The organism is Streptomyces sp. NPDC047453 (assembly GCF_040643155.1).
Lineage (GTDB): Bacteria > Actinomycetota > Actinomycetes > Streptomycetales > Streptomycetaceae > Streptomyces.
Window position 1 is genome coordinate 29,848 of record NZ_JBEYTS010000032.1, and the last position, 57,671, is coordinate 87,518.

A 57,671-nucleotide genomic window follows, 5' to 3' on the forward strand; every position below is an offset into this window, starting at 1 on the left:
AGCGCCCGCCACCAGGCGGGCGCTTCTCCCTTTTCCCGGGGCTCGGATCAGTTCGCGGGGCGGCGGGCCAGGTTCAGCAGCACCAGCGCGCACAGGCTCGCCCCTGCGGCGACCGCCACGAGCACCGTGCTCACCGAGAGGTGCTCGAACAGCACGCCCGCCGTGGCGTAGGCGACCGGGCTCGCCACGAAAACAGCGGCGCCGAACACCGGGAACACATGCGGACGCAGGTGCTCCGGCGGCCGCAGCATCATCAGTGTGACGGCGGGCGCGGTCACCGCGGGCAGGAACATGCAACTGGCCCCCACCGTCAGCGCCGCCGTGGCGGCCGGCTGGTCCCATGGCAGCAGCCACAGGACGACCGCCGCGCCCACACCTCCGCACGCCGCGAAGCGGGTCGGTGAGATCCGGCGCGCGAGCCGGGCGACCACCACGGTGCCCAACGCGGTGCCACCGCCCCACGCGGCCAGCAGCCAGCCGGCTACATGGGGGTTGGCGTCGTACCGGCTCTTGGCCATGACCGGCAACGCGAGCAGCACGACGGGCATGAGCGTGCCGTACCCGAGCGCGGCGAGCGATATCGTCCGCAGCACCCGGTCCCGGAACAGGTAGCGCACGCCCTCCGCCATCTTGTTCGCCGACAGCGGCTCAGGCGCCGACTCGCGGCGCGGCAGCCCGGTCAGCAGCGCGGCCGACGCCGCGAACGAGACCGCGTCGACCCACAGCACGTTGAGCGCGCCGATCTGGACGATCAGGAAGCCGGCGGCCGCGGGGCCGACCAGCCGCGCCGTCGAGGTCGCCGTCTCGAACAGGGCGTTGCCCGCGGTGACGGCGCCTTCGTCCGGGCCTATGGCCTCGGTCAGCAGCATGCGTTGCGCGCCCAGGTACGCCGACGCGACGCAGCCGACGAGGGCCACGATCACCAGCAGCGCCCAGAACGGCAGCATGTCCGCGAGGTACAGCGTGGGCACGGCCGCTATGAGCACCGCGTAGGCGATGTCTCCGACGATCGTGACGCGGCGGGCACCCCACCGGGCCACGAGCAGCCCGGCAGGCATGCTCAGCAGCGGCACCGGCAGGATCTGGATGACGAACACCAGCCCCATCCGCGCGGGTGAGCCGGTGGTCATCAGGACGAACCACGGCAGCGCCAGCGTTGTCATCTGGGTGCCGACCGAGGAGATGAACTCCGCGGTGATGACCCTGCGGAACTGCCAGCTCCGCAGGGGCGAGCGTTGTGCCAGCTCGGTGGTCACCGGGCCGCCCGCACCGGTGCCGGGCGCATGTCCGTCCAGTGGGACTCGACGTAGCCGACGCACGCGTCCCGCGTGTCCGGACCGAACACCGGCGACCAGCCGGCAGGCACGCGGACGTCGCGTGGCCAGAGGCTGTGCTGCTGTTCCTCGTTGACCAGAACCTGGTAGGCACCGTCGGGGTCGTCGAACGGGTTCGCCATCGTCCTCTCCTTGTCGCAGCGGCTGGTCACCACGCCACCGGCGGGCGGTGTACGTCGTGGACGGTCATGTCGGAGCGCATCGGGATCTCGTCGGGGTTCCCGGCGAGGAGGCTCATCGGTCGTGCCCCTCGCCGGCTGCCTCTTCCTGTTCGGCCCGCACGAGGTCGCGCAACTGCGAGACCGTCAGCTCCGGGTGCCGCACGACGAGCTCCAGCACCCGCGGCCACTGGCGCACCAGGGCGCCCATGACCGGAGGTGCGATGCAGTCCGGCCGGTACACCCACAGGCCGCGCAGCTCGCCCTCGACCTCGCGGGCGACCAGGTAGAGGTCGACGTTGTGCGGCTCGATCGCGAGGATCAGCCCCGGGATCGGGCTCTCGTCGCCGAACTGCACGTCCAGCGGCGCCACTTCGAGCCCGTCCAGGGCCAGCTCGTCGCTCGGCACGCCGAGCAGGTTGAGCATCACGCGCAGGGGCAGCTGGTTGCCGTCCCCGATGACGCCGTCGTTCACCAGCGCGCGCAGCGGCACGTTCTGGTGCGAGTACGCGTCGAGCTCGTTCCGCAGGACCTGCTGGACCAGCTCGTGGACAGTCGGGTCGTCCGCCATCCGCGACCGGTTCAGGATGACGTTGATGAACGGGCCGACCATGCCCTTGGTCTCCGGCCGTTCGCGGCCGGCCAGCGGGTGGCTCACCGCGATGTCCGTCGCGCCCGAGTAGCTGTGCAGCAGCACGTGGAACGCCGACATCAGCATCATGTACAGGGTCACGCCCTCGCGGCGGGCGGCCTCCCTCACCGCCGTCATGACCTCCGCGCCGATCACGACGCCGTGGCTGTAGCCCTCGACGAAGTCGTCCAGCTGGTGCGCCGGCGCGTCGAAGTCGAGCGTGCGCGCGGCGCCGTCCAGCTCCCTGCGCCAGTGCTCGATGTTCTCGTCGAGCGCGCCGTCGGCCAGCAGCCCCTGCTCCCAGGCCGCGTAGTCCAGGTGCTGGACCAGCACGTCGGGCAGTTTCGGCTGCCGCGCCGCCTTGTGGGCCGCGTACAGCTCCGACAGCTCGTTGACGATCACGAGGAAGCCCCAGTGGTCCACCAGGATGTGGTGGGCCACGAGCACCAGCGCGTGCTCCTGGCCGGAGAGCTGCACGAGCAGGCCGCGGACCAGGTTCCCGTCCTCGATGCGGTACGGCCGCTGGGTCTCCCCGGTGAGCAGCTCGCGCAGCTCCTCGAGCTGGGCCTGCCCCTGATGCGCGCGCAGGTCGACGGTCTCGATCGGCCACGCGGGCCTGCCGTCGGCGAACTGCAGGGTCGCCGAGCCCCGCTGGACGTAGCGGGTGCGCAGGATGTCGTGCCGCAGCACCAGGTCGTCCAGGCTGCGGCGCAGCGCGGCGACGTCGAGCTCGCCGCGCAGGCGGAACGCGGTGATGACGCCGTGGTGCGCGTGGTCGGGGCCCACCGGCTGGAGCAGGAACTCCAGCTGCCCGAAGGACAGTCCGGCGCCGTCGCCGCGGTCGGCCTTGGGGATCGGCGCGTGCAGCAGCTCGGCCGCGCTGACGGCCGCGGCGCGATGGTCGTCGTCGTGGACCAGCTCGACCTCGCCGTCCTCGACCGCGCGGGCGCACCGGGCGAGGGCGCGCAGCGCGTCGAACCAGGCGTCCGCGAGTTCGCGGACCTCGTCCTCGGTGAGCAGCGAACCGGCCCAGCTCCAGTTGGCCACCAGCTGAGGGCCGTCCGGTCCGTCCTGGGTGACGGCGTTGACCTCGAGCGGGTAGGGCAGCGGCCGGGCACCGGCGGTGCCGGGCGCGGTGTCGTCCCGCAGCGGCAGCCACGGCGTCTCCTCGTCGGTGACGGGCACGCGGCCGAGGTAGTTGAACAGCACCTGCGGCGCGGGCAGCGTCGCGAGCTGCGGCGCGGTCTCCGGGTCGAGGTGGCGCAGCAGCCCGTAGCCGAGGCCGCGCTCCGGGATCGCCCGTAGCTGCCTGCCGGTGCGCGCGACCGCGGCCGCCAGCTCGCCGCCGGCCCCGGTCACCTCGTCCCAGGACAGCGCGCCGCAGTCGAGGCGGACCGGGTGGACGCTGGTGAACCAGCCCACGGTGCGGGACAGGTCGACGCCGTCGACCAGGTGCTCGTGCCTGCCGTGGCTCTCCACGTCCAGCACCACCGGGCCGCTGCCGTCACCGCCGCAGCGGCGGGCGCGCCACCGCCCGACGGCGAGTCCGAAGGCGGTCAGCAGTACGTCCTGGATGCCGCCGCGGAACACCGCGGGCACTTGCGCGACCAGCGGCGTGGTGTACTCGACCGGCAGGGTCACCGACAGGCGCCCCTCGGTGCCGGAGACGTCGCGGTCCTTGTCCAGCTCCCCGGCCACCAGCGGCGCGGCGTCCCGCAGGACGTCCTGCCAGACCGGCAGCTCGGCGCGGTGCCGTGCGATTTCGTCGCCGGAGGCCAGCCGGGCCGCCCAGCCGCGTAGTGACGTCGCCACCGGCGCGAGGACCGGCTCGCGGCCCGCGGCCAACGCGTCCCACGCGGCGGCGAGGTCGGCCAGCAGGATCCGCCACGACACGCCGTCGACGGCGAAGTGGTGCACGGCGAGCAGCAGCCTGCCCGCGTGCTCCGCCCCGGCGTCGAACCACACCGGCTGGAGCATCGCGCCCGCGGCCGGGTCGAGCCGCTGCTTGGCGGCGGCCGTCTCCTCGGCGATCAGCGCTCGCGCGTCCGCGTCGGCCAGCCCGCTCGTGTCCACGCGGCGCAGGACGTCCGCCACCCGCACGGTGCCGGGCTCGTCGGCGTGCAGCGACCACTGCCCGTCGGCCCCCGTCACGAGCCGGGTGCGCAGCGCGTCGTGCCGGTCGACCACCGCCTGCAGCGCCGCGGTCAGCCGGTCCGCGTCCACATCGGACGGCAGGCCGACGGTCGCGGACAGGTCGAAGCCGACCATCGAGCCGCCCAGCTGCCGCTGCCGTTCCATGACGGGCAGCAAGGGGATCTCGCCGGTGCCGACGTCCGCGACGCCCGCCCCGGTGTCCTCGTCGGCCGGCCTCGCCACCCGGGCGATGCCCGCCACCGTCTGGTGGGTGAACACGTCCCGGACGGTGAACACCAGCCCGGCCGTACGGGCCCGGGCGACCAGCTGGGTGGCCTGGATGCTGTCGCCGCCCAGGTCGAAGAAGCCGACCTCGGCGCCGGCCTCGGGCACCCCGAGCACCTCGGCGAACACGGTGCAGAGGATCTGCTCGACCGGCGTCCGAGCCGCCCGGGACTCGCTGCCCGCACCGAGGTCCGGCTCGGGCAGCGCGCGGCGGTCGACCTTGCCGTTGCTGGTCATCGGGAACGTGTCGAGCACCATCACCACGACCGGCACCATGTACTCGGGCAGCCGCTCGGCCAGGAACGACCGCAACTCGGCGGGCTCGGCGTGCGCGCCCTCGGTGAGCACGGCGTAGCCGACGAGGTCCTTGCCGCCGGAGGACTTCTCCCGCACCACCACGGCGGCGTCCGCCACGGCCGGGTGCGCGCCGAGCGCGCTCTCGATCTCGCCCGGTTCGATGCGGAAGCCGCGGATCTTGACCTGGGTGTCGATCCGGCCGATGTACTCGATCTGCCCGTCCGCGCGCCGGCGGACCAGGTCACCGGTCCGGTACATCCGCGTCCCCGGTGCGCCGTACGGGCAGGCGACGAACCGCTGCGCGGTCAGCCCGGGCTGCCCGAGGTAGCCGCGGGCCAGGCCCGACCCGGCGAGGTACAGCTCGCCGGCAACGCCGACCGGCACCAGCCGCAGCCGCTCGTCGAGCACGTACCCGTGGGTGTCGTCCATCGGCCCGCCGATCGGCACCGTGCCGTCCGAGAGCTGCCGGGTGGGGTGGACGGTGGCGAAGGTCGTGGTCTCGGTCGGACCGTACACATGGGCCAGCCTGGTGCCGGGGCAGGTGGCGAGCGCACGGGTGAAAGCGGCGGGGGAGACGGCCTCTCCGCCCGTCCACACGTCCCGCAGCGAGGCCAGGACGTCGGGACGCTGGTCGGCGAGCAGGTTGAACAGGGCGGTGGTGAAGAACGCCGCGGTGACGCCGTGTCCGGTGATCGTGTGTGCCAGGACCTCGGGATCCAGGTCGCCGGCGGGTGCCACGACCGCCTGGCCGCCGGAGAGCAGCGGTACCCACAGTTCGTAGGTGGAGGCGTCGAATGCGGTCGGAGAGTGCACCAGCACCCTGGTGTGGTCGCCCTCCCGCCAGCGGTGGTCGAAGGCCAGACCCGCCACATTGCGGTGGGTGACCGCGACACCCTTCGGCGTCCCGGTGGAGCCGGAGGTGTACATGATGTAGGCCAACCGGTCCGGCCCGCCCGCGGGGGCGAGGTCGACGGCGCCGTCCGCCGCACCGTCGGCAGCGGCCGGTTCGGCGGCCACATCGAGCACGCGCATCCCGTCGGGGGTGGGGTGCTCCAGCCCCTCCCCGTCCACGAGGAGCACGCTCGCCCCGGTGTCGGCCATGATCAGCCGCATGCGGGACTCGGGGTAGCGGCGGTCCAGCGGCACGTACACGCCGCCGGCCTTGATGACGGCCAGGATCGCCACGGCCAGCCGCACGGAGCGGTCCATCAGCAGGCACACCGCGTCCTCGGCGCCGTCGGCGCCGATCCCCAGTCCGCGCAGCCGGCCCGCGAGCCGGTCCGCGGCCGCGGCGAGCTCGCGGTAGGTCAGCCGCTCGTCGCCGCAGCTGACCGCGACGGCGTCCGGGGTGCGGGCCACCTGCGCCTCGAACAGCTCGGGCAGACCGGCCGCCGGCACCTCGCCGGCCGCGCCGTTCCACTCCTCGAGCACGCGGTGCCGCTCGGCCGGGGTGAGCAGGTCGACGTCGCCGACCGGCCGGTCCGGGTCGCTGATCATCGCCAGCAGCACCTGGCGCAGCCTGCCCACCATCGCGCGCACCGTGTCCGGGTCGAAGACGTCGGCGTTGTACTCGATGCCGCCCTCGATACCGCCCGGAGTGCCGTCACCCGCGAGGCGTTCGTGCAGCAGGAAGACCAGGTCCATCCTGGCGGTGCCGGTGCTCATCACCATCGGCGCCGTCTCGACCCCGGGCAGGTCCAGGGTCTCGTCGGTCGCGTTCTGCCAGGACAGCAGGATCTGGATGAGCGGGTGGTACGACATCGACCGGGTCGGCCGCAGGCTGTCGACGAGGGCCTCGAACGGGATGTCCTGGTGCGCTAGCGCGTCGAGGGTGCGTTCCCGCACCGCGCCGAGCAGTTCCCGGAACGTCTGGCCGTCCGAGATCCGCGTGCGCAGCACGAGGGTGTTGGTGAAGAAGCCGATCAGGTTCTCGGTGGCCTGGTCGTCGCGTCCCGCGGTCCCCACGCCGATGGGGACGTCCCCACCGGCGCCGAGGCGGCTGAGCAGCACCGCCAGCGCCGCGTCGAGCACCATGAACATGCTGACGTCGCAGCCGCGGGCCAGGCGGGCCAGCCCCTCGTGCAGGTCCGCGTCCCACCGGAAGGTGACCGTGTCCCCGTCGTGGGACGTCTCGGCCGGGTACGGGCGGTCGACCGGAAGGGCGATCCGCTCCGGCAGGCCGTCCAGCGCGCCGCGCCAGTAGTCCAGTTGGCGCGACCACGTGCTCTCGGGGTCGTCCTGCGCGCCGAGGTACTCGCGCTGCCACAGGGCGTAGTCGGCGTACTGCACGGGCAGCTCGGCCCACCCGGGCTCGTGGCCGGCCAGCCGCGCCCGGTAGGCGGCCGCCAGGTCGCGCCGCAGCGGCGCCAGCGACCAGCCGTCCGCCGCGATGTGGTGGACGACGACGGTCAGCACGTGTGTGTCCGCGCCGACCGCGAACAGCTCCGCGTGCAGCGGGATCTGTGTGGTCAGGTCGAACGAGTACCGGACCGCGGCGGCCACCGCGTCGTCCAGGCCGTCGGCGTCGACCTCGGTCACCGGCAGCTCGGGCCGCGCCTGCTCGGGGTCGAGGACGTGCTGGCACGCCACCGCGCCCGTGTCCGGGAAGACGGTCCGCAACGACTCGTGGCGGGCGACGACGTCGGCGAGGGCGGCCCGCAGGCAGTCCACGTCCAGCGCACCGGTGAGGCGCAGCACCACCGGGAGGTTGTAGGTGGGCGAAGGGCCCTCCATCTGGTGCAGGAACCACAGCCGCCGCTGGGCGAACGACAGCGGCAGCGGGTCGGGCCGGGTCATCCGGCTCAGCGCGGGCCGCGTGTCGCCGCCGCCCTGCCGCAGCAGCCCGGCCAGCTGGGCCACGGTCGGCTTCTCGAACAGACCCCGCACCGGCACCTCGACGCCGAGCGTGCCGCGGATCCTCGCCACCAGCCGGGTGGCCAGCAGTGAGTGCCCGCCAAGGGCGAAGAAGCTGTCGTCGACGCCCACTTGAGGCACGTTCAGCACCTGGGCGAACAGGTCGCACAGGGCCTTCTCCTCGGCGTCGCGGGGCGCGACGTACGCCGTCGCCGAACGGGTCTCCTGCGCCAGTTCGGGCGCGGGCAGCGCGCCGCGGTCGGTCTTGCCGCTCGGGGTCCGCGGCAGCGCGTCGAGGAACACGAACGCGGACGGGACCATGTAGGCGGGGAGCTTCTCGGTCAGCGCGGCCCGCAGCCGGCGGCGCAGCTCGTCGGTCGTACCGGCCGCCGGGTCCGGCACCAGGTAGGCGACCAGCCGCTGGTCGCCCGGCTGGTCCTCGCGGACCACGACGACCGAGTCCTTGACCTGCTCCTGCCACATCAGTACGGACTCGATCTCGCCGAGCTCGATCCGGTAGCCGCGCAGCTTGACCTGGTGGTCGAGCCTGCCGAGGTAGTCGACGTTGCCGTCCACCCGGCGCCGCACCAGGTCGCCGGTGCGGTACAGGCGGTCGGCGAGGCCGGACTCGAACGGGTTGGCGATGAACTGCCTCGCCGTCAGCTCCGGCCGGTCGATGTAGCCGCGCGCCAGCCCCTCGCCGCCGATGCACAGCTCACCGGGAACGCCCGGCGGCACCGGACGGCCCTCGGAGTCGAGGATGTGCACCTCGGTGTTGGCGATCGGTCTGCCGATGGTGATCGTGTCGTCCACGATCCGGGTGCCCAGCGAGTAGATCGTGGTCTCGCTCGGCCCGTACATGTTCCACAGGTCCACGCCCTTGGCCAGCAGGCGCCGCGCCAGGTCGGGGGGCAGCGCCTCGCCGCAGATCAGCCCGCGCAGCCCCGGCCGGCCCGGCCAGCCGGCGTCGAGCAGCATCCGCCACGTGGACGGGGTCGCCTGCATCATCGTCGCGCCGGTGGCGGCCATCTCCTCGGCCAGCAGCTTGCCGTCGGTGGCCACCTCGCGGGTGGCGAGCACCACGCGGGCTCCCTCGACCAGCGGCAGCAGCAGTTCCAGCGTCGCGATGTCGAACGACAGCGTGGTGACCGCGATCAGGCTGTCGCCGGCGTCGATGCCCGGCCACTGCTTCATGGCCCGGAAGAGGTTGCGCAGCGCGCGGTGCGGCAGCTGGACGCCCTTGGGGCGCCCGGTCGAGCCCGACGTGTAGATCACATAGGCGAGGTCCCCGCCCTCGACCGGCTCGCCGAGGACCTCGGCGGACTCGGCGGCGAGTTCCTCGCGCAACTCGTCCACGCACAGCGTCGTGGCCCCGGACTCCGGCAGGCCCGGCGCCACTGAGCTCTGGGTGACCAGGACGGGCAGCCCGGCGTCCTCGATCATGAACGCGATGCGGTCCCTGGGCAGCTCCGGGTCGATCGGCACATAGGCGCCGCCCGCCTTCAGCACGGCCAGCACCGCGACGACCATGTCGAGCGAGCGTTCGAGGCAGACCCCGACCCTCGCGTCGCGCCCGACGCCGAGGCTCCTCAGCCTGCGGGCCAGCTGGTTCGCGGACGCGTCGAGTTGGGCGTAGGTGAGCGTCCTCCCCTGGCAGTACACCGCCTCGGCGTCCGGCCGCAGCACCGCCTGCTGCTCGACGCGCTGGTGGGTGAGCAGTTGGTCGGGCCACTGGTTGCGGGTGTCCTCCCGCTCCTCGCGCTGCTCGCGCTCCTCGGCCTCGGTCAGCAGCGCGACGTCCAGGATCGGCTGCTCCGGGTCGGCCAGCAGGTTGTCCAGCAGCACCTTCAGATGGCCACCCATGCGGTCGATCGTGTCCGCGTCGAACAGTTCGGTGTTGTACTCGAACCAGCCGCTGAGCCCGTCGCCCTGCTCGAACACCTGCAGCTCGAGGTCGAACCGTGCGGTGGAGCTCTCCACCTCCATCAGCTCGAGGCGCAGCCCGCCGGCCTCGAACTCCGGCAGCGGGATGTTCTGGTACACGAACGACACCTGGAAGATCGGCGACCGCGACAGGTCCCGCTCCGGGCGCAGCTCCTCCACCAGCCGCTCGAACGGCACCTCCTGGTAGGCGAAGGCGTCGAAGGCCGCGCGGCGCACGCGGCCGAGCAGCTCGGTGAACGAGGGGTTGCCGGACACGTCGTTGCGGATCGCGAGCGTGTTGACGAAGTAGCCGATGAGCCGCTCGATCTGGGACTGCCCGCGGTTGGCCACCGGCACGCCGACGACGACATCCTCTTCCCTGCTGTACCGGTGCAGCAGCACGACATAGGCGGCGAGCAGGGTCATGAACGGGGTGACGCCGGTGCCCCGGCTCAGCTCGCGCACGCCGTTCATCACCGAGGCGGACAGGTGGAAGGGCCGCGAGCCGCCGGCCGTGCTCAGCACGGCGGGTCGCGGCCGGTCGGTGGGGAGCTCGAGAATCGGCGCGGCGCCCTCGAGCGCCTTCTTCCAGTGCTCCAGCTCGGCCGCGAAGTCCGGGCCCGCCAGTTTCTTGCGCTGCCAGGCCGCGTAGTCGGCGTACTGGACGGGCAGCTCCGGCAGTTCGGCCCTGGTGCCGGTGAGGTGGCCCTGGTACAGGGCGACCAGCTCGCCGAGCAGCACCGACGTCGACCACAGGTCGGCGACGATGTGGTGCATGGTGAGCAGCAGGACGTGCTCGTCGGCGGCCAGGCGCAGGAACTTCATCCGCATGAGCGGCCCGGTGCCCAGGTCGAACGGACGGGCGAACTCCTGGCGTGCCAGCTCCTTGATGTCCTCCTCGCCGTCGGGGCCGCGCAGGTGCCCGCACTCCTCGACGGTCAGCTCCAGTTCACCGGAGTCGTGTACGACCTGCACGGGCTCGCCGTCGGCCTCGTCGAACGTGGTGCGCAGCGACTCGTGCCTGCGGACGATCTCGGCGAGGCTCCGGCGCCAGAGCTCCACGTCGAGCGGACCGTGCACACGCACCGCCGCCGGGATGTTGTAGGCGGCGCTGCCCGGGTTGAGCTGGTCCAGGAACCACATGCGCTGCTGGGGGAACGACGCCACGAACCGCCGCTTGCGCGCCGGCGGCCGGTCGCCGCCCTTGCGCCGCAACCGCTCCGCCAACAGTGCGCGCTTCTGCTCCGGTGTGAGGCTGGTCAGGTCGATGTCGGTCATGCGCCAGTCTCCTGATCGTTGGTCTCGGCGGCGGACTCCGCGGCGAGAGCTCCCGCGGCTGTGCTTCCACCTGCGCGTCGGACGACCTCTCCGGTTCCGCCGGCTCGGTGGCCTCATCGCGACGCGGGGGCACCGCGTCGGTGGCCGCGCCGCCGTCGGCCACGTGGGGCGCGGTGCCGGTGACGGTGGGGCGTCCCACGCCTCGGCGATGACCTGCGCCTGGCCGTCCACGCTCGGCGCGTCTCCTGCCGCGGGCGGCGAATCCGCCCGCGCCGTGAGCTGTTTCCAACTTGGCTGGCGATCCGACCGGTTGGTGGGGGAGGGAGTGTCTAGGGGGAGGGAGTGCCTGAGAAGAGATGAAGTCCCTGGGGTGTATGGCCAAGATCAACCTGTCCGCCCGAGCTTCACGTGCTTGTTTACCCATCGGGGGATCGATCTGTCCAGCTTGACGCTGCGCCCCAACCCCACTGCGCTGACGAGGACTTGTTCTTGCGCAGCTTTGTGCCGAGCGGGCACAGAACAAGACGCAGGCACGGAACTCCGTGCCTGCGTCCAGTCGTCCTCGCGGGCTCGCCGCCCGGTCGGCAGGGGTCAGACGGTGCGCCGCCGCGCATGGCGGACCGGCCGCATGATCAGCAACACCACTGATCCGACCAGGAGGACCAGGCCGGCGACCAGGAACGCGACGCCGATCCAGGACAGATAGGCGAACTTCGCGGCCACGGTCACATGGCCGGCGAGCCCGCTCGACCCGTCGGCCTTCATGGCGACCGCCGCGACGTCGCCCGGTTGCACGGTCCACTTCAGCGTCTGCGCACCCTTTCCGCTGGCCTTGGCCAACCACATGTCGGCCTGATCCGGCAGCGTCTTGGGCGCGCCGCCCGGCTGCTCGGTCTGGGTGTCGCCCTTGGCCCCCGAGTCGTGGATCGTCGTGTGCTGGACGCCGTCCAGGTACTGGCGGAGCCCGGCCTCGTCGGCGAGGCCGATGAACACCGGGTCGGCGGCGTTGTCCGGCGTGTAGGTGATCCGGAGGGATTCCTGCAGGCCTCCCATCGCCTTGTCGGGATTCCAGCCGTCGGTGGCCATGGCGTAGGTGTCGGTGCGGTGCGCGTACCGGTCGGTGCCCAGGTCGATGTAACCGTCGTCTTGGAAGGCCATGGCCATGGCGGTGCCACCCACGCCGACGAGTGTCAGGGCCACAAGGGACAGGATTCCACCGACCACGACGGCAGCGATCCGCCCTGCCGTCCAGCCGGCGGACCTGCCGCGTGTGTTCGTCTCCTCTGCGGAAACGTCGGCACCCCTGTAGGTCACGGATTCCTCCTCGATCTGGTCACCCAGGTGTCGAACTCCGGGCGCACGGTGTGTTCTTGCGTAGCTGATCGGTTGCAGAGCGACGCGCGGATCCCCGTTCCGTCCACCTGGCTCACGGTAGTGGCGCGAAGACCCTTCGACATCAGGGGCAACCCTTACGTGAGCCCGTGGACGGTTGGCAATGAGATACGGGTCTGTCAACCCTGGGCCCGCCCGGTTCCCGCCGCTGTCCGCACCCCGGCGCCGGGGACCGTTCCCAGCCGTGCTTCCAGGACCTGCGCCGCTTCCATGGCCTTCACCCCGATTTCGAAGCACTCGGCACTTCCTCGTTCCACCCGGAAGAATGGCTGAGTTACGACCCCGCCGGTCGCCGGACGTCCTGGCAGCAGACCGGAGGCGCGGCCCGCGGACCGGGCCGGCTCTCACGGGGAGCCGTACCGCTCTGCCGGCGTCCGTGGAACGACCCGTCAAAATCATGGACTTCCATTGCCCGAGGTGTGCGTGTCCGTATCGGAACGGCTCGAACGGTGAACCCGAATTCCGCGTACGCCCCGGTGCGGCGGTGTGCGGCGGCACCGGTCGACGGGCGCCGGGCCGTCGACCGGTGATGTTCAACTGACCGGACAGGACAGTTGAACATCACCGGCCCGTGCTTGAACACCCTTTGACACCCCGGGCCGGACCGGTGGTGGCTGGACTCGGCTGTCGGCCGGGTGCCAGCATGACTCGCGCACTTGCCCCCACAATTCGGCAAGGCGATGGCGAAACGGGCATCCCGGGGCGACTCGATCGTATTTCTCCTATGGGAAACCCACATTATTCGTGTCCTGTTTTTTCGCGGACAGCCGGAAAGAGGGCCAAAGACACATGCAGAAGATCCTCGATGCGATCCTCGCGGGCGAACTCGGTGAGGTGGGCAACCTGCCGGTGCCCGAGTTCTACCGGGGGGTGACCCTGCACGCCGACGAGACGGAGATGTTCGAGGGACTGGCGGGCCGTGACAAGGACCCGCGCCGTTCACTGCACCTGGACGAGGTGGCCACCCCCGAGCCGGCCGCGGGCGAGGTGCTGGTGGCGGTGATGGCGAGCGGGATCAACCACAACACGGTGTGGTCGTCGATCTTCGAGCCGCTGCCGACGTTCGGCTTCCTGTCCCGTTACGGCCGGACCTCGCCGCAGGCCGCCCGGCACGACCTGCCGCACCACGTGCTGGGCTCGGACCTGGCCGGGGTGGTGCTGCGCTGCGGGGAGGGCGTGGTGGCCTGGCGCCCCGGGGACGAGGTGGTCGCGCACTGCCTGTCGGTGGAGCTGCACCACCCCGACGGGCATGCCGACACCATGCTCGACCCGGAGCAGCGGATCTGGGGCTTCGAGACGAACTTCGGCGGGCTGGCCGAGTTGGCGCTGGTGAAGGCCAACCAGCTGATGCCCAAGCCGCGTCACCTCACCTGGGAGGAGTCCGCCGCCTCGGGCCTGGTGAACTCCACCGCCTACCGGCAACTGGTCTCCGACAAGGGCGCCCGCCTCAAGCAGGGCGACACCGTGCTGATCTGGGGCGCCTCCGGCGGCCTCGGCTCGTACGCCACGCAGATGGTGCTCAACGGCGGGGCGACCCCGGTGTGCGTGGTGTCCAGTCCGCAGAAGGCGGAGGTGTGCCGGCGGATGGGCGCGGAACTGGTGATCGACCGGAGCGCGGAGGGCTACCGGTTCTGGAAGGACGAACAGACGCAGGACCCGCGCGAATGGCGGCGGTTCGGCGCCCGGATCAGGGAGCTGACCGGCGGCGACGACCCGGACATAGTCTTCGAGCACCCGGGCCGGGAGACGTTCGGCGCGAGCGTGTACGTGGCCCGTCGCGGCGGCACCATCGTGAGCTGCGCGTCCACCTCGGGGTTCCAGCACACCTACGACAACCGTTACCTGTGGATGCACCTCAAGCGGATCGTGGGAACGCACTTCGCGAACTACCGCGAGGCGTGGGAGGCCAACCGACTCATCGCCAAGGGCCACATCCATCCCACCTTGTCGCAGGTGGTGCCGCTGGAGAGTACCGCGCAGGCCGTTCACGACGTGCACCACAACCTCCACCAGGGCAAGGTCGGCGTGCTGTGCCTGGCGCCCGGCGAGGGGCTCGGGGTCGGCGACCCGGAGCTGCGGGCCCGGCACGAGACGGCGATCAACAGGTTTCGCGTCGGCCCGGCGAACGACTGATCGTGATGCCGTCCGGTCGCAGCGCCCCGATGGCCGGATCGCGCGGGCTCGCCATCGCGCGCGGCGCGGTGCCGGTGGGCCCTCGGCCGACGTCCTTCCCGGACGTCGTCGCCGGTTCCCGGCCCCGCATCGGCGGCTCGGACAACGGGCGCGAGTCGGGGCAGTCCGCTCCGGGCCGAAGCGAACCGGTCCGGTCGCGGGAATGGCGCGACCGGACCGGGGACCCTTTGAACGGCCCGTCCGTGGCTGTTTCTTGACGGGCCCGTGGGGCTTGTTGGATGCTGATCCGCGAATGGCGGGAATCCACGGGGAAATCCGGCCGGCCCACCGGCCGATATTCCCCGAGCGCCCTTCCGAATCTTTGTTTCGCGATTCTCCCGGCCGAATCCGGCCGATCCGCTGACTAATGCACGTAAGAAGTACGGGAAACGGCCGAGCGGTTGTCCGTGGAGTGCGACCAGGTGCCGTCACCGGAAATTCGGCGGGAATACGCGGAGCGATCTGCGAATTTCCGCGAACACTCGCTCAAGGTGTCGAGCACTGAGAGGACGGTCGGATGCCGGGCCGGGACGCACAATCGCTTGTCGACCATTTCCGCACGGTCTTCGGTGAACACTCGCAGGAGCAGGTCTTCCGGTACCTCGTGGACGGCGAGGGCGAGCCGCAGGCCATCGCCAACGCCGAGTTCGACCTGCGGGCCCGCACGATCGCCGCCGCGCTGCAGGAGCGCTTCCCCGCCGGGGAACGGGCCCTGATCATGTGTCCGGCCGGACTGGACTACGTCGCCTCCTTCTTCGCCTGCCTGTACGCCGGCATCACGGCCGTACCGGTCTACCCCCCCGACCCGGCGTTCCTGATGCGTACCCTGCCGCGGCTGACCGGCATCATCGAGGACGCCGAGCCCGCGGTGCTCCTCGCGCCCGCCTCGACGGTCGCCCTCGCCGACCGCTTCGCCGAACACGCCCCGGCGCTGCGGGACATCACCTGGCTGGCCGTCGACGACCTCGACACCGCGGCCGCCGGCGGCTGGCGCGACCCCGGCATGAGCCGCGACGACCTCGCCTTCCTGCAGTACACCTCCGGCTCCACCAGCCGGCCCAAGGGCGTGATGGTCAGTCACGGCAACCTGATACACAACATCGAGGCCATCTGCCGGCAGCTCTTCGTCGACGACGCCAGTGGGCAGCACATGGTGAGCTGGCTGCCGCCCTTCCATGACATGGGCCTGATCTACGGCCTGCTCACCCCCGCCTACGCCGGGTTCCCGGTCACCTTCATGTCGCCGTTCTCGTTCCTGAAGCGGCCGTTGCGCTGGCTGCGCGCGATCTCCGACGCCGGCGGCACCGCGAGCGCCGCCCCCAACTTCGCCTACGACCTCGCGGTGGCCAAGGTCACCGATAAGGACCGGCAGACCCTGGACCTGAGCTCCTGGCGGATCGCCGTCAACGGCGCGGAGCCGGTCCGGATGCAGACCCTGGAGCGCTTCTCCCGCACCTTCGCCGAGTGCGGCTTCCGGCCCAGCGCCCACGTCCCCTCCTACGGTCTGGCGGAGGGCACCCTGCTGGTCTCCACCGGCCACGCCTCCGGCCCCGTCCATCGTGACCTGCGGCCCGAAGGGCTCCTCGCGGGCGTCGCCGAGGACGCCGGCCCGGACGAGGCGGTGCGCACCCTGCTCAGCTGCGGCATGTCCCCGCACGACCAGCGGGTCGTGGCCGTGGACACGCAGACCCGCGCCGCCCTGCCCGACGGCCGGGTGGGCGAGCTGTGGGTCGCGGGACCGAGCATCGCGCACGGCTACTGGCGCCGCCCCGAGGCCAGCGAGGAGACCTTCCGGGCCCACCTCGACACCGGGGAGGGACCGTTCCTGCGCACAGGCGACCTCGGTTTCACCGACGGCGACCAGGTCTACGTCACCGGCCGCATCAAGGACGTCATCATCGTCGCGGGCCGCAACCACTATCCCCACGACATCGAACGCACCGTCGAGGGCGTCGACCCGGGCCTGCGGCAGGGCTGCGGGGTGGCCGGCGCCCGCGAGATCGACGGCGAGGAACGCCTCGTCGTCGTCCAGGAGTACCGCGGCAGCCGCTCAGCGGAGGACCGGGCCCGGGTCGTCGCGGCGATCCGCGCCGAGGTCGCCCGCGAGCACGGCCTGCAGGCGTACGTCGTGGCCCTTGCCCGCGCCGGGACGGTGCCGAAGACCTCCAGCGGCAAGCTGCAGCGCGCGGCCTGCCTCGACGCCCTCCTCGCGGGCACCCTGGAACCGCTGGTGCTGTGGCGGGCGGACGAGGCGGAGGCCGGCACCGGCCCGGCGCAGCAGGACACGTCCCCGGCGCCCGGCACGTCCGGATCCGCCACGGAGCCCGGCGCGCATGACGCCGCACCCCCGCGTCCCGCGCCGGGCGCCGCCGAGATCGAGCGGTGGCTGCGCGAGGCGCTGGCCACCGCGACCGGCAGGCGCGTCGACACCATCGACCCGGAGCTGCCGTTCGCCGGGTACGGGCTGCGGTCCGTGGAGATGGTCACGATGGTCGGCGACCTGGAACGCCACCTCGGCGTGCCGCTGGCACCCGGCGTCGTCTGGGAGCACCCCACCGCCGCCAAGCTCGCCCGCCACCTGGCGGGGGAGCCTGCCGAGCCCGCAGCGGGCACGGCCGCCGACGAGCCCACCACCTCCCTCGCGGCCCCCGTGCCCACCGCCTCGCCCGCGGCCACGGACGGACCCGCCGGGGACGGACCCGTCGCGGCCGAACCGATCGCCGTCATCGGCATCGGCTGCCGCTTCCCCGGCGGCGTCGACAGCCCCGACAGCTTCTGGCGACTGCTGAGCGAGGGACGCGACGCGATCACCGAGGTGCCCGCCGATCGCTGGAGCACCGAGGAGTTCTCCGACGACGACCCGGCGGCCCCCGGTCGCACCAACAGCCGCTGGGGCGGGTTCCTCGACGGCGTCGACCGCTTCGACGCGGGCTTCTTCTCCATCTCGCAGCAGGAAGCCGCCCGCATGGACCCGCAGCAGCGGCTGCTCGCCGAGGTCGCCTTCGAGGCCCTGGAGAACGCGGGCGTGCCCACCGGCGGGCTGTCCGGCTCGCCGACCGGCGTGTTCATCGGCATCTCCACCTTCGACTACGCCACCGGCCAACTGCGCGACCTCGACGCCATCGACGCCTACACCGGCACCGGCAGCGCGCTGAGCATCGCCGCCAACCGGCTGTCGTACCTGCTGGACCTGCGCGGCCCCAGCATGGCTGTCGACACCGCCTGCTCCTCCTCGCTGGTGGCGGTGCTCCAGGCGTGCGCGAGCCTGGCCCAGGGCGACTGCGACCTGGCCATCGCCGGCGGCGTCAACCTGGTGCTGTCCCCGGCGCTCGCCATCAACTTCAGCAAGGCCGGGGCGATGTCCGCCGACGGCCACTGCAAGCCGTTCGACGCGAGCGCCGACGGCTACGTACGCTCCGAGGGCGCCGGCATGGTGGTCCTCAAGCCGCTCAGCCGGGCCCTGGCCGACGGCGACCCCGTCCACGCCGTGATCCGGGGCGGCGCCGTCAACCAGGACGGCGCGAGCAACGGCCTGATGGCGCCCAACCCGAAGGCCCAGGAGGCGGTGCTGCGCGCCGCCCACGCCAAGGCCGGGGTGCGGGCCGCCGACATCGCCTACGTGGAGGCGCACGGCACCGGCACCATCCTCGGCGACCCCATCGAGGCCAAGGCCCTCGGCGAGGTCCTCGGCGACGACCGCGACCCGGACCGGCCCTGCCTGATCGGCTCGGTGAAGTCCAACCTCGGCCACATGGAGGCCGCCGCGGGCATCGGCGGCCTGATCAAGACCGTCCTGATGGTCCGCCACCGCATGGTGCCGCCGACCCTGCACTACCACGAGCCCAACCCGCACATCCCCTTCGACGACCTCCCCGTCCGGGTCGCCGACACCCTCCGGCCGTGGCCCGCGGCCGGCACCCCGGCCCTCGCGGGCGTCAGTTCCTTCGGCTTCGGCGGCACCAACGCCCACCTCGTGGTGGAGGAACCGCCGCCCGCCGCCCCCGCCCGCCCCGCGCCCGAAGGCGCCGTGCTGCTGACCGTCTCCGCCCGTGACGGGCAGGCCCTGCGCGACCTCGCCGCCCGCTACGAGGACAAACTCACCGACGGCACACCCGTGGGCACCCTCGCCACCGCTGCCGCCGTCCGCCGCACCCACCACGAGCACCGCCTGGCCTGCGTGGGCACCTCCGCGGCCGAACTGCGCGCCGCGCTCGCCGCGTTCGGCCGCGGCGAGGACGCCGCCGGCCTCAGCTCCGGCGTGCGCCGGGTCGGCCGGCAGTCCAAGCCGGTGTTCGTCTTCTCCGGGCAGGGGCCCCGCTGGTGGCCGCTCGCCGCCGACCTGTTCACGGGTGAACTCGGCGGGGAGAAGGCCTTCCGCGCCGTCCTCGAACGCGCCGACGCCCTGCTGCGCCGCCACACCGACTGGTCGCTGCTCGACCAGCTCGCCGCCGACCCCGCCCGCTCCCGGCTGCTGGACACCGCGGTCGGCCAGCCCGCCCTCGTCGCCGTCCAGGCCGCGCTGGCCGGCCTGTGGCGATCCTGGGGCGTCGAACCCGCCGCCGTCGTCGGGCACAGCGTCGGCGAGATCGCCGCCGCCCATGTCGCGGGCGCGATCTCCCTGGAGGACGCCCTCCTGATCGCCCTGCACCGCGGCAACGCCCTGCACGCCGCCGCCGGCAGGGGCCGGATGGCCGTCGCGGGCGTCTCCCTGGACCGGGCCCGCTCCCTCCTCGACGAACGCCGCCCCGGAGCGGTGTGGATCGCCGCCGGCAACAGCCCCGGCTCCACCGTCTTCTCCGGCGAGGGCAACGTGCTGGAGGAGTTCGCCAAGTCCCTGGAAGCCGAAGGCCTCTACTGCAAGGTCCTGGAATCCGTCGAGTTCGCCTCCCACTGCCCTCTGATGGAACCCGTCGCCGCCGAACTGTGGCGGCTGCTGGCCCCCTTGCGACCCCGCGCCACCGCCATCCCGATGATCTCCACCGTCACAGGCGAGACCGTCCCCGGCGACCGGCTCGACGCCGAGTACTGGGCGTCCAACCTCACCCGGCCGGTCCTGTTCGACACCGCCGTCACCGCGCTCGCCGACACGGGGCACGACGTGTTCGTCGAGATGTCGCCGCACCCGATGCTCACCGACGCCGTCACCGAGCGTCTGTCGTCGTACGAAGGCGGCGTCGCGGTGTCGTCGCTGCGCCGCGACCAGCCGGGCCGCGCCGCCGTACTCGCCGAACTCGGCCGCCTCTACACCGCCGGCCGGCAGGTCGACTTCACCCGCGTCCACGGCCCCGCCGGACCCATGGCCGACCTGCCCACCTACCCCTGGCAGCGCACCCGGAGCTGGTACGAGCAGCGCACCCGGAACCGGCCCGCGCACCGCGGTCACCCGGTGCTGCGGGACCGCACCGCCTCCGCGCTGCCGCCGCACGCCGTCCACTGGTCGGCCCCCGTCGACCTCGCCGGATTCCCGTACCTGACGGACCATCAGGTAGGCGGCAGTCCCGTCCTGCCGGCCGCGCTCGTGCTGGACGCCTCACTCGCCGCGGCCCGCGCGCACCTCGGCGGCGGCGCAGCCCTGGACGACGTCGCGTTCACCCGGCTCACCGTGGTGCCCGAGCAGGCCGACGACACCACGCTGCAGCTCGTCCTCGTCCCCGGCACCGCCGACACCGGCACGCTGCGGCTGTTCACCCGGGCCACCGCCGACGACGAGTGGACCGAGGCCGCCCGGGCAGCCTTCCGCCGCGCGGTCCCCGAAGCCGCCGCCGAACCGCTCGCCGCCGTACGGGCGCGCTGCGCCACCGCCGCCGCGGCCGGCGACCACTACGCCGCCCTGCGCCGCGCCGGGCTGGCGTACGGGCCCGCGTTCCAGGGCGTCGAGGAACTGTGGCGGGGCCGGGCCGAGGCCGTCGCCCGGCTGCGCGAGCGGAGCGCCCTGACCACCGACCGCGGCGAGCACCCGGTGCATCCGGCCGTGCTCGACAGCGCCCTGCAGGTCCTCAGTGCCGCCCTCGACGCGCGGGACCAGCCCCTCGAGGCCACGTACGTGCCGGTGGGCGTCGGCGGCTTCACCCTCTTCACCGACCGCGCCGAACCCCGCTGGGCCCACGCCGCCGTCGCCTCGCCGCGGACCGGCGCCGACGAGATCACCGGCGCCACCGTCGTCCTCTACGACGACGCGGGCACCCCCGTCGGCGAGGTCACCGGCATCACCCTGAAGCGCCTGGACCGCGCCGAGGCCGCCGACCCGCTCGGCGAGGCCCTGCTCGGCATCGCCTGGCGCCCCGCCCCCGCCGACGCCCCCGCCGCGCAGCAACCGCCGGGCACCTGGCTGCTGTTCACCGACAGCGGCGGCACCGCCGCCGCCCTCGGCACCGCACTGCGCTCCCACGGCGCCACCTGCCTGACCGTCACCGCCGGCCCCGCCTACCGCAAGGCCGACGCGGCACACTACGAACTCGACCCCGGCCGCCGCGAGGACGTCGCCGCGCTGCTGGCCGACCTGGCCGCCGCGGGCACCCGCCCGGACGGGATCGTCCACGCCTGGACCCTCGACGTCGACCTCACCGAGGACGGCGGCCCGGAGCAACTCCCGGCCGCCCAGGACGCCGCCTGCCTGCCCGTACTCCACCTCGTGCAGGAACTCGCCCGTGCCGGCCAGGACCCCGCACCCCGCCTGGTCCTGCTCACCCGCGGTGCCCAGCACGCCGCCGACGGCGACGAACCGGCCGCCGGACAGGCGCCGCTGTGGGGCCTGGCCCGGGTGATCGGCCAGGAACACACCGAGCTGCGGACCACCGTCGTCGACCTGGACCCGGCCCGTCCCCAGGACGAGACCGCCCAGCTGCTCGCCGAAGTGCAGCGCACCGGCGACGACGACCAGGTCGCCCTGCGCGCCGGCGCACGCCTCACTCCCGCGCTCCAGCCCTGGACGCCCGCCGCCCAGGTCCCGGAGGACCACCGACCCACCTGGGCCTTCGACGCCTCCCGCGACGGCAACCACCGTCTGCTGGCCACCCGCCCCGGCAGCCTCGCCGGCCTCCGCTCGACCTGGTGGCACCGCACCCCGCCGGGGCCCGGCCAGGTCGAGATCGAGGTCGCCGCCGCCGGCCTGAACTTCAGCGACGTCCTCAAGGCCCTCGACACCTACCCCGGCGCCGAAGGCGTCGTGCCGCTCGGCGCCGAGTGCGCCGGCCGGATCACCTCCGTGGGCGAGGGCGTCACCGGGCACCGGGCCGGCGACCGGGTCATCGCCGTCGGCGGCAGCAGCATGGCCGCCTTCACCACCGTCGACGAGCACCTGGTGGCGCCGGCCCCGGCATCCCTCGACGACGACGAGGCCGCCGCCGTGCCCATCGCGTTCCTCACCGCCGTCCACGCCCTCGAACGCCTCGCCCGCCTCCGCGAGGGCGAGAGCGTGCTCATCCACTCCGCGACCGGCGGCGTCGGCCTCGCCGCGCTCCAGGTCGCCCGCCGCCGCGGCGCCCGCGTCTACGCCACCGCCGGCACCCCCGGCAAACGCGACCTGCTGCGCGGTCTCGGCGTCGAGCACGTCATGGACTCCCGCACCCTCGCCTTCGCCGACGAGATCACGGAGCTCACCGGCGGCCGCGGTGTCGACGTCGTCCTGAACTCCACCTCCGGTGAGGCCCTCGTACGGTCCCTGGGGCTGCTCGCGCCCGGCGGGCGCTTCGTGGAGATCGGCAAGCGCGACATCTACGACAACAGCCACATCGGCCTGGAGTTCTTCAAGGACAACCGCGCCTTCCTCGCCGTCGACCTGGAGCGCACCATCCGCGAGGAACCCGAGGAGATCGCGGGACTGTTCGCCGACGTCGTCCAGGGCTTCGACCGCGGCGACTTCACCGCCCTGCCCGTCACGGTCCACTCCTTCGCCGACGCCCCCGCCGCGTTCACCGACATGGCCAAGGCCCGCCACACCGGCAAGCTCGTCCTGCGCCCGGCCGCCGGCGAAACCGTCACCACCGCCCCCGGCGCGGCGCCGGTACGGCCCTTTGGCACCTACCTCATCACCGGCGGCCTCGGCGCGCTCGGCCTGGAGACGGCCCGCTACCTCACGGGACACGGCGCCCGCCACCTTGTGCTGGTCGGCCGCAGCGCTCCCGGCGCCGAAGCCGAACGGGCCATCGCCGAGCTGCGGACCCGTGGTGCCGAGGTCACCGTCGTCAGCGCCGACGTGTCCGACCGCGGCGGCGTCGAGGAACTGCTGGCCCGCGTCGACGGCTCCATGCCGCCGCTGGCGGGGATCGTCCACGCCGCGGGCATCCTCGACGACGGCCTGCTCACCGGCCTGGACCGGGACCGGTTCCGGTCCGTCGCGGGCCCGAAGTCGAACGCGGCCTGGCACCTGCACCGGGCCACCCTCGACCGCGAGCTGGACTTCTTCGTCCTGTACTCCTCGGCCGCCGCCGTCCTCGGCTCGGCCAGCCAGGGCAACTACGCCGCCGCGAGTGCCTTCCTCGACACCCTCGCCCACCACCGACGCTCCCGCGGCCTGCCCGCGCTGAGCATCGACTGGGGCCCCTGGTCCGAGATCGGCCTCGCCGCCCGCCCCGACCGCGGCGGCGCCCTGGCCGCCCGCGGCATCGAGAGCATCAGCCCCGACCAGGGCATCGCCGCCCTCGACCGGCTGCTGCGCGGCTCCACCACCCAGGTCTGCGTCCTGCCCCTGGACCGCGACAAGCTCCGCGACCACCCCGGCGGCGGCCTGCTGCGCACCCTCACCGACCAGCCCGGCCAGGACGCCGACGGCACCGCGGGACCGCTGGACGAGGTACGCCGCCGGATGCTCGCGGTCGAACCCGGCCGCCGCCGCAGGGCCGTCCTGACCGAGCACTGCCGGGCCGTCGCCGCCCGCGTCGTCGGCACGGACCCCGCCAGGATCGACACCAGCGCCCCCATCACCAGCCTGGGCTTCGACTCGCTGCTCTCCCTGGAGCTGCGCAAGTCCCTGGAGTCCTCACTGCGGGTCAAGCTGTCCTCCACCGTCATGTGGCGGTTCCCGACCGTCGACGCCCTGGTGCCGTACCTGGCCGAACGCATGGAGATCGAGCTGGAGCCCGGCCGGGCCCCGGACACCGACGGGCCCGCCGTACCCGGCCCGCGGACCGCACCCGTGCCGCCGGCCGTGAAGGCGCCGCCGGCCACCCCGGACAGCGCGGGTCCGCCCGCCGCGGACGGCCCGCCGGACCTCGACGCGATGTCCGCCGCGGAACTCGAAGCACTCCTGCTGGCCAAGACGAACCAGATCGACGAAGGGGGTCGGCGATGACGCCACCGGGACAGGACCTGCTGCCGGCCGACACGCTCAAACGCGCCTACCTGACGATGGAACGCCTCCAGCGCCAGGTCGAGGAGTACGAGCGGGCCCGCACCGAGCCCATCGCCATCGTGGGCACCGGCTGCCGCTTCCCCGGCGGTGTCACCGACATCGCCGGCTACTGGCGGATGCTGGCCGACGGCACCGACGCCGTGGGCGACACCATCCCCGGCGACCGGTGGGACCACGAGGTGTTCTACGACGAGGAGGCCGGCAGGCCCGGGAAGACCTACACCCGCTCCGGCGCGTTCCTCGACGGCATCGACCGGTTCGACCACGACTTCTTCGGGATCTCCAGGCGCGAGGCCATGGCGATGGACCCGCACCAGCGCCTCAGCCTCCAGGTGTGCTGGGAGGCACTGGAGAACGCCGGGCAGGCCCCGGCGGGCCTGGCCGGCAGCAACACCGGCGTGTTCATGGGCGCCGCCTCCTCGGACTACGTCACCACGCAGATCCGCCACCCCGACGACGTCAGCGCCTACACCAGTTCCGGCGCCGCCTTCTCCTTCGTGCCGGCCCGCATCGCCTACCTCCTCGACCTGCGCGGCCCCAACATCACTGTCGACACCGCCTGTTCCTCCTCGCTGGTGGCCGTCCACCAGGCGTGCCAGAGCCTGCGCCTGGGAGAGTGCGACATGGCCCTGGCCGGCGGCGTCAACGTGGTGCTGTCGCCCATTCTGATGATCTCCCAGTCGCAGTTCGGCTCGGTCTCCCGGCAGGGCCGCGCCATGACGTTCTCCGACACCGCCGACGGCTACGTGCGCGGCGAGGGCTGCGGCGTCGTCGTCCTCAAGCGGCTCTCGGACGCCCAGCGCGACGGTGACCGCGTCCTCGCCGTCGTGCGCGGCGGCGCGGTCAACCAGGACGGCCGCAGCGCCGGCATCACCGCGCCCAACGGCGCCGCGCAGCGTGATGTGTTCCGCCAGGCCCTGGCCGCCGCCGGGGTGGCACCCGAGCAGGTCGGCTACGTCGAGACCCACGGCACCGGCACCCGCCTCGGCGACCCCATCGAAGCCGAGGCCCTCGCCGACGTGTACGGCCGCGACCACGGCTCGCCGGTCTACCTCGGCGCCGTCAAGACCAATATCGGCCACCTGGAGGCCGCGGCCGGAATCGCCGGACTCATCAAGGCCGCACTGTGCCTGGACCGCGCCGAAATCCCGCCGAACCTGCACTTCACCCGGCTGAACTCCAACATCTCCTTCGACGGCACCACCTTCCAGGTGCCCACCCGCCTCACCCCGTGGCCGCACACCGACGGCCGCCGGGCGGCCGCGGTGAGCAGCTTCGGCCTGAGCGGCACCAACGCCCACCTGATCCTGGAGCAGGCCCCGCCGCCCGCCCCGCCGGCCGCCGACGACCGCAGGCCGGCCTCGGTCCTGGCGCTGTCCGCCCGCAGCGAGACCGCGCTGACCGCCCTCGCCGGCCGCTACGCCGACCGGCTGGCCGACGGCGACGACACCTCACTGGCCGACCTGTGCCACTCGGCGGGCACCGGCCGCTCCCACTTCCGCCACCGCCTCGCCGCCGTCGGCACCACCCGCCAGGAGGTCGCCGGCCGGCTCGCCGCCTTCGCCCGCGGCGAGGACGGCCCCGGCCTGGTCCAGGGCGAGGCCGGCAGCCCCGAGGTCGTGTTCCTCTTCACCGGCCAGGGCGCCCAGCGCCCCGGCATGACCCGCGGCCTGTACGACACGCAGCCCACCTTCCGACGCGCCGTCGACGCATGCGCCGAGGTCCTCCGCCCGCTGCTGGAACGGCCACTGCTGTCGGTCCTTTTCCCCGACGACCCCGAAGACCCGCAGATCAACGACACCGCCTACGCCCAGCCCGCCACCTTCGCCGTCGAGTACGCCATGGCCCAGCTGTGGCGCTCCTGGGGCATCACCCCCGCGGCCGTCCTCGGCCACAGCTTCGGCGAGTGCGTCGCGGCCTGCGTCGCGGGCGCGATGTCCCTCGAGGACGGCCTGGCCTTCGCGGTGGAACGCGCCCGCGTCATCCAGGAGTTCTGCCTGCCCGGCACCATGGCCGCGGTGTTCGCCTCCGAGGAGGAGGTCGCCGCCGAGATCGCCGCGCACCCCGGCCGGATCGCCGTCGCCGCGGTCAACGGCCCCGCGAACACCACGATCTCCGGCGACCGGGACCTCGTCGAGGCCGCGTGCGCCGCCTTCGCCGCCCGAGGCGTCAAGGCCAAGCAGCTGCACATCGCCTCCGCCGGGCACTCCCCGCTGATGGACCCCGTCCTGGAGCCGTTGCGCCGAGTCGCCGAGAAGATCACCTTCTCCGCCCCGCGCATTCCCCTCGTCTCCAACGTCACCGGCGAACTGTGGCCGTGGGACCAGGCGCCGGGCCCCGACTACTGGTGCCGGCACGTCCGCGGCACCGTGCGGTTCGCCGACGGCGTGCGGACCCTGCGGGCCATGGGCTACCGCACCTTCGTCGAGGTCGGCCCCGCCCCCACCCTGCTGGGCGTCATCAGCGACGCCCTGCCGCCCGGCCACGACGACCTGCTGCTGCCCAGCCTGCGGCCCAAGCAGGACGACTGGGAGGTCCTGCTGCCCACCGTCGCCGAACTGTACGCGGCGGGCGCTCCCGTCGACTGGGCCGGCTTCGACTCCGACTACACCCGCGCCAAGGTGCCGCTGCCCACGTATCCCTTCGACCCGGTGCGCTGCTGGCAGCCCCCGCGCCCCTGGGACGGCACCGCGGCCGCCGCCGTCGCCGACGACGACGGCACCCCCGAGGCCGGGGAAGGCTCGCGCACCCGGGCCGCCCGCGGCGGCCGCCGCTCCTCCCGCACCCGGCGCCGCGCCAGCCGTATCCCCACCACCGCCGAGCTGCTGGAACTGGCCGAATCCGAGCGGCTGGAAACCCTGGCCGCCCAGTTCGCGCTCAGCGTCAAGGACGTCCTCGGCTCCACCTCCACCGACGTCGCCCTGGACGAGCCGCTGACCAGCTTCGGCCTGGACTCCCTCATGGCCGTCGAACTGCGAAACGACATCCAGAGCAGGCTCGGCATCACCCTGCAGATCACAGACTTCCTCGGCGGCGCGACCATCAGCAGCGTCGCCGGGGGCATCGTCAAGGAGCTGTCGGCGACCGGCGACACCTCCCTGACGGGCACCGTGCACGACAGCGCCGGGGCATCCACCGCGATCCGGCGGATGCCCCGCGCTGCGGACGGCGTTGCGGCACTCCTCGACGAACTCACCGGCACCGCCGCCCCGGAGCCCGGTACGGAGGCACGCCCGTGACCGACGACCTCGCCCGCCGACTGGCCGCCCTCACCCCCGAACAGCGCGCCCGGTTCGACGCCCTGCTCGCCGAGCGCTCGGCCGAGGACACCTTCCCGCTGGCGGTCCTGCAGCGCGGTACCTGGTTCCTGGAGCAGCTCCGGCCCCGCAACCCCGGCTACATCGTGCCCGGCGCGGTCCGTGTCGAAGGCCCCCTCGACACCGGCCTGCTGCGCGCCGCGGTCGCCGGGATCGTCCGCCGCCACGAGGCCCTGCGGACCACCTTCGAACTCCGCGACGGCGCCCCCGTCCAGGTCGTCCACCACCACCTGACCGTCGACGTCCCGGAAACCGATCTCAGCGACCCCGGGTACACCGACACCGACCGCCAGAAGTGGATCGACGACACTCTCGCCGAACCCTTCGACATCGACACCGGCCCCCTGGTGCGGGCCCGGCTGCTGCGCACCGGCCCCGAGCGGTCCGTGCTCGTCGTAGGGATGCACCACCTCATCTCCGACCGCTGGTCCACCGCGGTCTTCCTGAACGAACTGTCCGAGCTGTACGAGGCCTTCGCCGCCGGCCACCCCTCACCGCTGCCCGAACTTCCCATTCAGTACGGCGACTTCGCCTCGTGGCAGCACCAGCAGCTCGACAACGGCGGCTGGCAGCAGGACCTGGCCTACTGGCGCGACCACCTCGCCGGCGCGCCCTCCGTCCTCGACCTGCCCACAGACCGCCCCCGCCCCGCCGTCCAGGGCTTCAACGGCGGCTCCGTCCCCGTCGACCTGCCGCCCGCCCTGATCGGCGAACTGGCCGCGCTGGCCGGCCGGCACGGCGCCACCCCGTACATGGCGCTGCTCGCCGTCTTCCAGATCCTGCTGCACCGCTACACGGGCCAGGACGACGTCGTCGTCGGCGTGCCCACCGCCCTGCGGGGACGCGCCGAAGTCGAGCCGCTCATCGGCTACTTCGTCAACACCCTGCCTATCAGGGCCGACCTGTCCGGCAACCCCGGCTTCGAGTCGGCCCTCATCCGCGTCCGCGAAGCCTGCCTGGGCGCGTACGCCCACCAGGACGTCCCCTTCGAGCTGATCGTCGCCGACCTCAACACCCCCCGCGATCTCAGCCGTCCCCCGGTGTACCAGGTCAGCTTCAGCTACGGCCGGGAGCCGGTGCCCACCCTCGCCATGGCCGGCGCCCGCCTCACCCGGCTCCCGGTCAGGAGCGAAGGCGCCCGCTTCGACCTGGAACTCCAGGCGTTCGACACCGACGGCGGCTTCACCGGCTGGTTCGAGTACGACCGCGACCTGTTCGACGAGGCGACCATCGTCCGTCTCGCCGGCCACTTCCGCCGCCTCGTCGAACAGGTCATCGCCCGCCCCGGCACGCCCATCGGCGACCTGGACCTCCTCGACGACGCGGAACGCCACCGCGTCGTCGAGGAATGGAACGCCACCGGCAGGCAGTGGCCCGACGGCCTGGTGCACGAGCGCGTCGAGGAGCAGGTACGCCGCGCCCCCGGAGCCGAAGCCGTCCGGTACGACGGCACCTCCCTCACCTACGCCGAGTTGAACGAGCGTGCCAACCGCCTCGCCCACCTGCTGCGCCGCCACGGAGTGGGCCGGGACGTCCTCGTCGGCGTCGCCATGGAACGCTCCCTCGAACTCGTCGTCGCCCTCCTCGCCGTTCTCAAGGCGGGCGGGGCGTACGTCCCCCTCGACACCGACCTGCCGCCGGCCCGGCTCGCCGCCATCGCCGAGGACGCCCAGCCCCCCGTGGTGCTCACCCACGGCGCCCTGGCCGGCCGGCTGCCCGACCTCGGCTGCCCGGTGCTGCGGATGGAGGACCTCGCCGCGGAGCTGGCCGTACAGTCCCCGGACGACCCCGGCGTGAGCGTGGACGGCGAGGACCTGGCGTACGTCATCTTCACCTCCGGGTCGACCGGCCGCCCGAAGGGCGTGATGAACGTCCACGCCGCCCTGCGCAACCGGCTGCTGTGGATGCAGGACGCCTACGGCCTGGACGCCACCGACCGGGTGCTGCAGAAGACGCCGTTCTCCTTCGACGTGTCGGTGTGGGAGTTCTTCTGGCCGCTGATGACCGGTGCCACCCTCGTCGTGGCCCGGCCCGGCGGGCACCGCGACAGCGCCTACCTCGCCGACACCATCGCCGCCGAGCGGATCACCACCTGCCACTTCGTGCCGTCCATGCTCCAGCTCTTCCTCTCCGAACCCGCCGAGAAGTCCGCCGGCCTGCGCCGCGTCTTCTGCAGCGGCGAGGAGCTGTCCCGCGACCTGCAGGACCGCTTCCTGGACCTCCACCGGGCCGAGCTGCACAACCTGTACGGGCCCACCGAGGCCGCCATCGACGTCACCGCCTGGCACTGCCGCCCGGGGGACGACCCCCGCCCGGTGCCCATCGGCCACCCCATCGCCAACACCCGCATGTACGTCCTGGACCGCCACGGCCGCCCCGTCCCGGCCGGCGTCTCCGGCGAACTGTGCATCGGCGGCCGGGGCCTGGCCCGCGGCTACCTGAACCGCCCGGACCTGACCGCCGAGCGTTTCACGGACGACCCCTTCGTACCCGGGGCCCGCATCTACCGCACCGGTGACCTCGCCCGCCACCGCGCCGACGGCGCACTGGAGTTCCTCGGCCGCCTCGACCACCAGGTCAAGCTCCGCGGCCAGCGCCTCGAACTCGGCGAGATCGAGGCCGTCCTGACCCGGCACGACACCGTACGCGAAGCCGTCGTGGTCGCCCGCGAGCACGCCCCCGGTGACGTCCGCCTCGCCGCCTACGTCACCGCCGCGGGCGCCGCCGCACCCGCCGCCGGCGACCTCGCCGCCCACCTGCGCGAGTACCTGCCCGAGTACATGATCCCGGCGTCCTTCACCGTGCTGGACGCCCTGCCGCTGACCCCCAGCGGCAAGACCGACCGCAAGGCCCTGCCCGAGCCGCGCACCGACCGCCCCGACCTGGGGAGCCGGTTCGTCGCGCCCAAGGACGGCATGGAGCACACGCTCGCCGAGATGTGGCGCGGCCTGCTGGGCGCCGAGCGCGTCGGGATGCAGGACAACTTCTTCGACCTGGGCGGCCACTCCCTGCTCATGGCCGAGTTCCGGACCAGCCTGGCCGCCACCCTCGGCCACGAGCTGACCATGGTCGAACTGTTCCAGCACCCCACGATCGGGTCGCTGGCCGCTTACCTCGGCGGCTCCCGTACCGGGCCCGAGACAGCCACACAAGGCGCCAAGCAGCGCGCACAGAACCGTCGTCAGTCCCGTAACCGCCGGCAGCAGGCGGCCGAACGCCGGGCTTCCTCCCGCGGAGACAGGTGATCGAAGTGTCACAGCCACGACAGGACCAGGACCAGGCACCCGGCCAGGACCAGGGCCAGGACCTCGACCGCGTCGCCATCATCGGCATGGCCGGCCGCTTCCCCGGCGCCGGCGACGTGGAGGCCTTCTGGGCCAACCTCGAACAGGGCCGCGAAGGCATCACCGCCCTCTCCGACGAGGAAATGGCCGGTTCCGGCGTCGACCCGGCGCTCCTGGACCGCGACGGCTACGTCAAGGCACGGGGCGCACTGGACGGCGCGGACCTGTTCGACGAGGGCTTCTTCGGCTACAGCCCCCGCGAGGCCGAACTCCTCGACCCCCAGCACCGGGTCTTCCTCGAATGCGCCTGGCACGCCCTGGAGTCCGCCGGCGTCGACCCGGCCCGCTTCGAGGGCCGCATCGGCGTCTTCGCCGGCGCCGGCCTCAACACGTACCTGCTGTTCAACCTCATGAACAACCAGCGGGTCCTGGACGCGTCCGGCATGTACCAGGTGATGCTCGCCTCGGACAAGGACTTCCTGGCCACCCGCGCCGCCTACAAGCTGGACCTGAAGGGCCCGGCGGTCACCGTCCAGACCGCCTGCTCCACCTCGCTGACCGCCGTGCACCTGGCCAGTCAGAGCCTCATCAACGGCGAGTGCGACATCGCCCTGGCCGGCGGCGTGGCCGTGACGTCCCCGCTGCGTGGCGGCTACCAGTACGAACCCGGCGGCATCCTCTCCCCGGACGGCACCTGCCGTGCCTTCGACGCCGACGCCGCCGGCACCGTACCGGGCAACGGCGTCGGCGTCGTCGTGCTGCGCCGCCTCGCCGACGCCCGGGCCGACGGCGACAGCGTCGACGCGGTCATCCTCGCCACCGCCGTCAACAACGACGGCTCCCTCAAGGCCGGTTACACCGCGCCGAGCGTCGACGGCCAGGCCGAGGTCGTCGCCGAGGCCCTGGCACTGGCCGACGTCGACCCGGCCACCGTCGGCTACGTGGAGACCCACGGCACCGGTACCCCCCTCGGCGACCCCATCGAGATCGCCGCCCTCACCCGCGCCTACCGCGCCGGCACGGACGGCAAGGGCTACTGCGCCATCGGCTCGGTCAAGAGCAACGTCGGCCACCTCGACGCCGCCGCCGGCGTCACCGGCCTGATCAAGGCGGCCCTCGCCCTCAAGCACGAGGCCATCCCGCCGACCCTGCACTGCGAGCGGCCCAACCCCGGCCTCGAGCTGGACACCAGCCCGTTCTACGTCAACACCGAACTGCGCGCCTGGCCGCGCAAGGAGCAGCCCCGCCGGGCCGGCGTCAGCTCCTTCGGCATCGGCGGCACGAACGTCCACGTCGTCCTGGAAGAGGCTCCCGCCGACGAGCCGGACGATCCCGCCGACGGCGACCGGGGGAGCGGCGCCTCCACGGCCGAGCCCCCGGCCCGGCTGCTGCCGCTGTCCGCGAAGTCCGCGCCCGCGCTCGCCGAGGCCGCCGAGCGCCTGGCCGACCACCTCGAAGCCGACCCGGACACGCCGCTCGACGCCGTCGCCCACACCCTGGCCCGCCGCCGGGCCCGGTTCCCCCACCGCGGCGCCGTCGCCGCCCGTACCACCGAGGAAGCCGTCGGCGCGCTGCGCCGGCTCGCGCAGACCCCGTCCTCCACCGCCGCGCCCGACGCCGCCCCGGTCGCGTTCCTCTTCCCCGGGCAGGGCGCCCAGTACCCTGGCATGGCCCGCGGCCTGTACGCCCGCGAACCCGTCTTCGCCGCCGAGTTCGACCGCTGCGCCGACCTGCTCGTCCCGCACCTGGGTGAGGACCTGCGCGCCCTCGTCCTCGGCCCGGACGACCCGCAGGCCGCGGAGGAGGCCGCCGAGCGGCTGCGGCAGACCCGTATCGCCCAGCCCGCGCTGTTCAGCGTGGAGTACGCCCTGGCCCGGCTGTGGCAGTCCTGGGGCGTCCAGCCGCGCGCCATGGCCGGCCACAGCGTCGGCGAGTACGTCGCCGCCTGCCTGGCGGGTGTGTTCTCCCTGGAGGACGCCGTACGCCTCGTCGCCGTCCGCGGCCGTCTGGTCCAGGAGATGCCGCACGGCGCCATGCTCAGCGTCTTCCTCCCCGAGGAGGAGACCACCGCCCGGCTCGGAGACGGCCTGGCGCTGGCCGCCGTCAACTCCACCGCGCTCACCGTGGTCTCGGGCACCCCGGAGGCCGTCGACGCGCTCGAACAGCGGCTGGGGGACGAGGGCGTGGGCTGCCGCCGCCTGCACACCTCGCACGCCTTCCACTCGCCCGACATGGACGCCGCCGTCACCCCCTTCACCGACGAGGTCCGCACCGTCGCCCTGCACCCCCCGGCGATCCCGTTCCTGTCGAACGTCACCGGCACCTGGATCACCGACGAGCAGGCCACCAGCCCCGACTACTGGGGCAGCCATCTGCGCCGGCCGGTACGGTTCCGCGACGCCCTCGACGTCCTGCTCGCCGACCCCGTCCTCGTCCCGCTCGAGGTCGGCCCCGGCCAGAACCTCACCAACTTCGCCCGCGCCCACCAGGCCTGGACCCCGGGCCGCACCGCCGCCGGATCCCTGCGGCACCCCGGCGACCACACCCCCGACGACGCACACCTGCTGGCGGGCCTCGGCGCCGTGTGGAGCGCGGGCGCGGAGGTCGACTGGGCCGCCGTCCAGGGCCCGGACCGGCACCGCCCGGTACGGCTGCCCGGCTACGCCTTCCAGCGCCGCCGCTACTGGGTCGAGCCCGCCGAGCAGCCCCGTGGCACGGCACCCGCCGTCACCACCGCGGACGGCTGGTTCTACACCCCCGGGTGGCAGCGGCTCACCCTCCCCGCCCGTGGCACGGTCCCGGCCACGGGCGACACCTGGGTGGTCCTCGGCGCCGGCCTCGCCCTCGGCGACACCCTCGCCGACCGCCTGGCGGCCACCGGCGACCGCGTCGTGCGCGTCACCGCGGGCGAGGCCATGGCCGGCGAGGGCGACGACACCTGGACCCTCGACCCCGCCGACCGGGACCACCTGTCCGCGTTCGTGGCGTCCCTGGCCGAGCCCCTCGCCGCGGCCGGGGACGGACAGCGCTTCCGCTTCGTCCATCTGTGGAGCACCGCCGAGGACCCCGCGGACGGCCTGCCGCCCACCCGCGAACGCCTGGACGCCGCCCGCCGCACCGGCTTCGACAGCCTGCTCGCCCTCGCCCAGGCCCTCGGCGCCGAACGGCTGCCCGCCCCGGTCACCGTCGACGTGCTCTGCCGCGGCGTGTACGACGTGACCGGCGACGAACCGCTGCGGCCCGAACAGGCCCTCCTGCTCGGCGCGGCCACCGTCATCCCCCAGGAGACCGCCGACACCGCCTGCCGCGTCCTGGACGTCACCGGCACCGACCCGGCCGGCCCGAGCGAGAACGCGGTCCGCGCCCTGTTCACCGCCCTCACCGACACCGGCACGGACACAGGACCCGAACTCGCCCTGCGCGGGCGCCACTGGTGGGCGCGCGGCTTCGACCGGACGGACCGGATCGACCGGGCCGCCCTCGGCGGCGGCGACCGCACCGGACTGCGCGACGGCGGCGTCTACCTCGTCACCGGCGGCCTCGGCGGCATCGGACTGGCCATGGCCGAGCACATCGCGGCCGCCGCCGACGGCCCGGTCCTCGGCCTGCTGGGCCGCTCCGCGTTCCCGCCGCCCGCCGACTGGGACGCGCATCTCGCCGGCCACGACGACAACGACCCCACCAGCACCCGCATCCGGCGGCTGCGGCACCTCGAGTCCCTCGGTGCCCGCGTCGTCCTGCTGCGCGCCGACGTCACCGACGAGGAGCAGACGCAGCGGGCCGTAGCCGACCTGCGCGCGGCGGCCGGCCCCCTCAACGGCGTCGTCCACGCCGCCGGCCTGCCCTCCCAGGGCATGATCGTCACCAAGTCCCCGGCCGACGCCGGCCAGGTCCTCGCCGCCAAGACCCACGGTCTGCTCGTCCTCGACCAGGCCTGCCGCGAGGACGACCTGGACTTCATGCTGCTGTGCTCCTCCGTGACCGCCGTCCTCGGCGGCCCCGGCCAGAGCGACTACGCCGCCGCCAACGCCTTCCTCGACGCGTGGGCGCAGTACAGGCGCCGCGAGACCGGGCTGCCCGTCACCGCCGTCGGCTGGGACACCTGGCAGGACGTCGGCATGGCCGCCGGCCTCGGCTCCCGGTTCGGCGCCGACACCGGCACCCCGCTGAGCGGCCACCCCCTCCTGCGGCGCCTGGTCCGCTCCACGCCCACCTCCCGTACGTACGCCACGGTCCTCAGCACCGACGAGAGCTGGATCGTCGGCGACCACCGCATCCAGGACCACGGCCTCGTACCGGGCACCGCCTACCTCGAACTGATCCGGGCCGCCGTCGCCGAGCAGGCCGCCGGGCGGGACATCGAGATCAGCGACGTGCAGTACCTGATCCCCGTCGTGGTCCCCGACGGGCAGACCCGGGAGGTCTTCACCACCGTCGAGGAACGCGACGGCCGGTGGCACTTCGCCGTGCAGAGCCGCACCGGCGCGCCCGGGGCCGTGACCTGGACCGACCACGCGCGCGGCATGGTCGACTTCCACGAGCCGGAGCCGGACACCGTACGCGACCTGGACGAACTCCTCGCCGGCTGCGAGGTGAAGGAGGTCCTCGACACCGAGGAGGCCATCACGCTCGGGCTCCGTCTGGACCGGTTCCAGAAGGGCGGCCCGATCGAGTTCTCCTTCGGACCGCGCTGGAAGTGCATGCGCGAGATCCAGGTCGGCCCGAAGCGGGTGATGGCCACGCTCCAGCTCGACGAGGAGTACCACGGCGACCTCGACCACTACCTGCTGCACCCGGCGCTGCTCGACGCGGCCGGCGGCACCGCCCGTGTCCACGCACCCGACACCTACTACCTGCCGTTCAGCTACCGCAGCCTGCGCGTCCTCCACGGCCTGACCGGCACCCTCCACGCCTATGTCGAGGTGAAGGAGACCGCGGACTCCGCGGGGGAGACCAGCACCTGCGACATCGAGATCCTCGACCCGGACGGCCGGCTCCTGGTCCGGATCGGCGACTTCACCATCAAACGGATCAACGACCCGGAGAGCCTGCGCGACCAGATAGCGCGCGCCGCCGAGCCGCCCGGGCATGACCAGGACGAGGAGCACTCGGACGAGCCGGCCGGCGCCGGCATCCTGCGCACCCTCGCCGAAGGCATCACAGAGCAGCAGGGCAAGGACGTCTTCGCCCGCCTGCTCGCCGCCTCCGACCTCCCCGGCCATCTCGTCGTCTCCCACCGCGACTTCTCCGCCGTGCGCGACCTGGCCCGCTCCCTGACTCCCGCGCTGCTCGCGCAGGAGATGGACCAGTTCGCCCCGCCCGGTGGCACCCACCCGCGCCCGGACCTGGCCACGCCCTACGTCGCCCCCCGCACCGCCCGCGAACAGGACGTCGCCGAGATCTGGCAGGAGATCCTGGGTGTGGACCGGGTCGGCGTCGACGACGACTTCTTCGCCCTCGGCGGCCACTCGCTGGCCGCGGTTCAGATCGGCACCCGCCTCAAGAACCGCCTCGGCGTGGAACTCGACCTGCGGGCATTCTTCGAACAGCCCACCGTCGCGCACACCGCCGACCTGCTGGACGCCGGGCCCCGCCCCGGAACCCGGGCCCGTCCCGAGGACGCCATCGAGGTCCTCAGCCGCGACGAACCGGAGCCGGATCCCGACCTGGATGTGCTCGAGGGTCTCTCCGACGACGAAGTGGAGGCACAACTGCGCGAACTGCTCGGGGCGGACGCCGGCGAACACGAGGAGGGAGAGCGATGAATCAGGACGCCCCGGTGGCGCTCGTGGCGGGCGGCTCACGCGGGATCGGCCGCGCCGTCGCGCTGCGGCTCGCCCGGGACGGCTTCGACGTGGCGGTGTGCTACGCCTCCGACACGGCCGCCGCGCAGAGCCTTGAGAAGGAGATCGGCGCTCTGGGCCGGCGGACGTACATCCGCCGGACCGATGTCGGCGACAGCGTCGCGGTGGAGGGACTGGTCGACGGGATCGAGAACGCCCTCGGTCCGGTCGAGGCGGTGGTCACCTCGGCCGCCGTGCTGCGTGACGGTCCGCTGTCGCTGATGGAGGACGACGACTGGACCGACGTGCTGCGCGTCAATCTCGACGGCGTCTACTACGTCTGCCGGACGGTCATCAACGGCATGATCGAGCGCAGGCGGGGAGCGATCGTGACGATGTCGTCCATCGCCGGTCTGCACGGCAACGCCGGACAGACCAACTACGCCGCGTCCAAGGCCGGGATCATCGGTTTCACCAAGTCCCTGGCCCGCGAGGTCGGCCGGTACGGCATACGGGCGAACGTGGTCGCACCCGGCTTCGTCGCCACCGATCCGGTGATGGACCTGCCCGCGGACCTGCGGGAGCGGTTCCGGCAGCGCATCCCCCTGGGGCGGTTCGGGGAGCCGCACGAGGTCGCCGACCTGGTCTCGTTCCTGGTCTCGGACCGGGCCGCGTACATCACCGGCACCACCTTCCAGATCGACGGCGGCGTGTCCGCCTGACTCCGCGCGGACGAACGCCGTTCGCCTGTCCAGCTCAACCCGACACAACAGCAAGGGCTCGTAATGACGGATATGGTCTGCCCCTTCAGCAACGGTCTGCCCACCCACCGGGAGCGCCCGCTCGACCCGCCGGAGATCTTCGGCGAGCTGCGCTCCGACCAGCCCATCGCGCCGATGGTCTTCCCCGACGGCCACCAGGGCTGGGTGGTCACCGAGTACGACCTGGTCCGGGAGATACTCACCGACTCGCGCTTCAGCTCGCAGGCCGCCCTGAAGCACCTCGCCTTCCCCTCCAACCGGGCGATGGGCTTCGACTTCGAGAAGGACCTGCCGCCCGGCCAGTTCGAGCACATGGACCCGCCGGAGCACACCCGCTACCGCAAGCTGCTCACCGCGGACTTCACTCTGCGCCGTATGAAGCAGCTGGTGCCCCGGATCGAGGAGATCGCGGCCGAGCGGGTGGCGGCGATGCGCCGGCAGGGCCCGCCGGCGGACCTGGTGCACGACTTCTCCATCCCGATGTCGTCGCAGGTGATCTGCGAGCTGCTGGGCATCCCGGCCGAGGAGCAGGACCGCTTCGAAGCAGACTCCGGCAAGCTGCTCAACCTCAACACCGCGCCCGAGGAGGTCATGGGCGCTGTGGGCAACCTCGTCGGCCTGCTCGGCCGGCTCGCAGCCCAGAAGATGGCCGAACCGGCTGACGACCTGATCAGCAGGCTGGTGACCAGCGGTGAGGTCAACGAGGCCGAGCTGATGGGCATGTTGTTGCTGCTGCTGGTCGCCGGACACGAGACCACGGCGAACATGCTCTCCCTCGGTACCTACACGCTGCTGCGCGAGCCGGAGCAGCTCGCCAAGCTGCGCGCCGACGAGAGCCTCATCGAGGGCGCGGTGGAGGAGCTGCTGCGCTTCCTGACGATCGTGCACATCGGGGTGCAGCGCATTCCGACCGAGGACGTCGAGATCCGTGGCGTCCCGGTCAAGGCCGGCCAGGCCGTGCTGCTCCACCTGCCCAGCGCCAACCGCGACCCCGGCCGCTTCCCCGACCCCGACCGGCTCGACGTCACCCGCCGCGCCATCGGACACCTGACCTTCAGTCACGGCATCCACCAGTGCCTGGGCCAGCAACTCGCCCGCCTGGAGCTGCGGGTCGGCTACACCACGCTGCTGCGCGAGTTCCCCGACCTGCGGCTCGCGGTGCCGGTGGAGGAGATCCCGATGCGCGACAACATGACGATCTACGGCGTGCACAAGCTGCCCGTGGAGTGGTGACCAGCGGCCGGCGCATCCTGCCCACCCGGACCTGACGCCGACGACGACAGCCACAGCACAGAGGATGTGACCTTGCGAATCCAGACCGACACCCAGCGCTGCGTCGGCGCGGGCATGTGCGCGCTGACCGCCCCCGATCTCTTCGACCAGTCCGATCACGACGGGACCGTCGTCCTGCTCGAGGCCGGCCTGTCCGGGCAGGGCGCCGACGAAGCCGCACGGGCAGCGGTGGAGCGCTGCCCGTCGGGTGCGCTGACCCTGTCCGACTGACCGCCTCCGGCGGAGCCCGTGGTCGTGCGTGCACGCCGTGCCCGCCGCCTATGCCGGCCCGCGGCACCGGCCGCGGGGAGCGGGCGGCGGGGCGGGCCCGGCGAACCACAGTGAAACGAAGGAGAAGCACACCGTGCGCAACCCATGGTTTGTCCGGGGAGAGCCGCAGGACCAGCCCGGCGTCCGACTCTTCTGCCTCCCGTACGCGGGCGGCAGCGCGGCGGCGTACCGGGCATGGCCCGAACTGGCCCCCGATTCCGTGCACGTGTACCCGCTGGAGCTCCCCGGCCGCGGCGGCCGCTGGGGCGAGACCCCGGTCAGCAGGCTGGCGCTGCTGGTCGAAATGCTGGCCGACGCCCTCGCGGGGTACCTGGACCGGCCCTACGCGCTGTTCGGCCACAGCATGGGCGGCCTGCTCGCCTTCGAACTCGCCAGGACCGTGCGCGACCGGGGCCTGCTCCAGCCTGCGCACCTGTTCGTCTCCGGCGCGGCGGCCCCCGACCTGCCGCGCACCCGGCAGCCGGTCCATGCGGCGTCGGACACCGACGTGCTGGAGGAGCTGCGCTTCCTCGGCGGCACGCCGACCGAGGTCCTGAACGACCCCGCACTGATGGAGCTGGTACTGCCCACGCTGCGCGCGGACTTCTCGATGCTGGAGACCTACCGGTACCAGGCGCGGCCGCCGCTCGCGATACCCATGACCGTGTTGGGCGGCGACGCCGACCACCTGGTGGCGAGCGAGGAACTGCACCGGTGGCAGCGGCAGACCGGCGCCGCCTCCCGGCTGGTCGTCCTTCCCGGCGATCACTTCTTCCTGCACCCGGCGGCGCCCGACGTGATGACGGTGATCGCCGACGCGCTGGTTCCGGTGATACCGGAAGCCGTTCCCAGCCCGCCGGGAAACGCGGCGTGACCGGTCTGCCCGCTCGCGCACCCCGGCAGGTGTCGTCATGAGCGTCCCGGAGGGAACCGGAAGCGGCCCGGACACCGGCGCGGGCCCGACAGCCCCGGACGGACAGCCGTTTCCCCCCGAGCCCCCCGGAGCTGGGCGACGCACCCCGATCCCCCGCAGCCCGGCGACGCCGCCGGCCCCGGCCCCGGGGCAGCCGCTGGCTCGTGCAGCCGGCGCTGCGGCGGCGCGGCACACGGCGGGTCCGCATCGCCCAGGTGGGCACCGTGCCGGCGGGTGTCGCCGTCGGGTGCCGCCGTCAGGTCGTCGCTGTGCGTCGTCTTCCTGCCCAGCCTCCTGCGGCACCGTGATCGCCGACGCCCGCAGGCCCCCGCTTCCCGGAACGTGACCCTCTGGAGGACTCGTGGCCGCCACCATTCCCGGCACCCGGATACTCTCGATCGCCCACCATCAGCCGACCCGCGTGCTCACCAACGACGACCTCGCCGCGATGGTCGACACCTCCGACGAGTGGATCAGGTCCCGCGTCGGCATCGCCACCCGCCGCATCGCCGCCGAGGACGAGAGCGTCGCCGACATGGCGACCAGCGCCGCCGCCAAGGCCGTCGCCCGGGCCGGTGCGGACGCCGCCGACATTGATCTGGTGATCGTCGCGACCTGCACCGCCGTGGACCGCATGCCCAGCATCGCCGCCCGTGTCGCCCGCCGCCTGGAGATCCCCGCCGCAGCCGTCTTCGACCTCAACGCCGCCTGCGCCGGCTTCAGTTACGCGCTCGCCACCGCCGATCTGGCCTTACGCGGCGGCAGCAGCCGTACCGCGCTGGTCATCGGCGCGGACAAGATGAGCGACTTCCTCGACTGGCAGGACCGCTCCACCTGCGTCATCTTCGGTGACGGCGCCGGCGCGGCGGTCGTCGCGGCCACCGAGGGCGCCGAACCCGACGGCATCGGCCCCGTGGTGTGGGGATCCCAGCCGCAGCGCGGCTCGGCCATCACGCTGGAGACCTCCGGTCCGGCCGGCCCGCCCGCCCTCTTCCGGCAGGACGGACGCATCGTCTACCGCTGGGCGCTGACCTCCCTCGCTCCGGTCGCCCGCCAGGCCTGCGAGCGGGCCGGGGTCGCCGTGGCCGACCTGGCCGCGGTCGTCACCCACCAGGCCAACCTGCGGATCATCGAGGCCGTGACCCAGCAGATCGGCGCCGGCCGCGCGATCGTCGCGCGCGACGTCGTCGACTCCGGCAACACCTCCGCAGCCAGTGTCCCCCTCGCCCTGTCCAAGCTCGCAGAACGCGGTGAGGTCCCCAGCGGCGCCCCCGTCCTCCTGCTCGGCTTCGGCGCGGGCCTGTCGTACGCGGCCCAGGTGGTCGGCTGTCCCTGACACCCGCTTGGCCGCCGGACGGTCCGGGGGAGCTTCCGCGTGTACTACGCACGAAGTACCGCGTCCGCGGTAGCGGGACCGACAGAATGTCTTCATCTGTACGGCGACGCGGGCGAGCTGGATGACGAGCATGTACGGCAAGGTTCAATGACTCCATCGATCGACAACGCGCTGAGGTATCCGTATGTCACTACGTCGTTCCCTACTCGGCCTGCGCACGACCGTATTGCTCCTGTCCGTGCTGCTCATCGCACAAGTCGCGCTGGCCGGCGGCTTCCTGGGCGGGCACTTCGGCATGCTGGAGATGCACGGCGGGCTGGCCCGCGGGATCGTGGGCGTGGCCCTGCTGGTGGTCGTGGCCGCCTTCCTGGTGCGCCGGGCGGGCGGGCCGTCGTCGGTCCTCGGCACCTCGGCCCTGCTGTTGATCGCGCTCCTCGGCCAGGTGGTGCTCGGCGTGATGCACAGCGTGGCCGGCCACGTCGTGCTCGGGGTGCTGATCGTGGCAGCCGCCGCGGTGCTCTCCCAGCGTGTGATGACCACTCCGCTGCCGCCGGGCAACTCCTCCGGTACGCCGGACCGTGACTCGGAGCTGGTCGCGTGAGACGGCGTACCTTCCTGGGCGCGGGCGGCGCCGTGCTCGGCGTGGGAGCCGTGGCACTGGCGGGCCGGCCCCTGCTGGGCTCGTACTTCAGTGAGGGCAAGCCCGGCGAACTGCTCAGCAGCACGGCGAAACTGCCCGCGCCCTACCAGGTGCCCCTGCCCGTGCCTGCGGTGCTGAAGCCCGCCTCCACCAGCGGCACCACGGACACCTACGACATCACCCAGCGTGTGGCCGAGCTGGAGATCCTGCCCGGTCTGCGGACGAAGGCCTGGACCTACGGCGGCACGTTCCCGGGGCCCACCGTCGTCTCCCGCTCCGGGCGGCGCACGGTGGTCCGGCACCGCAACGAGCTGAACCAGCCCGTCGTCGTGCACCTGCACGGCGGACACACCCCGGCGGCGAGCGACGGTTATCCGACCTCGCTCATCCTGCCCGCCGACGGCTCCTACGACGCCCACCGCGCCGCCATGGACATGGCCGGCGGCAAGCACGGCATGTCCATGGACCACAGCGCGATGGACCTGGCCGAGGGCGTACGGAGTTACACCTATCCGCTCGAGCAGCGCGCGGCGACGCTCTGGTACCACGACCACCGCATGGGCTACACCGGCGCGAGCGTGTGGATGGGGCTGGCCGGGTTCCATCTCGTCCATGACGACGAGGAGGAGCGGCTGCCGCTGCCGAGCGGCGAGCGGGACATTCCGCTGATGATCACGGACCGGTCCTTCGCGGAGGACGGATCGTTCCGTTACCCCATGGTGGATCCGGGATTTCACGCTCCGGGCGTCACCGATGCCTACATGAACGGCGTGCTGGGTGACGTGGTGCTGGTCAACGGAGCACCCTGGCCGGTGCACGAGGTGCAGCGGCTGCGCTATCGCCTGCGGCTCCTCAACGCCTCCAACGCCCGCCTCTACAAACTGGAGCTGGATCCCCAGCCCGAGGGCGGGGACGCCTTCGTGCAGATCGGCAGCGACGGCGGGCTGCTGTCCTCGCCCCGCCCCCATGACGCGTTGGAGATCGCACCCGGCGAACGCTTCGACGTCGTCGTCGATTTCTCCCGGTACCGCCCGGGCACCAAGGTGCGTCTGCTGAACCGCTTCGGAGACGGCACGACCGCCGAGGTGATGCGCTTCGACGTGGGACCGGGCTCGCCCAAGGACGACACGACGGTGCCGGAGAAGCTCGGCGAGGTGGCCGCCCTGGACCCCGGCCGGGCCACGGTCACCCGGGACTTCTACTTCCGGGGCTCGGTCAAGGGCTGGACCATCAACGACCTGGAATACAAGCCGGGTCGGGCGCTGGCCAGGCCCAAGCTGGGACAGACCGAGGTGTGGCGGTTCACCACCAACTTCCACCACCCGGTCCATCTCCACCTCAACCACTTCCAGGTGGTCTCGCGGAACAACAAGGGGCTGGGGGCGTACGACCACGGCTGGAAGGACACCGTGGACCTGCGTCCGGCCGAGGCCGTCGAAGTGGCCGTCCGCTTCACGGACTACACCGGGCCGTTCATGCTCCACTGCCACAACCTGGAGCACGAGGACATGGCCATGATGGGCGACTTCGTCACCGAGTAGGACCCCTGCACCGGACGGCCGGCTGCCACACCCGACGGGCCGAGGCAGCCGGCCGCCGCGTGTCCGGACCGCCGTGTGCCCTGAATGCCCGTCAGAGCGAAGCAGGCCCGGCCGGCCCGCGTCGTCCCGAACCGCACCCGCAGAGCACGGGACGGGTCCGGGGGAGCTTCCTCGTGTACTACGCACGAAGTACCGCGTCCGCGGTAGCGGGACGGACAGAGTGTCTTCATCTGTACGGCGACGCGGGCGAGCTCGATGACAAGCATGGAATGCAAGGCTCAATGACTCGATCGAGGAGAAGATGATGCCAACCGAGACGCCCCGTACGGACGGAGCGCTGGCGGGGCTGGCCCGCTTCTGTTACCGACGTCGGCGCCTGGTCCTGCTGACCTGGATCGTCGGCGTCATCGCCGTTGCGTTCGTCGGCTTCCGTTTCGGAGCCGCCTCCGACAACGGATACACCGGTGGCGGCTCCGACTCCGCCAAGGCGCAGGCGCTGATCGAGAAGCACTTCCCCGAACGGCAGGGGGACACGCTGACGCTCGCGATCAAGGCGGAGAAGGGCATCGACGACCCCGCCGCCCGGCAGACGATCGAGAAGGTCATCGCCGATCTGGACGCCTCACCCGTCACCGGACCGGTGACCTCGCCGTACGATGACCCGGCTCTGGTGACGAAGGATCGTCATATCGCCCGTACGACCATCCCCCTGACCGACAAGGACGTGAAGAAGGACGACGTCAAGCCTCTGGTGACCACCGTCAAGGACGCGTCCGGCGACGGCGTGACGCTGGGGCTGGGCGGGGACAAGGCGGAGAAGGCCGAGACACCCCCGCAGGGATCCACCGAGAGCGTGGGCGTCCTGGCGGCAGCGGTGATCCTGTTCATCGCCTTCGGGTCGCTGGTGGCCATGGGCCTGCCGATCGTGACCGGAGTGATGGCGGTCCTCGGCGGCATCGCCCTGATGAAGCTCGTCGGGCACCTGGTTCCCTCGCCGGACTTCACCGTGCTCGTCGCCGCGCTGATCGGGCTCGGTGTCGGCATCGACTACGCACTGTTCATCCTGACCCGCTACAAGGACAGCCTGCAGAACGGGGACGACCCCGAGACCGCCACGGTCAAGGCCATCACCACCGCCGGCCACGCGGTCCTGTTCGCCGGCACGACCGTGATGATCGCGCTGCTGGGCCTGATCGCCATGGGCCAGAAGATGATGACCGGCGTGGCCATCGGCGCGTCGGTGACCGTGCTCGTGACCATGGTCGCCGCGGTGACCCTGCTGCCGGCCTTCCTCGGCTTCACCGGACACAAAATCAACTCGCTGAGCCTGCCCCGCCGCACCTCCCGCCGGAGCGGAGCCGACGGCGTCCCGTCGCGGGAGCGCCGTACCCTCGCCGAGCGCTGGGCCGGCGTGGTGCAGCGCAGGCCGCTGGTCGCCGCGGTCCTGGCCGGCGCGAGCCTGCTGGTGCTGGCCGCCCCCGCGCTGTCGATGCGGCTGAGCCTGCCCGACGCCAGCGTCCAGCCTCACGACCGGAGCAGCTACACCTCGTACAGGATCCTCTCCGAGGGCTTCGGCCCCGGCTACGGCGCACCGCTGATCTTCGCCACCGAGGTCGGCTCCAAGGGCGCCGATCTGAGCGGCGTCATCCAGGCGGTCGGCACGACCGAGGGCGTCGCCTACGCAACGCCGCCCCAGGTCAGCAAGGACAAGCAGGCCGCCCTCTTCATGGCCTTCCCCAAGACCGGATACCAGGACGAGGCGACCAGGAACCTGGTGCACAAGCTCCGCGACGACGTGCTGCCCCAGGCGTCCGGCGGTGCAGGGGTCTACGTCGGCGGCCCGAACGCCGGCGCCATCGACTTCGCCGAGGACACCAGCTCGCACCTGCCCCTGATGATCGGGGTCGTCATCGCGCTGTCCCTGGTGCTGCTGCTCGTGCTGGTCCGGTCGGTCACGATCGCACTGCAGGCGGCCGTGATGAACCTGCTGTCGATCGGCGCCGCCTACGGCGTGCTGGTCGCGATCGTCCAGTGGGGATGGCTGGGCTCGGCCCTCGGTTTCCCCACCGAGATGCCGATCACGACCTGGGTACCGATGATCATGTTCCCGCTCCTGTTCGGTCTGTCGATGGACTACGAGGTCTTCCTGATCTCGCGGATCCGTGAGGAGTACGAACGCATCGGCGACACCCGGGTGGCCGTCGCTCGCGGGCTGGCGCGGACCGCCAAGGTCATCACGGCCGCGGCCGCCATCATGATCGCCGTCTTCACGACCGCCCTGCTCGGACCGGACGTCTCGATCAAGCAGACCGGTCTGGCCATGGCCGTCGCCGTGCTCGTCGACGCCACCATCATCCGGATGGTCCTCGTCCCCGCGGTGATGGAACTGTGCGGCAACGCCAACTGGTGGATGCCCGGACGCCGGGCACCGAAGACGACCTCTGCGTCCTCGGCGGAGGTCGGGGAAGAGGCGACGGTCTGACCCTTCGAAGAGGCCGCGGTCCGGCCCTTCGTCGCGGAGTGCGGGGAACCCGGGCGGGTTCCCCGCACTTCTTGTCCCGTAAACCGCCTAGATCTACGGCTCTCCGTAAAGATCCAGGTGATGTGTCATGAATCCACCACGAAGGTGGACTTACTCCGCGCTTACCCGCCAGTAAACATATCGGTGGTGATGCCGACTAAAGGATGGGATCTATCCCGGGGCATCGCGGCGTGCTAAAGTGCAAAACCGCAGTTCACCGTACGTTCGATACAATCGGAGCGATTCGCCTTTTTATGCCGACTGAAAAGGTTCGGTAGGAAATACGCGAGGTTTCAACGCGCTGGGCAATATACGGGGGGAAGCCATGGCTGATGATGGCATTGCGCGGTTTGGTCGGGTTATGGCGGCGAGACCGATGCCGGAGAATCAGAAGTCGGAAGCCATATCTGACGCAGCCATACCTGACGCTGCACATGTCGCCAAGGGACTAATGTCGGGGCCGTTGCACGAGGATGTCGGCGAACAGATCTTGCGGGACGTCCTCGGGGCTGACGTATCTCACGAATTGATCGACTTCGCAGCCGGCGCCGGCGGAAATCCTGGTCTGCTTGCCGAACTTGCCCTGGGGCTGGTCGAGGAGGGGCTTGTAGAGGAACGCAACGGAACGTTTCAACTGCCTGCACGACGGGTTCCGCGTCGCGTTCTGGAATTTGTGATGTGTCAGTTGAGCGATCTGAGCGTGAACTGTCAGCAGTTCCTGAGGGTCGCAGCAGTATTGGGCAGATCATTTGTGCTGGAGGATGTGTCCAGAATGCTGGACCGATCCCCGGCCACTCTGCTCCTGCCGCTGGACGAGGCAATGGCCTCGGGAATCGTCGTCGCCACCGCCGATCAACTCGCGTTCCAGAGCGATTTCCACTTGCGAGGGGTCATCGAGTCCATCCCGGCTCCCGCGCGGGGCGCATTGCTGCGTGAGGCGATGGGTCTGTCCGGAAGACACGCACAGGTGCACGATCAGCACCTTTGGGTGACCGAGCGTCTGGCTGAACCAGGCAATTCCGTCGAAGAGGAAGCCGGCGGATCATGCTCAAGGGCCCACAGCCTGATAATGAACGGGGATGCGGCAGCCGGAATACATGTCGCGCAACGCATTCTCTCCAGTTCGAGTATTTCGACCTCGGCCCGGCTCGATGCGGAGGCATCTTTAATTCTCGGTTACTTCCTGCTTGGCAAGGAGCAGGCCGAGAAGGTCTCTCAGGGGATTCTGCGGGAACGTGGGACCGGGCAGGGCGACGTCGCCGCGTTGATGGCGCTGACAGCACTCTCCAACATGCGCTGGCGTGCCGGGGAATTGGCTGAAGGTCTTAGCTTGGGTCGTACTGCGGTGCGATTCAGTGATAATGCTGATCCGGTTTGGCGTCTTCATTTCCAGCTCGCGCTGGCCGGAAAACTCTCAAACCTTCGTGAGTTCGACAAGGCTGAATCGCTGATCAATAGCGCGGAAGCCGGCCTGCGTGGTCTGTCCGCACAGGTCTGGACGGCTGCGCCCGCGGCCATGCGATCTCGGTTGTTCCTCCAAGCCGGACGATTAGGAGAAGCTCGCCGGCAGGCTGAGTCGGCGACTGCCGCAGTGGAACGGGATGCTGTTCCCATGCTCCGGCCCCTCGCGTTCTCCGTGCTCAGTACCGTCTCCTTCTACATGGGAGACCTGCCCGCAGCCCTTGAGTACCTGAAGCAGACGCAAAGCGACCTGGCGAGCGGCCAGGCGGTGCTCGACTCCGCGCAGTACGCCTGGGCGGAAACACGTATCACCGCCAAGACGGAAGGACCTCAGGCGGCTGTCCGGCTGCTGTCCGACAAGTACGGCCACCTGCCGACGCGGCGAAGTCTGTACATCGAGGACCCGAGTGCTGCCGCATTCCTGGTCCGCCTTGCGCGCGACGTGGGTGACACCAGTCTTGAGCGCAGCGTTCTCGATACAGTCGACGGGCTCGCAGGGGACAACCCTGGGATTCCGCTCATCGGCCTCACTGCCATGCACGCGAACGCGCTGGCTGACAGTGATCCGGCTGCGCTGGCGCTCGTCATCGCCCAGTCGCCGGACTCGGTCTCAGTGGCTCTGGCGACAGAGGAACTCGCCAAACTCTATGCGGCAAAAGCTCCGGCAAAGGGACGGCAGACCACTCTGGCTTACTCCGAACAAGCCGTCTCACAGGATGCCACTCGCTGGTCCGCTCTCTCCGCCATGGAGCGACGCATCGCATATCTAGTGAGCGACGGGCTGACGAACCGCCAGATAGCCAACCGAGTCCATCTGTCGGCGCACACGGTAAACTATCATCTCAGGAAGGTCTACAGGAAGTTGGGCATCAAAACCCGCGTCGAACTGGCGCGCGGAGCTGCAGCCCACTCGGCCAGAGATTAATGTCATGTTCATGATTACGTCCGTCTGTCGACGGGTGGAGGCGGTGGCGCGTGACCGGCCAGGTCCTCGGACGGTCGAGCGAGATGTCTCCCCTCTCGACGGACCATGGCCCTGGCCCGACGCTCCGTGCGTGTTCGCGGGCACTGACTACACCCCGGATCAGCCCCGCATGCCTCCACCGCGGCCGGATCAGCCGGCGGACCCGGGCTGATGCGCGGCGGCCATGACAGGTGGTGGGAAGGTCTCGTGCGCGATGAAGTGCTTGGTCAGTTCGACGCGACTGTTGATGTCGAGCTTCGAGAACACGCGCCGGAGATGGCTGTCGACGGTGTGGGGCGACAGGAACAGTATGTTCGCCGCTTCTCTGTTGGTTCTGCCGTCGACGATCGCCCGTACGACGCGAAGCTCCGCACTCGTGAGGCTTTCCCAACCCGACTTGGGCCGGTCGGCACCCAGCCGGCGTACGTGGTGCACGCCGAGACGACGCAGATTGTTCTGCACTCGGGCCGCGTCGTGCTGCGCACCGCAATCCAGATAGAGATCCAGGGCGGACTCGAGGAGTCGAACTGTTCGGCTCTTGTCCCGCAGGCTCTGTCCCACCCGTGCCGCGTCCTCGAGTGCGCTGCCCGCCGCCGACGGGCGTCCGGCGAGCCGATGGAGTTCCGCGGCGCGGAGCAGAGCAACCGGGTCGTTGCGCAGAACGCCCTCAGCGTGCTCGGCGCCAGCCGTCAACGACTGCACGGCCGGGTTGCGCTGGGCGATTCGCCGGGCGAACTCGGCCGCCCGTTCCGCCTCCGCGCCGAGTCCCGCCTGCCTGGCCTCGCGTACGAGCATCGCCGCCGCTGTCGGCGCTTCGGAGAAGAGCAGCGGGTCGGGTGTGACCTGCCCCTCGACGTTGATCAGCGTCTGGACCATCATCGCCGGACGCCCACTGGCCGCGTGGAACTGCGCGAGCGCCCAGTTCAGGCCGGCCCTGTCAACTGCCGCGTCACCGGTCACCAGCCGTTCGGTCATGCGCAACTGGTCGCTGGCGGTGGCGAGATCGCCATGGTGCATGCTGCTGATACGGGCCAGGACCAGGCGCGCGGGTACGGAGTCCTCCGGTGCCGACCGCTCCACCAGACGAAGCGCGTTCTCGGCTTCGGCACGCGCTTCCTCGAGCCGGCCTGCCGCTGCCAGGAGTTCCGCGCGGTGGCCGTACCACAAAGGCTCCCACGAGGTCCCGCAGAGCTTCTCCGCCTCCTGTTTGACGGCGGCCAGGACGGCTGTCGCCTCCTCGAACTGATCGGCAGCGACGAGGGCCCGGACCATCCACGTCCACAGCGGGCGTTCGCATGCGTCGCAGTACGGCGACGCCGCCGGCTGCCCACGCCGCGGTGCCGGGACCGCGCTGGGAACGCCGCTCATGTGCTGCGCGGTGTCCGCGAGCGCCCGGTTCAGCTTGGCACGGTCCATCTCATGGATGTCCGGCCGCGCCAGCGTTCGCCGAAGAAGCCCGGCCGCCGTGCTGTGACAGTCGGCGTCCCGCAGTCCTTGCCCCACTTCGAGCACCAGCCGCGCCTCGGCCGCCGCCTCGGCACCCGGGCGCAGGGCGATGTCCGCGAGGCGGCCGGCTTCGGCGCCCCGCCCCGCCCCGGCGAGGAGCCGCAGCGCACGTGTCAGCGTCCGCGGTGCTCCGTCGGAAAGACTCTCCAGAGTCGAGACGGCCGCAGCCGCCAGAGCGTCGCAGCCGCATTCAGGCGACTTCGGGTGCGGTGAAGTGGAGGGTGTCACGACCGGTGGCACAAGGCCTGGCCCTTCGGGACGGGCGTTCGCCACGCCGGTCAGGAAATGGCGCACCCCAGGAGCCGGCGACGGCCTGCCGCCGGGCTGCGCCTGAAGATCCCCGCCGGCCGTGCCAGGGTCGATCGCGGGTAGGGCTGCCGGCACGGCCGAAGGCGCTGCGGCGGAAACGGCCGCGGGGGGTTGCCACTTACGGAACGCGGCATGCGGAAGCGCTTCTCCGATCACCTCGTGGGTGAACGTCAGCCCCCTGCGATCCCTTCGCAGCAGGCCCAGGCGCACCGCCACGTCGGCATCGGAGGACAGATCGGAGGCCGGCTCACCGATCAGGGCCGCCGCCTCCTCGACCGTGAACGTGTGGCCGATCCTGCTGCCCTCCAGGAGCAGACGCCGAACCGCGGGTGACAACTCGTCCAGCAGGCGGCCCACAGCGGTCAGGACGCCTTCGGGCAGACGCTCGGCCACCACCGAAGCCGTGCCGTCCACGATGACCACCTGTCCTGCTTGGACGAGCGCGCCGAACACGCGCTTCACCAGCCACGGGTTACCGCCGCAGCGAGCCGCCCAGCCGAGCACGGACGCGTCCGGTTTGGCGCCGAGGATGCCGGTGCACAACTCGGCCACCGCCTCATTGTCCAGCGCCCCCAGGTGAACCCGCACTGCGGCGTGGTCGATCAGCCAGTCGACGGCGTGCTGGGCGAGCGACCGGGCGGGAACCGGCCGACGCGCGAGCAGCCACATCACCGGTGATGAGGTGAGCGACTGCACCAGCCCCCGGAGGGCCAGAGCGCTGACATCGTCGATCCGCTGGGCATCGTCCAGAACAATCATGAGGGGATGCCTGCGTGTCGCGTTCTCGACCAGTTCACCAATACGATCCATCAACCAGAAGGGATTTCTGTCCGGGCGTGCCAGGTCATCGAAATCGGCTTCATCGGACATCACGTGTCGCAAGAAATTGATCAGTAAGTGAATGGGGACCGGCTGATCGGTCCCACTTGCTCGTCCCGCGACCACGGTCAGGCCGCGTTCAGTGCCCTCCCGGGCCGTGGCCTTCAACAGGTGAGTCTTGCCTGTGCCGAACGGCCCCTCGACGATGACACAACTGCCAGAGCCCTGCGAAGTGGCGTCCAAATGGCTGTCCAACGCGGACAGTGTGTGTTCACGCCCTACCAGTGGATTCATGATCACCCCCGTGTCGCTCCGGAGAATCGTCACAGCATGCCATGGACATGGCAGCCTATGGTCGGCGAGCGCCAAGTGACGGTCAACGAGCACCGGCGTGACGGTATCGGCAGCTCCGGAGCGGTCCGCTGAACCGTCCGGGCCCCTGCGTCCCCACGCGGCCGCCCTCTTCGGGCTCGACCGGTGCCGTCTTCCGCGCGGGCGGGCCCAACGTGCCGGCCGGCCGTGGCCGGGCCGTGTCCCGTCGGGCGTATCGCGGCGTTCAACTGTCCGGACTGGGTCAGTTGAACACCCGGCGTTGAAACAGACGTCACTTCTGTGGCGCGATCCAGTCGCTGCGAAGCAGCAGAATAGCTTGAAGGCGCCTTTTGCGGGATCCGCGGCGGTGTGGCGTGAATACTTGCAGGAGTCGGCACTACTCGCGCGAGTAGTGGGCAGGGCGGCGCATCGAGATTACTGTCGTGCCGTCGATTCGATGTCGAGTAGCGCGGAGACCGTAGACGCGCTGGTTCGGAAATTGGCGTTGCTTTCCTGGGGGATGCCGTGTGTTCGGAATGGACCGGAAACCCCGCGTTCGAAGTGACATGACCTCAGCGAAGTCCTGGGAGTCCGAGATGCGTGAGTGTGAGAGTGATCGCTGCCTTGATCGGGAGATGAGAGCATGACCGTCAGCTATCCCGGGGCAGCGGTGGACACGGCTGCTGTCGATGCTGCGATCAGGGACTTCTTCGCCGGGCGCCGAGCCGAGGCCGACGCGTTCGGCCAAGACTTCGCGGCAACGGTCGCCGAGCTCGAGAACTACGTTCTGCGCGGCGGCAAACGCATCCGGCCGGCCTTCGCCTGGCTGGGCTGGATCGGCGCCGGCGGTGACCCGCGCGACCCGGTCGCCCCGGCGGTGCTGAGCGCCTGCGCGGGGTTCGAGCTGCTGCACGCGTCGGGCCTGATCCACGACGACATCATCGACGCGTCCCGGACGCGCCGCGGACATCCTGCCGCGCACGTGACCTACGCCGAGCGGCATCGGGTGCGGCGCTTCTCCGGTGACTCCGACGCCTTCGGCACTGGCACCGCCATCCTGATCGGGGACCTGGCACTGATATGGGCCGACGTCATGGTCCGTGCGTCCGGGCTGCCGGCGGACGCGCAGGCCCGGGTCTCACCGGTGTGGTCCGCGGTGCGCTCGGACGTCATGTACGGTCAGCTGCTCGACCTGATCAACCAGGCGAGCAACGACGAGAACGTCCAGTCGGCGCTGCGCGTCAACCAGTACAAGACGGCCTCGTACACGGTGGAGCGCCCCCTGCAGTTCGGTGCCGCGATCGCCGGCGCGGACGCCGGTCTCATCGCGGCCTACCGGTCGTTCGGCGCCGACATCGGGATCGCGTTCCAGCTCCGCGACGACCTGCTGGGCGTCTTCGGCGACCCGGCGGTGACGGGCAAGCCGTCGGGCGACGATCTGCGCGAGGGCAAGCGAACGGTTCTGCTCGCGACGGCGCTCGAGCACGCGGACGAACGCGATCGGGACGCGGCCGGTTTCCTCAGGGCGAAGATCGGCACCGACCTCTCCGACGACGAACTCGCCCGCGTGCGGGCCATACTCGTCGACACCGGAGCCGTGGATCAGGTCGAACGGCAGATCGCGCTCCGCGCCGACCGGGCCATGGCCGTGCTGGAGGCGAGCGACGTCACCAGCGCCGCGAAGCATCAGCTCGCCGCGATGGCGATCAAGGCGACGCAGCGGGCCCAATGATGTCACCGACGAACTCGCGCACTTTCGCCGACCGCGGAAGCTCCGCGGGGGATCCGGACACCGAGCACGGACGCCTCGGTGTCGGACGCGCCCACGGCAAGGCCATCCTGCTGGGGGAACACGCCGTCGTATACGGCGCTCCGGCACTGGCCATTCCAGTCCCGCAACTGACGGTCACGGCGAATGCGACGCGATTCTCGTGTCCGGGCGAGGGCGAGGACAAGATCTCCTTCGCGATGGCGGGACCGGGGTCGGCGTCGGTGACACCGCTGGCCACGGACAGCCTGCAGCGCCTGGTGGCGGAGTTCAAGGAGCTGACCGGCGTCTCCGGCCGCATATGTGCCGACGTGCTCATCGACTGCACGATCCCGCAGGGCCGTGGGCTCGGCTCCAGTGCCGCGTGCGCCCGGGCGGCCGTTCTGGCGTTCGCGGATCTCTTCGGCCGCCGGCTCGACGCCGGGTCGGTGTTCGATCTCGTGCAGGTTTCGGAGACGGTGGCACACGGCAGGGCGAGTGGCATCGATGCGATCGCCACCGGTGCGAGGTCTCCCATCGTCTTCCGTTCCGGCACCGTCAGGGAGCTGACCATCGCCATGCCGGGGGACAGCTGTTCACCTCCCTCGAAGCGGACCGAGGACCGCGCCGACGCAGGCTCGCATTCCGGCTTCGACGGGCTGTTCGTCATCGCGGACAGCGGTGTCGGCGGCAGTACCAAGGACGCGGTGGATCTGGTGCGGCGCAAGTTCGACCGCGACCCGGAGACACAGGCGGCATTCGTGCGCCGGGTGTCGAGCCTGACGCGCGCGGCCGTACGCGACCTCGATCACGGCCGACTGGGCGACTTCGGCGCGCGGCTGACCGAGAACCACGGGCTGCTCCGCGAGATCGGGATCAGCACGGACCGGATCGACGCGCTGGTCGAAGCCGCGCTCGAGGCCGGCGGCCTGGGCGCCAAGATCAGTGGCGGCGGGCTGGGAGGCTGCATGATCACGCTGGCCGGAGAGCCCAGCGGGGCGGAGGCGGTCGTGCGGCGCCTCCACGAAGCCGGCGCCGCCCGCATCTGGGTCGTACCGACCGGGAGGTTCGCGAGTCATGTCCGTTGACCACCAGCCGGGGCCGGCCGGGTCGGGCGAGAGGGCCTTCGAGCACGGCGCGACCGCCGTCGCCCATCCGAACATCGCGCTGATCAAGTACTGGGGCAAGCGCGACGAGCGACTCATGATCCCGTATGTCGACAGCCTGTCGCTGACCCTGGACGTCTTCCCGACCACCACCACCGTCCGGCTCAGCCCCGGCGCACCGGCCGACAGCGTCACCCTCGACGGCTCGCCCGCGGAAGGCGAACCGCGACGGCGTGTCATCGCCTTCCTGGATCTGGTACGGGAACTGGCCGGGCGGACCGAACCGGCCGTCGTCGACACCCGCAATTCCGTTCCCACCGGAGCGGGCCTGGCATCTTCCGCGAGTGGGTTCGCGGCCCTGGCCCTCGCCAGCGCCGCCGCGTACGGTCTCGATCTCGATCCCACCGCGCTGTCGCGCCTGGCCCGGCGCGGGTCCGCGTCGGCCTCCCGGTCGTTGTTCGGCGGCTTCGCCATATGCCACGCGGGCCGGGGCACCGGCGCGGCCGCGGACCTCGGCTCCTACGCCGAGCCCGTGTCCGTCCCGGATTTCGACCCCGCGCTGGTGATCGCGCTGGTCGACGCCGGCCCCAAGGCCGTGTCCAGCCGCGCGGCCATGCGGCGCACCGTCGAGACCTCTCCGCTCTACCGGTCGTGGGCGACCTCGAGCGAGGCCGACCTGTCGCAGATGCGGGCGGCGCTGCAACGCGGCGATCTCGACGCGGTGGGGGAGATCGCCGAGCGGAACGCCCTCGGCATGCACGCGACGATGCTGGCCGCGCGGCCGGCGGTGCGCTACCTGTCACCGGCCACTGTGGCCGTGCTCGACGGCGTCCTGCAGCTCCGGGCCGACGGTGTACCGGCCTACGCGACCATGGACGCCGGACCGAACGTCAAGGTGCTCTGCCACCCTGCGGACGCCGCCCGGGTGGCCGAAGCGGTGCGCGTTGCCACGCCGGGATGCTCGGTGGTCACGGCGCGGCGCGGGCCGGGCGCCCGCCTGCGGACGGGGGCCGAGCAGTGACCGGTCGGGGAACGATCAGCTGGCACGCGTCGGGCAAACTGTTCATCGTCGGCGAGTACGCGGTCATGGAGCCGGGCCACCCGGCGGTCCTGGTGGCGGTCGACCGGCAGGTCGGTGTCACCGTGTCGGGATCCGACGGCGTCGACGTCGTGATCGATTCCGATCTCTGCCCGGGGCAGGCGCGCTTACGGCGGCGTGACGGTGGGTTCGCCGGGCGGGGTGCGGACGACGAGCGGCAGGCGCTGAACAGCCTCGGCCATGTGGTGTCGGCGGTCGAAGTGGTCGACGGGCTGCTGGCCGAGCGCGGGTTGCGCGTGCCCCCGGTGCACATCTCGATCAGGAGTCGCCTGCACCGCGACGGAACCAAGTTCGGCCTGGGGTCGAGCGGCGCGGTGACGGTCGCCGCGGTGGCCGCCGTGTCCGCGTACTGCGGCGTGGAGTTGTCCCCCGATGCCCGGTTCCGGCTTGCGATGCTGGCGACGGCGCGGCTCGACCCACGGTCCTCCGGCGGCGATCTCGCCGCGAGCGTCTGGGGCGGGTGGATCGCCTATCACGCGCCCGATCGGGCCGCCGTGCTCGACATGGCGCAGCGCCGGGGGATCGAGGAGACGCTCCGCGCGCCGTGGCCGGGCTTCGGACTGCGACAGCTGCCACCGCCACGCGGACTCGCGCTGAAGGTGGGCTGGACGGGACAACCGGCCAGCACCTCCTCGCTGGTGGGGCGCCCGGCGATGCGGGAGTGGCGAGGCAGTGCGTCACAACGGGGTTTCCTGGCGCGCAGCGACGAGTGCGTGCGCGCCTCGATCCGTGCGCTGGAGCGGGGAGACGACCACGAGTTGCTGCAACAGGTCCGAGGCGCCCGCCAGGTGCTCGCCGATCTGGACGACGAGGTTCGGCTGGGCATCTTCACCACCAGGCTGACGGCGCTGTGCGACGCCGCCGAGGCCGTCGGTGGTTCGGCCAAACCGTCGGGTGCCGGGGGTGGCGACTGCGGGATCGCGTTGCTGGACGCCACGGCGGAAAGAGCGATCTCGCGACTGCGAGAGCGATGGGCCGCAGCGGGGGTGCTCCCCATGCCGATTGATATCCAGCCGATGAATGGGAGCGCGGGATGATCGCCAATCGCAAGGACGACCACGTCCGGTTCGCTGCCGAGCAGCAGCGCGGCCTCGGCGGGCACAACCAGTTCGACGATGTGTCCTTCGTCCATCACGCCCTGGCCGGCATCGACCGGTCCGAAGTCTCGCTGGCCACGCGGTTCGGCGGCATCGAGTGGCCGGTTCCGCTGTGCATCAACGCGATGACCGGCGGCAGCGTCAGGACTGGTGTCATCAACCGCGATCTGGCGATCGCCGCGCGTGAGACCGGCGTCCCCATCGCGACAGGATCCATGAGCGCGTATTTCGCCGACGAACGGGTGGCGGGCACCTTCAGCGTGATGCGCCGCGAGAACCCGGACGGGTTCATCATGGCGAACGTCAACGCGACCGCCTCTGTCGAGAAGGCGAGGCGGGCCATCGACCTGTTGGAGGCCGACGCCCTGCAGATCCACCTCAACATCATTCAGGAAACGGTGATGCCGGAGGGCGATCGGTCGTTCGCCCTCTGGGGGCCGCGGATCGAGGAGATCGTGGCCGGCGTCGACGTCCCGGTGATCGTGAAGGAGGTCGGCTTCGGGCTGAGCCGCGAAACCTTGTTGAGGTTGCAGGAGATGGGAGTGCGCGTGGCCGATGTCGCCGGCCGCGGCGGCACGAATTTCGCGCGCATAGAGAACGACCGGCGCGATCGCGCCGACTACTCCTACCTCAACGGCTGGGGACAATCCGCTCCGGCCTGCCTGCTGGACGCCCAGGGTGCCGGTATCCCGGTGCTGGCCTCCGGCGGTGTCCGCAATCCGCTCGATGTGGTGCGCGCGCTGGCGCTCGGCGCCTCCGCTGTCGGCGTGTCCGGCTTGTTCCTCAGGACCGTGCTCGACGGCGGCGTGCCGGCACTGATCTCGCTGATCTCCGCATGGCTCGATCAGCTCGAAGCCCTGATGACCGCGCTGGGTGCGCGGACCCCGGCGGATCTGACCCGCTGCGACATGCTGGTCGATGGCGAGCTCCGCGCGTTCTGCGCCGAGCGGGGAATCGAAACCCGCCGGCTGGCCACCCGCGCCAGGTCCTACGGCATCACCCACGAGACGTTTGGAGGCACACGATGAGCGACGCGAACGCAGTCGCCGGCGTTCCCATGAAATGGGTGGGTCCCCTGAGAATTTCGGGAAACGTGGCGGCAGTCGAGACGGAGGTTCCGCTCGCCACCTACGAATCGCCTCTCTGGCCCTCCGTCGGTCGGGGCGCGAAGATCTCCATGATGGTCGAGCAGGGCATCGTCGCCACCCTTGTCGACGAGCGGATGACGCGCTCGGTCCTCGTCAGGGCCAAGGACGCGCAGACCGCGTACTTGGCCTCCCTGGAAGTCGACGCGCGGTTCGACGAGCTGCGCGAGATCGTGCGTACCTGCGGCAGATTCGTCGAACTGATCGGGTTCCACCACGAGATCACGGCCAACCTGCTGTTCCTCCGGTTCGACTTCACCACCGGCGACGCCTCCGGGCACAACATGGCGACCCTGGCCGCCGATGCGCTCCTGACACACATCTTGAAGACCATTCCAGGGATTTCGTACGGCTCGATCTCGGGAAACTACTGCACCGACAAAAAGGCGACCGCGGTCAACGGAATCCTCGGTCGCGGCAAGAACGTGGTCACAGAACTGTTCGTACCGCGCGACATGGTTCACAAGGCACTGCGCACCACGGCCGCCGCGATAGCCGAGTTGAATGTGCACAAGAACATGATCGGCACCTTGCTCGCCGGCGGTATTCGATCGGCCAACGCGCACTACGCGAACATGCTGCTCGGTTTCTATCTCGCGACGGGCCAGGACGCGGCCAACATCGTCGAGGGCTCGCAGGGTGTGACCGTGGCCGAGGACCGGG

General features: G+C 71.7%; 25 protein-coding genes (1 of these 25 running past the window's edge). 20 read left to right on the forward strand and 5 right to left on the reverse strand.

What is annotated here, in order from left to right; all coding sequences use genetic code 11:
* Nucleotides 1–47: 47 nt before the first annotated feature.
* The 4 genes from ABZ818_RS25350 to ABZ818_RS25365 form a co-directional block, all read right to left on the reverse strand.
* On the reverse strand, nucleotides 48–1,256 hold the full coding sequence (locus ABZ818_RS25350) for an MFS transporter (protein WP_361418869.1): 1,209 nt from the start codon (nucleotides 1,254–1,256) through the stop codon (nucleotides 48–50).
* Entirely contained in the window at nucleotides 1,253–1,456 is a 204-nt protein-coding gene (locus ABZ818_RS25355) for an MbtH family protein (protein WP_361418872.1), read from the reverse strand. Before ABZ818_RS25355 ends, ABZ818_RS25350 begins: the two co-directional genes overlap by 4 nt.
* 112 nt (nucleotides 1,457–1,568) lie before the next feature.
* Nucleotides 1,569–10,892 carry an amino acid adenylation domain-containing protein gene (locus ABZ818_RS25360; RefSeq protein ID WP_361418875.1) on the reverse strand — a complete coding sequence of 3,108 codons (9,324 nt, stop codon included), beginning with the start codon at nucleotides 10,890–10,892 and terminating at the stop codon, nucleotides 1,569–1,571.
* 591 nt (nucleotides 10,893–11,483) lie between these two features.
* Nucleotides 11,484–12,206 (reverse strand): hypothetical protein, encoded by a 723-nt coding sequence (locus tag ABZ818_RS25365; RefSeq protein ID WP_361418878.1) that lies wholly within the window; start codon nucleotides 12,204–12,206, stop codon nucleotides 11,484–11,486.
* Nucleotides 12,207–13,073: 867 nt separating this feature from the next.
* Between ABZ818_RS25365 and ccrA the strand changes: the two genes are divergently transcribed.
* The 14 genes from ccrA to ABZ818_RS25435 all read left to right on the forward strand — a co-directional run bounded on the left by ccrA (nucleotide 13,074) and on the right by ABZ818_RS25435 (nucleotide 47,829).
* The gene (gene ccrA / locus ABZ818_RS25370) at nucleotides 13,074–14,417 is read left to right on the forward strand and encodes a crotonyl-CoA carboxylase/reductase (RefSeq protein WP_361418881.1); all 1,344 of its coding nucleotides are present in this window, start codon (nucleotides 13,074–13,076) and stop codon (nucleotides 14,415–14,417) included.
* 556 nt (nucleotides 14,418–14,973) lie between these two features.
* Nucleotides 14,974–23,745 (forward strand): SDR family NAD(P)-dependent oxidoreductase, encoded by an 8,772-nt coding sequence (locus ABZ818_RS25375; protein ID WP_361418884.1) that lies wholly within the window; start codon nucleotides 14,974–14,976, stop codon nucleotides 23,743–23,745.
* On the forward strand, nucleotides 23,742–27,044 hold the full coding sequence (locus ABZ818_RS25380; RefSeq protein ID WP_361418887.1) for a beta-ketoacyl synthase N-terminal-like domain-containing protein: 3,303 nt from the start codon (nucleotides 23,742–23,744) through the stop codon (nucleotides 27,042–27,044). Before ABZ818_RS25375 ends, ABZ818_RS25380 begins: the two co-directional genes overlap by 4 nt.
* Entirely contained in the window at nucleotides 27,041–30,367 is a 3,327-nt protein-coding gene (locus tag ABZ818_RS25385; protein WP_361418890.1) for an amino acid adenylation domain-containing protein, read from the forward strand. The genes ABZ818_RS25380 and ABZ818_RS25385 overlap by 4 nt, the downstream gene beginning before the upstream one ends.
* Nucleotides 30,368–30,372: 5 nt before the next feature.
* Complete coding sequence (locus ABZ818_RS25390) at nucleotides 30,373–36,171, forward strand: SDR family NAD(P)-dependent oxidoreductase (RefSeq protein WP_361418893.1); 5,799 nt, start codon at nucleotides 30,373–30,375, stop codon at nucleotides 36,169–36,171.
* On the forward strand, nucleotides 36,168–36,911 hold the full coding sequence (gene fabG / locus ABZ818_RS25395; protein ID WP_361418896.1) for a 3-oxoacyl-ACP reductase FabG: 744 nt from the start codon (nucleotides 36,168–36,170) through the stop codon (nucleotides 36,909–36,911). The genes ABZ818_RS25390 and fabG overlap by 4 nt, the downstream gene beginning before the upstream one ends.
* A gap of 63 nt (nucleotides 36,912–36,974) precedes the next feature.
* Nucleotides 36,975–38,183: a cytochrome P450 gene (locus ABZ818_RS25400; protein ID WP_361418899.1), complete on the forward strand. Its 1,209-nt coding sequence runs from the start codon at nucleotides 36,975–36,977 to the stop codon at nucleotides 38,181–38,183.
* A 66-nt stretch (nucleotides 38,184–38,249) separates the two neighbouring features.
* Nucleotides 38,250–38,453 (forward strand): ferredoxin, encoded by a 204-nt coding sequence (locus ABZ818_RS25405; RefSeq protein ID WP_361418902.1) that lies wholly within the window; start codon nucleotides 38,250–38,252, stop codon nucleotides 38,451–38,453.
* A 133-nt stretch (nucleotides 38,454–38,586) separates the two neighbouring features.
* The gene (locus ABZ818_RS25410; protein WP_361418905.1) at nucleotides 38,587–39,366 is read left to right on the forward strand and encodes an alpha/beta fold hydrolase; all 780 of its coding nucleotides are present in this window, start codon (nucleotides 38,587–38,589) and stop codon (nucleotides 39,364–39,366) included.
* A gap of 412 nt (nucleotides 39,367–39,778) precedes the next feature.
* A complete protein-coding gene (locus ABZ818_RS25415) occupies nucleotides 39,779–40,741 on the forward strand; it encodes a beta-ketoacyl-ACP synthase 3 (protein ID WP_361418953.1) in 963 nt (320 codons plus the stop codon).
* A 184-nt stretch (nucleotides 40,742–40,925) separates the two neighbouring features.
* On the forward strand, nucleotides 40,926–41,342 hold the full coding sequence (locus ABZ818_RS25420; RefSeq protein WP_361418908.1) for a hypothetical protein: 417 nt from the start codon (nucleotides 40,926–40,928) through the stop codon (nucleotides 41,340–41,342).
* Entirely contained in the window at nucleotides 41,339–42,922 is a 1,584-nt protein-coding gene (locus ABZ818_RS25425) for a multicopper oxidase domain-containing protein (protein WP_361418911.1), read from the forward strand. The genes ABZ818_RS25420 and ABZ818_RS25425 overlap by 4 nt, the downstream gene beginning before the upstream one ends.
* A 304-nt stretch (nucleotides 42,923–43,226) precedes the next feature.
* Nucleotides 43,227–45,404: an MMPL family transporter gene (locus tag ABZ818_RS25430; protein WP_361418914.1), complete on the forward strand. Its 2,178-nt coding sequence runs from the start codon at nucleotides 43,227–43,229 to the stop codon at nucleotides 45,402–45,404.
* 364 nt (nucleotides 45,405–45,768) lie between these two features.
* On the forward strand, nucleotides 45,769–47,829 hold the full coding sequence (locus ABZ818_RS25435; protein ID WP_361418917.1) for a LuxR C-terminal-related transcriptional regulator: 2,061 nt from the start codon (nucleotides 45,769–45,771) through the stop codon (nucleotides 47,827–47,829).
* Nucleotides 47,830–48,018: 189 nt separating this feature from the next.
* Here the strand turns inward: ABZ818_RS25435 and ABZ818_RS25440 are convergent, their stop codons facing one another.
* Nucleotides 48,019–50,796, reverse strand: coding sequence for a BREX system ATP-binding domain-containing protein (locus ABZ818_RS25440; protein WP_361418920.1), 2,778 nt, complete (start codon nucleotides 50,794–50,796; stop codon nucleotides 48,019–48,021).
* A 661-nt stretch (nucleotides 50,797–51,457) separates the two neighbouring features.
* Between ABZ818_RS25440 and ABZ818_RS25445 the strand changes: the two genes are divergently transcribed.
* The 6 genes in view from ABZ818_RS25445 to ABZ818_RS25470 are tightly spaced (each overlapping or abutting the next) and all read left to right on the forward strand, a layout consistent with a single transcriptional unit that may run on beyond the window.
* Nucleotides 51,458–52,546, forward strand: coding sequence for a polyprenyl synthetase family protein (locus ABZ818_RS25445; RefSeq protein ID WP_361418923.1), 1,089 nt, complete (start codon nucleotides 51,458–51,460; stop codon nucleotides 52,544–52,546).
* Entirely contained in the window at nucleotides 52,543–53,649 is a 1,107-nt protein-coding gene (mvk, locus tag ABZ818_RS25450; protein ID WP_361418926.1) for a mevalonate kinase, read from the forward strand. The genes ABZ818_RS25445 and mvk overlap by 4 nt, the downstream gene beginning before the upstream one ends.
* Nucleotides 53,639–54,688 carry a diphosphomevalonate decarboxylase gene (mvaD, locus tag ABZ818_RS25455; RefSeq protein WP_361418929.1) on the forward strand — a complete coding sequence of 350 codons (1,050 nt, stop codon included), beginning with the start codon at nucleotides 53,639–53,641 and terminating at the stop codon, nucleotides 54,686–54,688. The genes mvk and mvaD overlap by 11 nt, the downstream gene beginning before the upstream one ends.
* On the forward strand, nucleotides 54,685–55,803 hold the full coding sequence (locus ABZ818_RS25460; protein WP_361418932.1) for a phosphomevalonate kinase: 1,119 nt from the start codon (nucleotides 54,685–54,687) through the stop codon (nucleotides 55,801–55,803). The genes mvaD and ABZ818_RS25460 overlap by 4 nt, the downstream gene beginning before the upstream one ends.
* The gene (fni, locus tag ABZ818_RS25465) at nucleotides 55,800–56,891 is read left to right on the forward strand and encodes a type 2 isopentenyl-diphosphate Delta-isomerase (RefSeq protein ID WP_361418935.1); all 1,092 of its coding nucleotides are present in this window, start codon (nucleotides 55,800–55,802) and stop codon (nucleotides 56,889–56,891) included. The genes ABZ818_RS25460 and fni overlap by 4 nt, the downstream gene beginning before the upstream one ends.
* A protein-coding gene (locus tag ABZ818_RS25470) for a hydroxymethylglutaryl-CoA reductase (protein ID WP_361418938.1) crosses the window boundary here: on the forward strand, nucleotides 56,888–57,671 show its 5' portion. 278 nt of this gene lie beyond the right edge of the window; only the first 784 of its 1,062 coding nucleotides appear in the window; it begins with the start codon at nucleotides 56,888–56,890; its stop codon lies beyond the right edge, outside the window. Before fni ends, ABZ818_RS25470 begins: the two co-directional genes overlap by 4 nt.

Excerpts from the sequence above, each read along its gene's own strand:
- fabG (WP_361418896.1), top strand. The coding sequence starts at position 36,168 with ATGAATCAGGACGCCCCGGTGGCGCTCGTGGCGGGCGGCTCACGCGGG.
- ABZ818_RS25400 (WP_361418899.1), top strand. The coding sequence starts at position 36,975 with ATGACGGATATGGTCTGCCCCTTCAGCAACGGTCTGCCCACCCACCGG.
- ccrA (WP_361418881.1), top strand. The coding sequence starts at position 13,074 with ATGCAGAAGATCCTCGATGCGATCCTCGCGGGCGAACTCGGTGAGGTG.
- ABZ818_RS25435 (WP_361418917.1), top strand. The coding sequence starts at position 45,769 with ATGGCTGATGATGGCATTGCGCGGTTTGGTCGGGTTATGGCGGCGAGA.
- mvaD (WP_361418929.1), top strand. The coding sequence starts at position 53,639 with ATGTCCGTTGACCACCAGCCGGGGCCGGCCGGGTCGGGCGAGAGGGCC.
- ABZ818_RS25445 (WP_361418923.1), top strand. The coding sequence starts at position 51,458 with ATGACCGTCAGCTATCCCGGGGCAGCGGTGGACACGGCTGCTGTCGAT.
- mvk (WP_361418926.1), top strand. The coding sequence starts at position 52,543 with ATGATGTCACCGACGAACTCGCGCACTTTCGCCGACCGCGGAAGCTCC.
- ABZ818_RS25375 (WP_361418884.1), top strand. The coding sequence starts at position 14,974 with ATGCCGGGCCGGGACGCACAATCGCTTGTCGACCATTTCCGCACGGTC.
- ABZ818_RS25430 (WP_361418914.1), top strand. The coding sequence starts at position 43,227 with ATGCCAACCGAGACGCCCCGTACGGACGGAGCGCTGGCGGGGCTGGCC.
- ABZ818_RS25380 (WP_361418887.1), top strand. The coding sequence starts at position 23,742 with ATGACGCCACCGGGACAGGACCTGCTGCCGGCCGACACGCTCAAACGC.
- ABZ818_RS25360 (WP_361418875.1), bottom strand. The coding sequence starts at position 10,892 with ATGACCGACATCGACCTGACCAGCCTCACACCGGAGCAGAAGCGCGCA.
- fni (WP_361418935.1), top strand. The coding sequence starts at position 55,800 with ATGATCGCCAATCGCAAGGACGACCACGTCCGGTTCGCTGCCGAGCAG.
- ABZ818_RS25355 (WP_361418872.1), bottom strand. The coding sequence starts at position 1,456 with ATGGCGAACCCGTTCGACGACCCCGACGGTGCCTACCAGGTTCTGGTC.
- ABZ818_RS25440 (WP_361418920.1), bottom strand. The coding sequence starts at position 50,796 with ATGAATCCACTGGTAGGGCGTGAACACACACTGTCCGCGTTGGACAGC.
- ABZ818_RS25420 (WP_361418908.1), top strand. The coding sequence starts at position 40,926 with ATGTCACTACGTCGTTCCCTACTCGGCCTGCGCACGACCGTATTGCTC.